This window comes from Variovorax sp. PAMC26660, assembly GCF_014302995.1.
Classification (GTDB): domain Bacteria; phylum Pseudomonadota; class Gammaproteobacteria; order Burkholderiales; family Burkholderiaceae_C; genus Variovorax.
This window is the reverse complement of the sequence record NZ_CP060295.1, coordinates 5,426,536-5,484,206: the sequence shown is the minus strand read 5'-3', so window position 1 is coordinate 5,484,206 and position 57,671 is coordinate 5,426,536. Positions and strand designations below refer to the sequence as shown.

The 57,671-nt window shown below is 68.3% G+C and carries 38 protein-coding genes (2 of these 38 only partly in view); 18 read left to right on the top strand and 20 right to left on the bottom strand.

Features of this window, described 5'->3' with window-relative positions; translation table 11 throughout:
- From H7F35_RS25825 to H7F35_RS25795, 7 genes are all read right to left on the bottom strand, one after another.
- Window positions 1-9,706, bottom strand: partial view of a filamentous haemagglutinin family protein gene (locus H7F35_RS25825; protein WP_187109397.1) — the 5' portion only. It extends 3,086 nt beyond the left edge of the window; 9,706 of the gene's 12,792 nt are visible here — the first part of the coding sequence; its start codon is at window positions 9,704-9,706; the stop codon falls past the left edge of the window.
- Window positions 9,707-9,841: 135 nt separating this feature from the next.
- Complete coding sequence (locus H7F35_RS25820) at window positions 9,842-10,834, bottom strand: FecR family protein (protein WP_187109396.1); 993 nt, start codon at window positions 10,832-10,834, stop codon at window positions 9,842-9,844.
- 30 nt (window positions 10,835-10,864) lie between these two features.
- Window positions 10,865-11,413, bottom strand: a complete 549-nt coding sequence (locus tag H7F35_RS25815; RefSeq protein ID WP_187109395.1) for an RNA polymerase sigma factor — start codon at window positions 11,411-11,413, stop codon at window positions 10,865-10,867.
- Window positions 11,414-11,423: 10 nt separating this feature from the next.
- The gene (locus tag H7F35_RS25810; protein WP_187109394.1) at window positions 11,424-12,146 is read right to left on the bottom strand and encodes a secretin and TonB N-terminal domain-containing protein; all 723 of its coding nucleotides are present in this window, start codon (window positions 12,144-12,146) and stop codon (window positions 11,424-11,426) included.
- Window positions 12,147-12,793: 647 nt separating this feature from the next.
- The gene (locus H7F35_RS25805) at window positions 12,794-13,543 is read right to left on the bottom strand and encodes a DUF4303 domain-containing protein (protein ID WP_187109393.1); all 750 of its coding nucleotides are present in this window, start codon (window positions 13,541-13,543) and stop codon (window positions 12,794-12,796) included.
- Between the two features lie 102 nt (window positions 13,544-13,645).
- Window positions 13,646-14,062, bottom strand: a complete 417-nt coding sequence (locus H7F35_RS25800; RefSeq protein ID WP_187109392.1) for a hypothetical protein — start codon at window positions 14,060-14,062, stop codon at window positions 13,646-13,648.
- Complete coding sequence (locus tag H7F35_RS25795) at window positions 14,059-14,838, bottom strand: tRNA-uridine aminocarboxypropyltransferase (RefSeq protein WP_187109391.1); 780 nt, start codon at window positions 14,836-14,838, stop codon at window positions 14,059-14,061. The genes H7F35_RS25800 and H7F35_RS25795 overlap by 4 nt, the downstream gene beginning before the upstream one ends.
- A 108-nt stretch (window positions 14,839-14,946) precedes the next feature.
- Here H7F35_RS25795 and H7F35_RS25790 point away from each other — a divergent pair, with 108 nt between their 5' ends.
- The 6 genes from H7F35_RS25790 (at window position 14,947) to H7F35_RS25765 (ending at window position 22,612) form a co-directional block, all read left to right on the top strand.
- The gene (locus H7F35_RS25790) at window positions 14,947-16,950 is read left to right on the top strand and encodes a sensor histidine kinase (protein ID WP_187109390.1); all 2,004 of its coding nucleotides are present in this window, start codon (window positions 14,947-14,949) and stop codon (window positions 16,948-16,950) included.
- A gap of 13 nt (window positions 16,951-16,963) precedes the next feature.
- Entirely contained in the window at window positions 16,964-18,184 is a 1,221-nt protein-coding gene (locus H7F35_RS25785) for a helix-turn-helix domain-containing protein (protein WP_187109389.1), read from the top strand.
- Window positions 18,185-18,231: 47 nt separating this feature from the next.
- Window positions 18,232-18,915, top strand: a complete 684-nt coding sequence (locus H7F35_RS25780) for a hypothetical protein (RefSeq protein WP_187109388.1) — start codon at window positions 18,232-18,234, stop codon at window positions 18,913-18,915.
- A gap of 147 nt (window positions 18,916-19,062) precedes the next feature.
- The gene (locus H7F35_RS25775) at window positions 19,063-19,854 is read left to right on the top strand and encodes a DUF899 domain-containing protein (RefSeq protein WP_187109387.1); all 792 of its coding nucleotides are present in this window, start codon (window positions 19,063-19,065) and stop codon (window positions 19,852-19,854) included.
- 31 nt (window positions 19,855-19,885) lie between these two features.
- Entirely contained in the window at window positions 19,886-20,458 is a 573-nt protein-coding gene (locus H7F35_RS25770) for a hypothetical protein (protein WP_187109386.1), read from the top strand.
- 135 nt (window positions 20,459-20,593) lie between these two features.
- Complete coding sequence (locus H7F35_RS25765; RefSeq protein ID WP_187109385.1) at window positions 20,594-22,612, top strand: beta-propeller fold lactonase family protein; 2,019 nt, start codon at window positions 20,594-20,596, stop codon at window positions 22,610-22,612.
- A 36-nt stretch (window positions 22,613-22,648) separates the two neighbouring features.
- Here H7F35_RS25765 and H7F35_RS25760 read toward each other — a convergent pair whose 3' ends face one another.
- From H7F35_RS25760 to H7F35_RS25725, 8 genes are all read right to left on the bottom strand, one after another.
- Complete coding sequence (locus H7F35_RS25760; protein ID WP_187109384.1) at window positions 22,649-23,503, bottom strand: alpha/beta hydrolase; 855 nt, start codon at window positions 23,501-23,503, stop codon at window positions 22,649-22,651.
- A 139-nt stretch (window positions 23,504-23,642) separates the two neighbouring features.
- Window positions 23,643-25,040, bottom strand: a complete 1,398-nt coding sequence (locus H7F35_RS25755) for a trypsin-like peptidase domain-containing protein (RefSeq protein WP_187109383.1) — start codon at window positions 25,038-25,040, stop codon at window positions 23,643-23,645.
- Window positions 25,041-25,052: 12 nt separating this feature from the next.
- Window positions 25,053-25,517: a hypothetical protein gene (locus H7F35_RS25750; protein WP_187109382.1), complete on the bottom strand. Its 465-nt coding sequence runs from the start codon at window positions 25,515-25,517 to the stop codon at window positions 25,053-25,055.
- Between the two features lie 26 nt (window positions 25,518-25,543).
- Window positions 25,544-26,284, bottom strand: a complete 741-nt coding sequence (locus H7F35_RS25745; protein WP_187109381.1) for a serine protease — start codon at window positions 26,282-26,284, stop codon at window positions 25,544-25,546.
- Between the two features lie 100 nt (window positions 26,285-26,384).
- Window positions 26,385-38,879: a filamentous haemagglutinin family protein gene (locus H7F35_RS25740; RefSeq protein WP_187109380.1), complete on the bottom strand. Its 12,495-nt coding sequence runs from the start codon at window positions 38,877-38,879 to the stop codon at window positions 26,385-26,387.
- 197 nt (window positions 38,880-39,076) lie between these two features.
- Complete coding sequence (locus tag H7F35_RS25735; RefSeq protein WP_222621967.1) at window positions 39,077-40,063, bottom strand: FecR family protein; 987 nt, start codon at window positions 40,061-40,063, stop codon at window positions 39,077-39,079.
- A gap of 14 nt (window positions 40,064-40,077) precedes the next feature.
- A complete protein-coding gene (locus H7F35_RS25730; protein ID WP_187109379.1) occupies window positions 40,078-40,623 on the bottom strand; it encodes an RNA polymerase sigma factor in 546 nt (181 codons plus the stop codon).
- Between the two features lie 7 nt (window positions 40,624-40,630).
- Entirely contained in the window at window positions 40,631-41,254 is a 624-nt protein-coding gene (locus H7F35_RS25725) for a secretin and TonB N-terminal domain-containing protein (RefSeq protein WP_187109378.1), read from the bottom strand.
- A 271-nt stretch (window positions 41,255-41,525) separates the two neighbouring features.
- Here H7F35_RS25725 and H7F35_RS25720 point away from each other — a divergent pair, with 271 nt between their 5' ends.
- A complete protein-coding gene (locus H7F35_RS25720) occupies window positions 41,526-42,401 on the top strand; it encodes an alpha/beta fold hydrolase (RefSeq protein WP_187109377.1) in 876 nt (291 codons plus the stop codon).
- A 42-nt stretch (window positions 42,402-42,443) separates the two neighbouring features.
- On the opposite strand, the gene H7F35_RS25715 is transcribed toward H7F35_RS25720, so the two are convergent.
- Window positions 42,444-42,821 carry a FlxA-like family protein gene (locus H7F35_RS25715; RefSeq protein WP_187109376.1) on the bottom strand — a complete coding sequence of 126 codons (378 nt, stop codon included), beginning with the start codon at window positions 42,819-42,821 and terminating at the stop codon, window positions 42,444-42,446.
- A gap of 135 nt (window positions 42,822-42,956) precedes the next feature.
- On the opposite strand from H7F35_RS25715, the gene H7F35_RS25710 reads away from it, so the two are divergent.
- The 3 genes from H7F35_RS25710 to H7F35_RS25700 all read left to right on the top strand — a co-directional run bounded on the left by H7F35_RS25710 (window position 42,957) and on the right by H7F35_RS25700 (window position 45,318).
- The gene (locus H7F35_RS25710; RefSeq protein ID WP_187109375.1) at window positions 42,957-43,361 is read left to right on the top strand and encodes a hypothetical protein; all 405 of its coding nucleotides are present in this window, start codon (window positions 42,957-42,959) and stop codon (window positions 43,359-43,361) included.
- Between the two features lie 17 nt (window positions 43,362-43,378).
- Window positions 43,379-43,714, top strand: coding sequence for a hypothetical protein (locus tag H7F35_RS25705; RefSeq protein ID WP_187109374.1), 336 nt, complete (start codon window positions 43,379-43,381; stop codon window positions 43,712-43,714).
- A 224-nt stretch (window positions 43,715-43,938) separates the two neighbouring features.
- Window positions 43,939-45,318: a lactonase family protein gene (locus tag H7F35_RS25700; RefSeq protein WP_187109373.1), complete on the top strand. Its 1,380-nt coding sequence runs from the start codon at window positions 43,939-43,941 to the stop codon at window positions 45,316-45,318.
- On the opposite strand, the gene H7F35_RS25695 is transcribed toward H7F35_RS25700, so the two are convergent.
- The gene (locus H7F35_RS25695) at window positions 45,222-45,809 is read right to left on the bottom strand and encodes a GNAT family N-acetyltransferase (protein ID WP_187109372.1); all 588 of its coding nucleotides are present in this window, start codon (window positions 45,807-45,809) and stop codon (window positions 45,222-45,224) included. The genes H7F35_RS25700 and H7F35_RS25695 overlap by 97 nt on opposite strands.
- A gap of 67 nt (window positions 45,810-45,876) precedes the next feature.
- Here H7F35_RS25695 and alkB point away from each other — a divergent pair, with 67 nt between their 5' ends.
- From alkB to H7F35_RS25675, 4 genes are all read left to right on the top strand, one after another.
- Window positions 45,877-46,524, top strand: coding sequence for a DNA oxidative demethylase AlkB (gene alkB / locus H7F35_RS25690; protein WP_187109371.1), 648 nt, complete (start codon window positions 45,877-45,879; stop codon window positions 46,522-46,524).
- Window positions 46,525-46,529: 5 nt separating this feature from the next.
- A complete protein-coding gene (locus H7F35_RS25685) occupies window positions 46,530-48,344 on the top strand; it encodes an ABC transporter ATP-binding protein (protein ID WP_187109370.1) in 1,815 nt (604 codons plus the stop codon).
- Between the two features lie 127 nt (window positions 48,345-48,471).
- The gene (locus H7F35_RS25680; protein WP_187109369.1) at window positions 48,472-50,145 is read left to right on the top strand and encodes a hypothetical protein; all 1,674 of its coding nucleotides are present in this window, start codon (window positions 48,472-48,474) and stop codon (window positions 50,143-50,145) included.
- A gap of 63 nt (window positions 50,146-50,208) precedes the next feature.
- Complete coding sequence (locus H7F35_RS25675; protein ID WP_187109368.1) at window positions 50,209-50,838, top strand: LysE family translocator; 630 nt, start codon at window positions 50,209-50,211, stop codon at window positions 50,836-50,838.
- 87 nt (window positions 50,839-50,925) lie between these two features.
- On the opposite strand, the gene H7F35_RS25670 is transcribed toward H7F35_RS25675, so the two are convergent.
- Window positions 50,926-51,540, bottom strand: a complete 615-nt coding sequence (locus H7F35_RS25670) for a hypothetical protein (RefSeq protein WP_187109367.1) — start codon at window positions 51,538-51,540, stop codon at window positions 50,926-50,928.
- A gap of 348 nt (window positions 51,541-51,888) precedes the next feature.
- On the opposite strand from H7F35_RS25670, the gene H7F35_RS25665 reads away from it, so the two are divergent.
- Entirely contained in the window at window positions 51,889-52,845 is a 957-nt protein-coding gene (locus H7F35_RS25665; protein ID WP_187109366.1) for a S1C family serine protease, read from the top strand.
- On the opposite strand, the gene H7F35_RS25660 is transcribed toward H7F35_RS25665, so the two are convergent.
- The gene (locus H7F35_RS25660) at window positions 52,818-53,213 is read right to left on the bottom strand and encodes a DUF1090 domain-containing protein (RefSeq protein ID WP_187109365.1); all 396 of its coding nucleotides are present in this window, start codon (window positions 53,211-53,213) and stop codon (window positions 52,818-52,820) included. The genes H7F35_RS25665 and H7F35_RS25660 overlap by 28 nt on opposite strands.
- 302 nt (window positions 53,214-53,515) lie before the next feature.
- Here H7F35_RS25660 and H7F35_RS25655 point away from each other — a divergent pair, with 302 nt between their 5' ends.
- The gene (locus H7F35_RS25655) at window positions 53,516-54,652 is read left to right on the top strand and encodes a MerR family transcriptional regulator (RefSeq protein WP_187109364.1); all 1,137 of its coding nucleotides are present in this window, start codon (window positions 53,516-53,518) and stop codon (window positions 54,650-54,652) included.
- 662 nt (window positions 54,653-55,314) lie between these two features.
- Here H7F35_RS25655 and H7F35_RS25650 read toward each other — a convergent pair.
- On the bottom strand, window positions 55,315-55,932 hold the full coding sequence (locus H7F35_RS25650; RefSeq protein WP_187109363.1) for a DJ-1/PfpI family protein: 618 nt from the start codon (window positions 55,930-55,932) through the stop codon (window positions 55,315-55,317).
- 96 nt (window positions 55,933-56,028) lie between these two features.
- Between H7F35_RS25650 and H7F35_RS25645 the strand changes: the two genes are divergently transcribed.
- A complete protein-coding gene (locus H7F35_RS25645) occupies window positions 56,029-57,363 on the top strand; it encodes a PLP-dependent aminotransferase family protein (protein WP_187109362.1) in 1,335 nt (444 codons plus the stop codon).
- 42 nt (window positions 57,364-57,405) lie between these two features.
- Window positions 57,406-57,671: the start of an alpha/beta hydrolase family protein gene (locus H7F35_RS25640; protein ID WP_222621966.1), read on the top strand. The gene runs 1,024 nt beyond the window's last position; only the first 266 of its 1,290 coding nucleotides appear in the window; its start codon is at window positions 57,406-57,408; the stop codon falls past the right edge of the window.

Here is a 57,671-nt window from a genome sequence, read left to right as displayed (position 1 = left end):
CGCCACTCAAGTCGCCACCGGCCTTGAGCGTCAGGTTGCCGCCGGAAGCCGGATACCAGGCGCGCGCCAGGCTCTGCGCACCGCCGTTGACGAACTTCTCGTAAGCGCCGTCCACATCGTTGAGCACCGTGCCGTTGGGTCCCACCGCACGCGGCAGGTTGTAGGGGTCACCGGCCCGCGCGGCCTGCGACGAAGCGCCGGCCGTGTACACGCCGAACAGCGAGTCCATGCGCAGGTTGCCGGCTGCCAGCAGGTCGAGATCGGCCGCACCGGTGCGCACCACGCTGAAACGCACGCTGGCTGGCGTGGGTGCGTATTCGGGCTTGTTGGCGGAAACGCAGTATTCCGGCGAACTCATGCAGAAGTCGTCCACGTTGCCGACAACTTGCGGATCGACCGGATCGCCCACCTTGACCGTCACCCCGCTCTGCGCCAGGTCGTCCGCTGCTTTCTGCGACCAGCCCCAGGCGCTCTTGAGCACGCAGTAGGCCGGCGTATTGGCGCAGAGCGATTCGATCGTGCCCGCGCCCATGTCCTCGAGCCACTTCGCGTCGATCGGCTCGCCGGCCTTGACCTCGATCCCGAGGGAGCCAAGGTCGTCCTGCGCGAACTGGGTCCAGAGCTGGGCGCCCTTGGGCGGCAGCAGCTTGCCGAACAGCCCATAGTGGCTGTCCGCCAGCCGCAGGTTGCCCTGGCCCGCCGCCGGATGCACTTGCACGATGCGGTTGTCGGCCGCGTCCAGGTCCGCGCCGGCCAGCAGCCGCACCGACCACGACTGAGAGCCCTCGGGCAGCATCGCCGCCGCGGCCCACAACCTGCCGGCACCGTCCGGACGAAGGTTCACCGAGGCCACGCCGTCGGGCAGCTTGATGTTGGTGCCTGCCGGCAACACCGCGCCCAGCGGCAGCGTGACGGCACCGTTCATCACGTACTTCGTGCCGTCGCCGGGCAGCGGCACGCCCTTGGGCCACACCACGCCGGACAGCGTCGCATTCGACGGCAGGCGCATGCCGGCCCCCAGGCGCGTGCCCACCGGCAGCGTCACGCTGGTGCCGCCCACGATGCTTCCCGCCGCATACAACAGTGCACCCGAGGCGTCGCGCACGTCGGCGCTCAGCACGGTGCCCACCTTCAGTTCGAGCGGCGCGGCCAGCACGCTTGTCGTCGGAATCAACTGGCCGGCCCCGAAATCCATCGGCCTGATCGGCAAGTCGTAGTTCAGGGTGACACCGGCCTCGAAGACGGTGCCGTCGGCCAGCACCACGCCGCCGCGCGGCACCACGACATCGCCGCCCAGCAGGTTGGTGCCGGGCAGCAGCAGCCAGCCACCGTCGTCCTGCGTGGCGGGTGGGGGCATGAAGCCGTCGTTGATGCTGCCGAATATGTCGAGGTTGCCGCCCGCGCGGATGGCCAGCTTGCCCACCTCGCCCGAGCCGTACACGCCGGTCTTCTGCGCATGCGGGTTGGCACTGGCATAGCGGTAGCCCGACAGGTCGATGTCGCCCTGCACCACCATGTCGCCGTCGGGTGTCTTGCTGACGATTTCCACGCCGGGGCGCAGATGGAAGGCGTCGGCATAGCGCGCGTTGTTCAGGCCCGCGAGCTTGCCGTTCATCAGCGCGGTGTTGGCCAGCGCGTTGTCGATGAAGGCGGTGCTCTGCAGGTGCTTGGCATCGAGGTAGGCCTGGTCGATGACCTGGTAGGGCCGGCCGGTGGCCGCCGCATCGGTGCCGAAGCGCGCGTCGTCGTAGCGCCAGGTGCCGTTCACCGCGATGGAGCGCGCACCGTCGATGGCAATGCTGCCGCTGGCGTCGATGCGGATGTCGCCGCTGGTCTCGCCGGTGCGGCCCGCGTTGAGCTCCAGCGTGCCGCGCGCCATGCCGTCGTTCTGGCCGGGCTCGCCGCCCACCTTGGCGTTGGTGCCGTGGCGCAGGTCGATGCGCGCGCCCGAGCCCAGCGTGAGCTGCCCGTTGTGCGACGTGAGCTCCACCATCGCGCGGTTCGGCGAATCGATGATCTTGCCGTGGCTGTCCACGCGCAGCGTGCTGCCGTGCGCGTCGAGCACCGCGCTGCCGGCCAGCGTGAGGTTGTTCTTCGCGGCCAGGCTGATGCGGCCCACGCGCTCGCCGCTGGCGTCGATGGTGCCGGTCACGGTGAGGCTGCCGTTGTCGAGCGACACGTTCACCTCACCGGCCTTCAGGCCGTTGCCGATGGCCAGGTCGCCCTGGCGCAGCTGGAAGCTGCGCGCGCCGAACACGCCGCCATCGTTCAGGCGCTGGTTGAGCGCCGCGAACTCGGCGTCGCCGAGTTGCCGCGCGCGCACTTCCACGCTGCCCGCAAGGAACGGCACCAGCGTGCCGCCCGCGTCGTAGCGGCCGCTGCTCGCGCCGAGGATGCGGCCCTGCAGGTCGACCGTGCCGGCCGCATCGTCGAGCGCCATCGCCTTCAGCGTGCCGGCGCGGTTGTTCTGCGCCGAGATGTCGATCACCGAGCCCGCCGCCTGCCGCAGGTTGCCGTGCAGGCTTTCGAGCACCAGGTCGCCGCCGGCGCTGTACTTGGTGACGTCGTTGAACGGCACCTTGCGGCCGGCCAGGTCGAGCACCGCGCGATCGGTCAACGTAAGGTCGCGCTCGGCGCTCACCGTGAGCTTGCCGCTGGGCAGCGCGACGGCCGTGTCGAGCGTCACGTCGTGCCCGCGCAGGCTCAGTTCGGCGCCCAATGCAGCATCGCCGGTGGCCGCCGCCGCTGTGCCCGTAGGTGCGGCCACGCGCAGGCTGCCGCCGGCCGTGATGCGGTTCACTGAGCCTGCTTCGCCCGTCAGCAGCGGCGCCACGATGCTCAGGTTGCCGCCGCTGTACGCGTAGCCCTTGCCCGCTTCGTACGCGCCCTGCGACTGGTAGACCGAGAGGCTGCCCTTGTGGTTGGCGCTCACGCGCTCGCTGGCCTCGAGGTTCACGTCGGCGAAGCCCAGCACCAGGCGCGCGGTGTCGTCCAGGCCGCTCGGCTGGCTGTTGGGGCCGTAGCCGAACTCGATGCGCTCGGCCTCGATGTTCAGCGTGCCGCTGCCGGTGCCCGCGCCGCCGCTCGCCACCGAGGTGGGCGCCGTGGTCATGCCCTGCCACACCAGGCGGCCGGTGCGGATGGTCGCCACGTCGCCCGCGCCGCCCTGGCCGTAGATGGCGGGCGTGGCCAGCACCAGCTGCGCCATCGTCGACTTGCCGGTGGCGGGGTCGATGGTGTCCAGCGCCGCGGTGCCGAAGAAGTTGACGCCACCGCTCGCGCTGAGCTCCAGTGTCTCGAGCGCGGGCGCGCCGTACTGCCGGTCGCCGCGCAGCAGGCGGTCGAGCAGGCTCTGGCTCATGGCCAGCCCCGGCGGCAGCGTGTTGTTCGCCGCGGCGGCGGCCAGCGCAGCGTTGTCGCCCACGTTGATGCCGCGCACCGCCAGCGTGAGGTGGCGCGTGCCGTAGCGCACCGCGTCGCCCATCTCGAAGCGGTCTGGCGTGACCATCGCGATGGTGCCTTCGGAATACAGCTCGGTCTGGCCGCTGCAAGAGGCACTGGAACACACGCCGATCTGCAGGCGGCGGTTGTCCTGCGTGCCTTCGCTCGGCGGCACCGGCAGCGTGCTCACCCTGCCGTTGGAGACCATCAGCATCTGGCCGCTCGCGTCGTAGACGAAACCGTCGGTCGAATCGTAGGCCGCCTTGCCCCGGCCGATGGTGTTGATGCGCGCACCCTGCTCGACCACCACGCTCAGGGCAATGGCGCTCGACACGCCCACCGCGGACAGGAACACTTCGGGCGCCGACAGCACTGCACCCTGGCGCACCACCACGCTTTGCACGTTGTCGCCGGTCTTGATGACGTTGCCGCCCTGGCCGTATACAGCCCCCTGCATCCCGCCGATGACCAGGCGCGACACGTTCATGCCGCTGAGCGTGCCGGCGTCGTACGTGACACCCTTGAAGCCCGGCGTCGCCGGCGCGCCGGCCGCGACGACCTCCAGGCCTGTCGTCGCATTGGAGGCCGCGGCCACCACGGAGCCGCCCCGGCCGCCTTCGCCCGCCTGGAAACGTGCAGCGCCGCTGAAGCGGAAGGCGTCGGCGCCCGCGCCGGGAGCGAGCAGCAGGTGCAGGTTGCGGGCGTCCACCGGCAGCATGGCGCGCGGCACGCCCACGCGCAGCGCGTCGGCGCGCACGAAGTCGGCGTAGCCGGTCTCGTTGTATTGCGAATAGCTGCGCAGCACGTCGGCCGAAGTCACGATGGCCTGGCGGAACAGCGTGTCGCCGACGCCGGTGCGGCCCACGCTCAGCTGCGAGGCGGCGAGCCACGAGCCATTGCGCATCGCCTGCGTACGCGTGGGCGCGCCGAGGCCGCCCGCGCCGTTCAGCTCCACGCGGAAGGCGCCCTTCTGCAGCGCGTAGGTCGAGGGCATCAGCGTGTAGGTGCCCGCGGGCAGGCCCGGCACGCCGGCGCCGATGGTGATCTGCTGGCCGACGAGCGGATCGACCGCGCCCTTCTCTGCACCGGTGGGTGCCACCGCCGGCTGCGCGCCGGGCACGATGGCATACACCGGGTTGGTCGCGAGCCCCGGCAGCGTGAAGCCGCCGTTGGCGCCGATCTGCATCAGCGGGCTGAAGCGCGCGTCGGTCGAGCCGCCGCGCCCGCTCACGAAGCCCGCGCCCGTGAGATTGCCGCCGCCGGACAGGTCGAGCGCCGCGCCCTCCTGGCCCTGCACGCTGGCCCCCATGAAGCTGAGGCCGATCGTCAGGTTGCGGTTGAAGCTATCGCCCGCGCCCACGCCGGTGAGCTTGACCTGCTTGCCGTTGTACAGGTAGTTGATGCCGTCGACGGTGCCGCCATAGGGCATGTTCAGCCCCCCGCCGCTCACGGACGTGAGGCTGCCGGGCAGCAGCCGGATGTCGGTGGTGAGCGCGTCGCCGAGTGTCAGGTGCCCGAGCGGCGTGCGCACCACGCCGCCCTGCTCGATGACGGCGGCGCGCATCGTGAGGTCGCCGAAGGCCGAGTACGGCACGTCCGGCGTTGCGCCAGTGCCCTCGATGCGCAGCTTCGTGTCGGGCCGGTACTTGCCGTCCGGCGCCATGCCGGCGGACACCAGCGCCACCACGCCCGTGGCCGGGTAGATCTGCGCGGCGCGCAGGGTCAGGCTGCCGGGCACGACGAGGCTGGTGGAGGTGCCGACGTCGGACCTGCCCTGCAGGAAACGCAGGTCGCCGGTGCTGGCCAGCGTGATCTGGCCGAAGGCGGCCAGGTCGGTCACGGGCGATTCGCTCTTGCTGTCGAGCATGGCGACCTTGCCGGCGACGCCGTGGCCCATGCCGTCGCGAACATCGATCAGGTCGCCCGACAGCTCCAGGCGGGTGCCGGACGGCACGCGCACCACGCCACCTTCGGCGACGGGCGCCCTCAGGACTTCGCGCGTGATCGATGTCATCGACCCGGCCAGCCGCACCTGCGCGGCCGCCAGCGACACATGCGCGTCATCGGGCGCGTTCTTGGCGAGCGCAAGGCCGCCGGCATAGATCTGCAGGCTCTGCCGCATGCGCAGGTCGACGCCATCTTCGAACGCGAGCGTCGAGCCGCTGAACAATGAGAGGTTGTCGAAGCCGCCGCGCCGAACCGTGTCGGTGCCGATCCGGCCCTGGCCGTATTCGAGGATGCCGTCGTCCACGCCGGGCTTCAAGGCGGCGGGCGCAAGGGGCGCGCCCTGCTCGACGCCCAGCACCAGCACGCGATGCCGGCGCACCCGGTCCTGTGCCTGCTCCAGCGGGTCCAGGTGCAGGCGCAGACCCGGCGTGTCGAGCACCACGGCCAGCGTGCCGCCGGCCGCGCGTGCACCGCCCGCGAATGCGCGCAGCGTGCCGTTCAGGTACAGCCCGTTGTACGAGGCCAGCGAGATGCTGCCGCCGTTGCTGGCCACGTCGGTGGCGCCCATGCCGGGCACGTCGAGCACCGCATGCGTGCCCGATGCATCGAGCAGCGCGCCCGGCCGCACGACGATGAAGTCCTGCGACGCGGTGGTCTTGCCGAGCGCCGTGTCGATCTCGCCGCCGATCACGATGCTGCCGCCGTCGCGCACCAGGCCGTAGCGCTTGCCGTTGACGTCGGTGGCGGTGGCCGCGTGCGCCGAGGCGTCCAGCACCCCCTGCTCACCGATCCAGATCGAGCGCGCATGGGCTTGCGCCGTGGCCTTGTCGAGCTCGGTGTTGCTGATGTCCACCGTGTTCAGCACGATGCGCCCGCTGTTCGCACGCAGCGTGCCGTCCACCGTGAGCTGACCGACGCTGCGCACCTCGATGGCCTGGCCCGGGTCGACATTGATCGCGGCACCTCTGCCCACCACGGCCTGCACCATCGGCAGTTCCTTGGCGAGCGTGGTCGAGGTACCGGCCTGCAGCGACAGGCTCGCGCCCTTGCGCTGGGTGAGCACGGCCTTGCTGGCGTCTTCCTGGTAGAGCGGGGGCGTCCACAGTTCCAGCGCATCGGCCGGCTTGCCGCCAATGGCGAGGTCCTGCGCGTTCGCGCCGAAGCGGTACACCGGCATCGTCACGTCGATCAGCGCGCCATCGGCCACGGTGAGGCCGTGGTTGCCGATGAGCACATAGCGGCTGAAGCCCTTGTCGAAGAAATTCGCGCCGAGCATCAGCGTGTCGGCAAGCGCCGTGCCCGATGTGTCGCCGATGGCGATGCGGCTCGTCTGCACCGTGAGCGTGCCGCCGCCGTCCACGCCCTGGCCGCGCAGCACGGCGCCATCGAGCGCGACGTGGCCGTTGCCGGTGTTGAAGCCATCGGCCTCGAGCGTGACGCTGCCGCCCTTGCCGCCCTGCTGCCTGGCCTTGGCCAGCAGCCCGGCGCCGGAAGACACATCGACCACGCTGCCGTTGCCCAGCACCACGTCGCCCATGCTGCGCAGCGACACGATGCCGCCGTTGCGATACGCCAGGCCACCCGCGTCGAGCGGGTTCTTCAGCACGTTGGCCCAGAGACCGCTGGTGTCGAGCTTCGCGCCGCCCGCGAGCACCACCGACGCAGTGCCGTCGGCTGGTGGCCGGATGTAGCTCGTGTCTTTCAGGTAGTTGTTGCTGATCTGCTCGAGCACGTTGCCCAGCTGGATGCTGCCGCCATGCGCGACCAGGTCGGCATCGACCTTCACGCCCGGGCTGTACAGCGTGATGTTGCCGCCATTGCCTGCCTGCAGCGCTCCCGTGACCGCGATGCTCCCGGTGGTCGCCACGCGCACCGCGCCCAGCTTGAAGCCGCTGAGCTGGTCGGTGTCGAGATAGAGCGTGTCGCGCCGCTCGGCCGGCAGCACGGTCGCGAGGTCGAGCCCCGCGGCAATGCCCTGTGCCGTGTCGCCGAGCACCGCGTTCTTGATGCCCGCGGGGTCGAGCCGGCGGTACAGCGTGCCGGTGTTCTTGTCGAAGTACGCGTCGTAGTTGCCCACGATGAGTTGCCCGCGCTGCGGCGCCGCGCTGGTCGACTGCCTGTAGCCGTCGAGCCCGGCCTGCGGCGCCTGCGTCTGCCGGTCGCCCTGGAAGGTTTCGCCGACGATGTCGCCCTCGAGCACCGCGCCCTTGGTGCCGACGATGAGCATGCCCGCGTCGCGGCCCACGGTGTAGCCGTTTTCCAGCCGCTTCTGCGGCCCGATCAGCGGGTTGTAGAAGAAGCCGGTGGCGTTCTTGCCCCAGCGCACGTGCTCGTCCTCGAAGCCCTTGTAGACGCCCGTGTACTTCAGGTCGCCCGGCGCCTTCGACACTTCGTACAGCCGACCGTCGGCGCCCTTGAGCCAGCTCTGGTTGATGGTGCCGGTGAGCACGTCGAGCGTGCCGCCCGACAGGTTGATGCTGGAGCCGCGCTGCGTGACCACGTCGCCGCCGGTGAAGCTCACCGCGCCGCCCTGCGCCATCCACTCGCCCACCGTGTGGCCCTGCGTGCCCAGGTAGCCGCCGACTTCGAGCAGGCCGCCGCCCGTGTACCAGCGCTCGCCCTGGTAGCCGTTGGTGCCGCCGGGCACGAAGACCAGCGTGCGCCGGTCGATCCACAGGTCGTTGTTGTTGAGGTTCTTGCTGTCGCGGTTGAGCGGCGCGTCGCGTTGCTCGTTGCCCTGCACGTTGATCTTGACGTTGTTCGACTCCATGGTGAGCTTCACGCCCACCGCGCCCGACACGTCGATGCGCGCGCCCTCGCGCACCAGGCTGCGCTGCCTGGCGTCGACGACCACCTGGCCGCCGGTGGCCAGCGTGAGCGAGTCTTTCTGGAACTCCACCGTGCCGCCGCTGGCCACGTCCACGCGCGAGAGGTCGCGCCGGTCGTTGCCCGCCAGGCTGAAGCTCTGCCCCTCCTGAGGCACGGCCGGTGCCATGAGCGCGGTGCGCTGGCTGTCGAGCGCGGTGGTGCCGCTGGTGTCGAGCACGATGGCCGTGGTGCTGCCCTCGCCGAGCGTGACCTTGCCGGCGGCACCGGTCGCGGCCAGGTGCACCGTGCCGCGCGCATTCACCGAGGTGCTGGAGAGCACGACGCCGTTCTGCACCACCTCGCGGCCCGCCAGCGTGACGTCGCCGGTGGGCGCCTGGATCAGGCCGGTGTTGACGACGAGGCCGGCCTTGCTGTCGGCCGCCAGCGTGACGGCCACTTCGTTGCCCCGCGTGGTCGATGTCTGGTTGCCGTCGGTGCCCACGCCCTTGCGGATGGCAAAGCTGTCGCCCGCCGCGAGCAGCGTCTGCCCGCCGGGCGTGGCGATCTCGCCAGCGCTGCGCACCTCGCTGCCCAGCAGCAGCACGTAGCCGCCGCCCTGCGTGGCCGATGCCGGCGCAGGCGTGGAAATGCGCGCGCCCGCCTGCACTTCGACGCGGCCCTGCGCGTTCTTGAAATTGGGCGTGAGGCCGTTGCCGTACACGCCGCCGGACTGGAACTGCGCGTCATCGAACTGCGTTGCCGCGGCCACGAGGTTGCGCGTGTCGACCTGCGCCGTCCCGTTGAAGACGATGCCGTTGCGGTTGACCACCATCACCGTGCCGTCGCCCTTGATCTGCCCCTGGATCTGCGACGGACGCGCGGCCGGGTCGTTGACGCGGTTGAGCACCGCCCAATCTTTCTGCTGCGCGAAGGCCACCGTGGTGTTCTTGCCGACGTTGAAGGTCTCCCAGTTCAGGATCGCCTTGTCGGCCGTCTGCTCGACCGTGACCACGGTGCGGCCGTCGACGTTCTTCTGCGAGTCACCCGTCAGCGGACGCGCATTGAGCCAGCCGGCCGTCAGCGAATTCGTGTCGACCTTCAGGCCGCCTTCGGCCAGGCCGTCGGGCACCGAGGGATCGTTCTGTGCAGCCGCGCGCGCGGCGGCCTGTGCCGCCTGCTGCGCCGCGATGCCGCGTGCCGCCAGGTTCAGGTTGCTGATCGACTGCTTGAGCTGTTCGTTGGCGCGCTGCTGCTGGCCGGCCGGATTCGTGAGGCTGGACGCGGGCAGCCCGTTGGGCAGCATGCCGGTGGCTGTCGCCGTGGCCTGCGCGGCGCCCTTGGCATTGAACCAGCCGGGGCTGAAGGCGCGCTGCTGCGCGTGCGCCGGCGCCGTGGCCGCGCCGGCCGCCAATGCCAGCGCCATCGCTTGCGCCAGTGGCGAAATCCGGAAGCTCTTCGCATGCACAACAGCGCCCTGCTTGCGCTTGTTGTGTCCCTCGTGTGTGTTCATCTGACGCCCAGTAAAGAATGAAATGCACCGGCACAGAATCTGTGCCCCTCACTGGAGAGACCGGGGGACGCAAACAAAACCGCTAACTTTTTCAATCCTGACCGTGTGCGGGGGCCAATCAAGCTGTCACAAACATCAGCTAAGCAGCAGCACGCCACCGGGCAGCGCACGTGCATCAAGGTCGTACGAGCGCTGGATCTGCACCAGCACCGTGTCGAGCGCGGCAACGGCGAAACGGCCGCTGACCTCGCGGTCTTTCAGGCGCTTGGCCAGCAGCAGCACGCGGCCCGGCCGGTAGCGGTTGATTTCTTCCACCACGCGCGCCAGCGGCGTCTGCCGGAACACCAGCACACCGGTGCGCCACGCCGACACGTCCGCCGGCTGGATGGCGGCGACCTTGCCGAGCGAGTCGGCGTTGTAGATCAGTTGCTGCCCGGCCTCCAGCACGCGCGCGCCGGTTGCATGCGCCACGCGCACGCGGCCTTCGATGCAGGTCACGCAGGCACTGCCGTCGAGATAGCGCACCTCGAAGCGCCCGGCGTCGGCCTCGCTGCGCCCCGCGCCCGCGACCACGTTGAAGGCCTGCCGCGTGGAAGACATGTCGACCGCCGCCTCGCCCGCGATCAGGTCGATGCCGACGGTGCGGCCCTCGACGGTCTGGCGCTGCACGCTGGTCTGCGTGTTCAGCGTCAGGTCGATGCCCTCGGCCAGCGCCACAGAACGCTGCTCGCCGGTGGCCGTGCGGAAGTCGGCATTCCATTCGCTGACCGGGGCCCACAGGCCAAGCGGCGGACAGATCGCGGCAATGCCGGCCACACCCGCTGCGCTCGCAGCCGCACCGAGAAAAGCGCGGCGCGCGACCAACGGCCGGCGCCCCGCCTGCCGATGGCTCGACAGCAGCGCCGGGTTGTTCGCCATCATCTGGCCGATGGCCGGGTCGAGCACCTTCCACAGCCTCTTGGCTTCCACGAACGCCGACGAATGCAGCGGGCTGCTGCCCTGCCAGCGGCGAAAGCCCTCGATGTCGCGCTGCGTGGCCTCGCCGGACGTGAGCCGGCGCAACCAGGCCTGCGCTTCGCGCCGCAGCTGATCCGCCTTGTCGGGCTCGCCGTTGTGTGTCATATCCATGAGACTGTTCTGGGCGCGGGGAACCGCACTTTATTTTTCATGCGGTGCAGACGTCGACGCGGGCATGGCGAGCGGACGGCCCATGCGGGCGGCGCAGTAGTCGTGCGCGTCCTTGAGTTCTTTCTCGACCGTGCGCAGCGAAATCCCGAGCCGCGCCGCCACCTCGCGCTGCGGCAGATGCTCCCAGCGCACCATCACCAATATCTGCCGGCGCCGTGCCGGCATGCGCTCGATCAGCGCGGCCAGCGCGGCCATCTCGGAGCGGTCTTCCGCGATCTGCGCCGGGCCGGGCGCGGGGTCATGCGCCTCTTCGAGCACCGCATCGATTTCTTCGGCGGTGGCCAGCCGGCCCTGCCGGCTCGACTGGTCGTAGGCCAGGTTGACGGCCACGCGCAGCAGGTACGAAGCCGGATCGCGCACGCCGTCGATGTCGTCGCGGCTTTCCAGGCGCAGCCAGGTGTCCTGCAGCGCATCGCCGGCCTGGTCGGCGTTGCCGAGCCGGCGCGCAAGGCGCTGCTTCAGCTCGTCATAGCGCGCGACCAGGAAATTGCGAAGCGCGGGCAGCGCGTTCTCGGGCATCGCAGGCGGCTCAGTGCCGCGCCGCCGGGCATTCGAGCCCCGGCGTTTGCGAGCGCGGAAGAATCAGCATCGTGAGCGGCTGCGCCATGTCGGGCGGCGGCGGCTGTTCGATGCGGATCTGCCGCAGGGTGTCGAGGATCGCGCCGTCGCGTGCGCGGTCGCCGCTGGTGTGCAACAGGAAGGCGTTGGCGATGCGGCCGGTGCCGTCGATCACGAAGCGCATGGCGGTGCGGTAGCTGCCGGGCGCGGTGCGCGGGTTGCCGCAGAAGGCTTCCCAGATGCGGGTTTGAACGAGGCCGTCGTAGCTGCGGTGCACGGGGGCTGCGGGTGCGGCGTCGGGCATCGCGCGGGGCGTGGGCTGCGCGACATCGTTCGATGCGGGCTTGAGCACGAAGACGGCGCTCGACCCGGTGCCGGTGTAGTCGGCGACGAGGCCGGTGCCTTGCAGCAGCGTGTGCAATGCCTCGGTCGGCGTGGCCGATGCCTGCACCGGCGTCGAGTTGCGCCCGGCCACCAGCGCCGCGTCGAAGAACACCGGCAGACCCGTCGCAAGGCCGTACTGCTCCAGCGCCGTTGTCAACGGCTGTCGTGCGATGTCGAAGCGGACGCGCTCATCGGTGCGGTCGCCGCGCGGCGCCACCACCCCGGTCTGCGCCCGCACATTCAAGGCCGCCAGCGTCATGCAGCCCGCCAGCGCAAGCGCGACGGCGGGCGCAGCCAAGCTGCTTGCCAATGTGAAAGTGAAGGGAGGTTCATGCCGCATGAGATCGTCGATACGCCCGGCGAAGGCCGCCGCCCGGCGGGGGCATGTTCAAGCGGATGCTAGTGACGCTTCGTGACGGTCGAATGACTTCGCGTGGCGCGACGTGGGTTCAGCGCCTGTGCGGGCTCAGGGTGCGCCGGGCCCCGCTCTCCATCAACGTGCACCGAGACATGGCGTCGGATGGTTCTGGCAATAGTCCAGGTACGCCCGCACGATGCTGGACGGGTGACGGTGCGACGGATAGAGCCGTATTTTTCAGGGCGGAAAAAGATGGAGCCCCGCAACTCCCGATGTCACCAGCAAACCACCGGAAGTAGTTCGTTCTTTTGTCCAGACTGGCTCGCACGAAGAGAAAGCCTGATTCGGCATTGCACAGCGCGTCGACTGGAATACCAGCCGCTCTCAGGGCCGCGATCTCCTCGCTGGCGCTCATGTCGCCTGGCAGCTTCAAACTGACGATTGCGCTGTGGAATGCCTTCGTTCCCATTTGCTTTTCCCTTTTTGCAGGGAGGCAAGTGGACATCGAAACTGCACCGGGGTGCCATACCCGATTCAGCCTAGGTCAATCGGTGAACCCGGTCATCCGCAGGCGGACATCGTTGATCCGCCAGAGGGCCTCATTCGCAGAGCTTGATCCAGCGTTCGAGTCGACGCACCACGCGCGGCGTGTTGAGTCGACCGATCGAGCCTTCCATATCCTCCGTGCCTTCGCTTTGGCACAGCAGCACCACCTCTTCGCGCACGTCGCCGGCGCCAAAGAAGCCTTCGCGGTCGAGTTGCTCCATCGCGGCGATGCAAGCCTCGAAGAGGCCGGCGTACAAGACGTCGAATTCAACGTTGCAAGGCAAGTCGCTGCGGTGGCAAGCCAGGATCATGCGGTAGGCGATGTCGAGAAATTCGCCGCCCTCTGTGTGTGGCCACTCGGCGAAGCACCAGACCTCGCTTTCATCGTCCATCTCGCCCGGTGCGCCCAGGGCAAGATGGCTGACGGCGTGGACGATGGTCATCGCGCCGTCGTCGCTGCCCAGCGCGAAGAGGCGGATCGTCTCGTCGGGGTGGGCCGCGCGGATGGCCTGGAAGGCGCGGCGAGCGCCTTCGCGAATTTCGGCGGTGAGCAGGGGGAAGTCGAGGCGGTCGGGATCGTGCGTGCCTTGGCGCACCCGCCTGTAGCCCTGAGCCTCGATCTCGCGGTTGCGCTGCGCGAGGGCATCCTTCGCGGCTTGCGGACTGGCGAACTCGGTGACCATGGTGCGCCCCATGGTCTTCGTCTTGCCGTTCGCGGACCACAGCGAACGACCGAATTGGCGCAGTTCGTGGAAGTCGGTGGGCACCTCGTTGTCGAAACGGTAGAACAGTGACCAGGTCATGGACGGGAGAACTCTTTCTTCTGGTGGACTGTAGCCGGCTGAGGTACCGGTCGTCTTTCCGGACAGGGGCACATCAGGGGGCTCGAGGCCCCGCAGAAGCACTCAAATGCGCGGGAAGCCGTTGCGACGAGCAAGCCACAGCACCGAAGCAAGCATCAGCACAAGCCCGCTGACAGCCTCGCACCAGATGGTGAGATTCGTTGCAAGCGTGTGCTCGGAACAAAGGGCCAGCGTGTAGTGAGCGAGGCCGTCGAGCCCCAAGGCCCCGTAGGCGCCGACAAGAACAACGCCCAACGCATGAAGACCGAGCCGCGCAACGAGGAGACCGGCAACGCCCAGGCTGGTGATGGCCAACCAGGCAAGGTACACATGCTCTCGGGTCAGCCAACCCGGCATGTTGGGATAGAAGGCGATGAACTCGGCGTTGTGGGCAAAGTGCGCCAGGCTGGCGATGAAATACACGGCGACGAGCACCCACATGTGCATGGGGAAAAGTGATCTCTTGTGCATGGCGCTCATTGTGTGGCAGGCGGAAAAGCGGCAGCACCCTCTTCGCGGGACAAGACAGACACCTCGCGCAATCGCTGGTGTGCAGCGCCGTCCCACGCAATGGGCTGCTGGTTCTTCGCACGCAGATAGTGGTGGGTGAATACCGCCAAATAGGCCTGCAGCGTTTGCTCGGCAACATGCTCGCCCGCCAGGCGCATGCACAGGGCGGCGACCTCACTGGTGCAGAAGTGGTCATCGCGGCCGGAGTTGCGCAGCTTGTACTGCGATGCCTGTTCCGGCTCCAGGCTCAGCACCGGCAACGGGTCCAGGTAGGGGCTTCTGCTGAACATCTTGCGTGCCTCGGCCCAGGTTCCGTCCAGCAGGATGAACAGTGGGCGTTTTCCGGTCTCGCCACGAATAGGCTCGGGCGACTGGACGGCGCGCACCACCCGCTCGGGCGCCGCGTATTGCCCCGGGAACACCACATAGGGTTGCCATTGCGGATCGCTCAACAGCGCCAGAAGCGCGGGGTCTGTTTCGGTACGCGCCCAGCCGAAGGCGAAGGTATCGGCCACCACGTCGGCGATCAGCCAGCCCGTGTTGCTCGGCTTGAGCGGCTCAATGTCGGCCATGAGCAGGCACACCCCTGCGCGTGTGTCTACCGACGGACGCAAGCTGCACATGCAGTGGGTGGGCAGGAGCCGGCAGCCGGCACAGCGCTCGCGCTTGAAACCGCCACGGGCGAGAAAAGGCTTGGCACTGCGCGCCAGACGGGCGGCACGCAGGAGAGAAACGGCGTGGGGCATGACGAAGATTCTCGGGCATGCCTTCATCGAGGGCACCGCACGCTCGATTGCAGGTCACAAGAACCCGCGACAAGACGTTGGATTGGTCGAGGACATAATTGTGTCCTGATGAAACCGCCCCCCGTTGCCCTTGGCCGTCGTACCACGCTGGGCAGCAAGGGCTGTGGGTGGGTTGCCCGATGGATCATCGCGAAGCTGTGGCTGGCGCTGGCGCTGTTCGCCTTGCCTTGGGCCCACGCCGATGACTTGCCAACGCACGATGGCGCCGTCCACTTCACGCAGGCTGAATTGCTGTCCGTTCCCGGCGTGGGCTATTCCGCCCCTGCGCGGCTTGTCGAAGACGCCGGGCTTCCAGCCGACGGATGGAAGCTGGTCAGCCTCCCCTATACAGCCCCGCGCGAACTCGTCCCCACATCGTCGGGCGCCGTGCAAACCGTCTCCGACTGGTATCGCATCGATCTGAGCAGGCTCGCGCCATCGACACAGCAGCGCCTTCTCTACCTTCCGCGCTGGAAGACCCTGGGCCACATTGCGGTGTACGGCGACGGTGTCCTGCTCTATCAGTCGCATGGCAGCCCCGTGCACAACGGTTTCAACCGTCCGCTGCTGCTGCCGTTGAACGCAACGGCCGATACGCCTGCACCGGCGACCGTGCTGATTCGCGTCAACCGCCTGCGCAGCAGCGGGAGCGGATTCTCGACCTTGTGGGTGGGCGACCAGGCTTCATTGAACTGGCGCTACCAGATTCGCCAATTGCTGCAGGTGCAGTTGCCGTTCATGGGCAGCGCCGCGTTCCTGGCGGTCGGTGCATTCGCGTTCGCGGTGTGGGTGGGTAAAAGGCGCGAGTCGCTCTACCTGCTGTTCTTCGCCATCTCGGCCACCGCCTTCCTGCGGATGCTTCACTACTACGTGAGCGGCGATTACCTTCCGGTCTCGGACGAGTGGTTCGAATGGATCACCGTTGCGTCCATGCTCTGGCTGATCATCCTCATCCACCTGTTCCTGCAACGCCTGCACAAGCAGCCCTCGGCCTGGCTGACCCGTTTTTCGTTGACCCTGACACTGGTCTGCAACATCGCGACGCTGCCTCATGTGTCGGCGTCGATCGCCAGTCTCTACCTGTTCACGCCCCTGCTCAACCTGACGGTGTTGCCCATCGCTGTGCTGATCTTTGCGGTGAACTTGCGCAAGGCGTTGCGCGCGAAATTTCCCGAAGGGCGGCTGGTGGCGGGCTGGGCTGTCCTGACCGTCGCATTCACCTCCTATGACGGGCTCCTGCAAAACAACCTTGTCAGCGCGGAGAGCGTGTACACCTCGCCCTACGCCATCATCGGCCTGTTCTTCATCTTCTCGTACATCATGTTCCAGCGGTACACGGGCGCATTCGCCGAGGTGGGCCGCCTGAACACCGGGCTGGCCCAGCGCCTGCAGGAGCGCGAAGCCGAACTGGAGCAAAGCTACCAGCGGCTGCGCGTGATCGAGAACCAGCACATGCTCAGCGCCGAGCGCCGCCGCCTCATGCAGGACATGCACGACGGCCTGGGTTCGTCGCTGACCAGCGCCATCCGCTCCGTCGAGCGAGGCGCCATGAACGACGCCGAAATCTCCGGCGTGCTCAAAGGCTGCATGGACGACCTGAAGCTGGCGATCGACTCCATGGAGAGCGTGGACGCCGATCTGCTTTTGCTGCTGGCAACCTTGCGCTTTCGCCTGGCGCCGCGCATCGAGAGCGCTGGCGTTGCGCTGCGCTGGGAAGTGCAGACCGTGCCCGCGCTGCCCTGGCTGGACCCGAGCAGCGCGCTGCACATCTTGCGGATCATGCAGGAGTGCATTGCCAACGTGCTGCGCCACACGCGGGCCACCATCATCACCTTCAGCACCGCAACGGATGACGAGGGTGTGCGCGTGGTGATCGAAGACAACGGCACGGGCTTCGCCGTGGACGAGGCCCTGCACCGACATGGCCGGGGGCTGCGCAACCAGCAGCAGCGCGCGCTGGCAATCGGCGGCACCGTGAACTGGGAATCGGGCAGCACCGGGACCCGCTTCACGCTCTGGCTGCCCCTTCACATCGGGGCGGATGCCGAAGGCCCCTTTCAGGCCCGGGGCTGATCGCACCGTCTCCATGGATTCCCTGATCGCCGCTTCCGCACGCGCCCTCGCTGCCGGCGATGCGCTCGGCGCCCTCAAGCGGGTCGCCCTGCGCGACGATCCACCGGCCCTGGCCCTGCGCGGCATCGCCATGGCCCAGCTTGGCGAGCATCCACGCGCGCGCGAACTGCTTCGGCGCGCTGCCCGCGGTTTCGGCGCGCACGAGGAGCTGGCACGCGCGCGCTGCGTCGTCGCCGAAGCCGAAGTGGCGCTGGCCATGCGCGACATCGGCGGCTCGCCGCGCGCACTGGCGGCGGCCTCGGCCACGCTGGAAGCGCATGGCGACCGTGCCAACGCGCTGCAGGCCCGGCTGATCGCGGCGCGCAAGCTCTTGTTGATCGGCCGCCTCGACGAGGCCACGGCCGCACTGGCACAGCTCGATGTGCGTGGCCTGCCGCCATCGCTCGCCGCAGTGGCCGAGCTGGCTGCGGCAGAACTGTCGCTGCGTTCCCTGCACGTCGACGCGGCACGGGAATCACTCGCCCGTGCGCACGAGGCAGCCGACCGCGCGCGCGTGCCGGCGCTGCTGGCCGAGGTGGCGGAAGCGCGGGCCGCGCTCGATCGCCCCGCCGCCCGGCGCCTTCTCGCCGATGGCGAACAGCCGCTGCGCCTCGATGAAGTCGCAGCACTGCTGGCCTCCAACGCGCTGGTGGTCGACGCGTGCCGTCGCGGCGTGGGCACTGGAGATACGTGGCGGCCATTGGCACGGCGGCCGGTGCTGTTCGCGCTGGCGCGCGCGCTCGCCGAGGCATGGCCCGGCGATGTCGACCGGGAAGCCTTGATCGCCTGCGCGTTCCGCACCCGCCACCCCGACGAAACGCATCGAGCGCGCCTGCGGGTCGAGATCGGCCGGCTGCGCGCACTCGTCAAGGCCCTCGCGCAGATCGAGGCCACTGCGCAGGGCTTTGTCCTCAAGCCGCTCGGCGCGCGCGATGTCGTCGTGCTGGCCCCCCCCATCGACGGCGACCAGGCCTCGCTGGTGGCGCTGCTCTCCGACGGCGCGGCCTGGTCGACGTCGGCCCTGGCGCTGGCCCTTGGCGCCAGCCAGCGCACCGTGCAGCGCGCACTGGTCGAGCTGGAATCCGCCGGGCGCGTGCGCGCCATCGGGCGGGCGCGGGCACAGCGCTGGCTGGCGCCGCCGCTGGCCGGATTCACGACGATCTTGTTACTCCCCGCTGCGCTGCCGATTGAATAGAGTTGTCCCCAAGGCGCCGATCCGAGGCGCACCACAAGGAGCCGACGATGACGAGCAGCAAGACAGGCAGCAAGAACAGTTTTCAGGCCACCGTGCAAGCGGCCGAGATCGTGCGCGAATACGGCCCTTTCGCCGGCGCCGACAACGTGGGCGGCGTGACCCACGACGGCCAGCGCGTCTGGGCTGCCGTCGGCGCCCACCTGATCGCCTTCGACCCTGAAAGCGGCGAGACCACGCGCACGCTGGACCGTGCGGCCGACGCCGGCACCGCGTTCGACGGCACGCACCTGTACCAGATCGCCGAGCAGCGCATCGACAAGATCGATCCGGTCACCGGCCACGTGCTCGCATCGATTCCCGCGCCCGGCCACGGGGCCGATTCGGGGCTCACCTGGGCCGAAGGCAGCCTGTGGGTAGGGCAGTACCGCGACCGCAAGATCCACCAGATCGATCCGGCGACCGGCGCGGTCTTGCGCACCATCGAGTCCAACCGCTTCGTCACCGGCGTGACCTGGGTTGACGGCGAGCTGTGGCACGGCACCTGGGAGGCCGAGGAAAGCGACATCCGCCGCATCGACCCGAAGAGCGGCGCGGTACTGGAGCGGCTGGAAATGCCGCACGGCATCGGTGTCAGCGGGCTGGAGTCCGATGGCGCCGGCCTCTTCTACTGCGGCGGCGGAGGCAGCGGAAAAGTCCGCGCCGTGCGGCGCCCGAAAGCCACCAGGGCCTGATCCCCACCCGGCGCGCAAGGTGACAACGCACCCGCGCTGACAACCCCCTTTCGGTTCAACCGACCGAAGACGAGCGCGCCGGCCGCCAGGCAGGCGGAGCCGCGCATGAACGACCCTCGAACGGCCCGTCGGGCCAAGGAGCCACTCATGAACACAGCCATTGCCGAAACAAGCACAGTGAAGAACCACCCCGTCGTGTCGAAGGACCGGTGGCTTGCCCAGCGCAAAGCACTGCTGGCGCGCGAAAAGGAACTGACGCATTTGCGCGACCAGATCGCCCGCGAGCGCCGTGCCTTGCCATGGACGCGCGTCGAGAAGAACTACAGCTTCGACACGCCCGAGGGTCGGCGCTCGCTGGCCGAGCTCTTCGAGGGCCGCCGCCAGTTGCTGGTGCAGCACTTCATGCTCGGCCCGGAGTGGGAACAAGGGTGCCCGAGCTGTTCCTTCATGTCCGACCACATCGAAGGCATGAACGTGCACCTGGCGCACCGCGACATCACGCTGCGGGTCGTCTCGCGCGCGCCGCTGGCCGAGATCGAGCGCTTTCGCCAACGCATGGGCTGGCAGTTCAAGTGGGTGTCGGCGCATGACAGCGACTTCAACTACGACTTCGGCGTCAGCTTCAAGCCGCAGGAGTGGGCCGAGGGCAAGGGCGAGGTCCTCTACAACTACAGCGTGCGGCCCTTCCCTGCGCAGGAAGCACCCGGCATCAGCGTGTTCTACAAGGACGACGCGGGCGAGGTCTTCCACACCTACTCGACCTACGAACGCGGCGTGGAAGTGATGATGGGCACGTACAGCCTGATCGACCTCACGCCGAAGGGCCGCGACGAACCCAACCCCGTCTACGCCATGGATTGGGTGCGGCACCACGACCGCTATGAACCGGCCCCCATCGCGAAGCCCGAGGCCGGTTCGTGCTGTCACGCCTCCACCTGAACGGCGTGCGGCCTGAACGCGCGGGAATGTCATGGCAAGCCTTTGGCCCTGGCTGGTGATCGCAGGGGTCGGTGCCCTGCACGGACTGAACCCCGCCACCGGCTGGATGTTCGCCGCCGCCTGGGGCCTGCGCTCGCACGACCGGGCGCAGGCGCTGCGTGCCCTGCTGCCTATCGCGATCGGGCATGCCACATCGGTTGCGCTGGTGGCCGGCGCCGTGGCCTACGGCCTGTCGATGGACCGGCTTGTGCTACAGGCGCTGGCGGGCGGGCTGTTCGTCGTTGCGGCGATGGTTCACCTGTGGGGACGCACGGCGCGGCATGTGCGCGCACCGGCGGGACATGCCGGGCTGGCGCTGTGGTCCTTCATGACGGCCACCGCGCACGGCGCCGGGCTGATGCTGGTGCCGGCGCTGGTCCCGCTGTGCATGGGAGACGCATCGGCACGGGAGATCACCGCATCGGGCTCGCTGATGCTGGCGCTCGCGGCTGTCGGCGTTCACACGGCGGCGATGCTGGCCACCACGGGCCTGATCGCCGCCGGGGCGTGCCGGGGTTTCGATGCCGGAACGCGCTGGCTCAGGCGGCTGCGTGCAGGGACCTGAGCGCAACTGACAGATCTCGACGATGGGTGCAATTCACCGCACCTGTCATTGCACTTGTCATTGGACTTTAGTCCAATGCGCAGCGCAGGCAGACTGCCTAGGATCGCGGCCTCACTCGGTTCCACAGGCTGCTCCATGCCCACGCTCTTGCTTTCATCCAGCCACGCCCGTGCGCTGTTTTCCGTGTTGGGCAATGCCTGTACCTTCTTGCGCAACGCGATCGCGAGAGCGGCCCTGATGGCTCTGTTCGTCCTTGTGGGCGGCGTGCTCGCGGGCTGCGGTGGCAGTGGCAGCGGCAGTGGCAGTGGCGGCCTCCCGTTCCTGCCGGTCACGCCGCCGGTGACACCGCCACCGCCTCCCGGCGCCACCTACCCTGTCAGTGGCACTGTCGCGGGACTGCAGGGCAGCGGACTGGTGCTGCAGAACAATGCGGGCGACGACTTGCCAGTCGCAGCCGACGGCGTTGTCCGCTTCGCTGTTCCCGTGGCCAGCGGCGCAAGGTATGCAGTGACGGTGAAGGCCCAGCCGACGAATTCCGCCCAGACCTGCACCGTCAACAACGGCAGCGGCACCGTGGTGGACGTGGCGATTGCCGATGTCGCCGTGGTGTGTTCGGTCAACAGCTACAAGGTCGGTGGTGCCGTCACGGGCCTGCAGGGTGGCGGACTCGTCTTGCAGAACAACGCGGGCGATGACCAGTCCGTTGCTGCCGATGGCGCATTTGAGTTCACCGCGCCCGTCGCCAGCGCAGCCGGCTACGCGGTGACGGTGAAGACACAGCCCACGGCGCCTTCGCAAACCTGCACCGTCAACAATGCCAGCGCCACGGTGGGCGATGCCGATGTCAAAACAGTCCAGGTCATCTGCGCAACCAACAGCTACACCATCAGCGGCACGATCAGCGGATTGAGGGGGCGCGGCCTGGTGCTGCAGAACAACGCGGGCGATGACCTTGCCTTGTCCTATTCGGTCAACGGCACTTTCAGCTTCACCACGCCAGTGGCCAGCGCAGCAGGTTATGCGGTGACCGTGAAAACCCAACCTCAGTTCCTGAACCAGGTCTGCACCGTCAGCAATGGCCGTGGGACGGTGGTATCGGCGGCTGTGACGTCAGTAGGAGTAAGTTGCGTGAGTTCGGCACCGTCGGCGCGCTTCGCATATGTGGCAAATCAGGCCTCCGACACCGTGTCGGCCTACACCGTCGATGCCACCACGGGAGCCCTGAGCGCGATGGTCCCGCCGACGGTGCCGGCACCGGGCCAACCGTACGCCCTCACCGTGGACCCCACGAGCCGATTTGCCTACGTGGCGAACATCAACTCCAACACCGTGTCGGCCTACACCATCGATTCCGCCACGGGCGCCCTGAGCCTGATAGCCGGGCCGGCGGTGCCGACAGGGATCTCCCCGATCTCCGTCACCGTGGACCCCACGGGCCGGTTTGCCTATGTGGCGAATCTCAACTCCAACACCGTGTCGGCCTATGCCATCGATGCCATCACGGGCGCCCTGAGCCCGATGGCCGTGCCGACGGTGCCGACAGGCGGGAGCCCGTACGTCGTCACCGTGGAACCCACGGGCCGGTTTGCCTATGTGGCGAATGCAGGTTCCCGCACCGTGTCGGCCTACACCATCGATACCGCCACGGGCGCGCTGAGCCCGATGGCCGTGTCGACGGTGCCGACAGGCGGGAGCCCGTACACCGTCACCGTGGAACCCACGGGCCGGTTTGTCTATGTGGCGAATGCCGATTCCGACACCGTGTCGACCTACACCATCGATGCCGCCACGGGCGCCCTGAGCCCCGTGGCCGAGCCGACGGTGGCGACAGGGCGTCTCCCTTCCGCCGTCGCCGTAGACCCCACGGGCCGATTTGCCTATGTGGCGAATTGGAATTCCGACACCGTGTCGACCTACACCATCGATGCCGCCACGGGCAGGCTGAGCCCGATGGCCGGGCTGACGGTGCCGACAGGGAACCGCCCGTACGCCGTCACCGTGGACCCCTCGGGCCGGTTTGCCTATTTGGCGAATGTCGGTTCCAACACCGTGTCGGCTTACACCATCGATGCCGCCACGGGCGCCCTGAGTCCGATGGCCCCGCCGACGGCGGCGGCGGGGCTCTTCCCGAGGAGCATTGCGCTTTCAAGGTGATCCTGTTGGCCTGAGGTCCAGGTCAGGCCAGTGCCATTACGCAGCGGCTTCGAGCGCAGCAGCCACAGGCTCCGGAAGAATCGCCGTCAACGCAAAGTCGATCAGATGAAGCCAGGTCGCTTCGAGCTCCATGATGTTGTAGTGGTCCGAATCGGGAATCGTCTGCACGCTGACGGGCGTCGGCCACGCGGCAATGAGTTTTTCGGAGCGTTCGTGCGGCACGACATCGTCTTGTGCGGCCAGCAGCACCTGGGTGGTTGCCGCGACTTCCGCGCTGTGCGCGAGCGAGTCGAAGCGATGCCGCAGCAACAGCGACAACGGCACGAGCGGAAAGCGCCGCTTCGCCACCTCCAGCAAGGTGTCGTAGGGCGTGACCAGTTGCAGGCTCGCGAAGTTCTGCTGCGCCACCAGCTGGATGGCCACGCCGGTTCCCAGGCTGCGGCCGACGACATGCAGGCGCGCATGCGGGAAGGCCCGGCGCAGGTGGTTGGCGAACTGGACCGCGTCTTCGACGGACGCGATCTCCGAAGGATGCCCCTGCGAATCGGCCACGCCCCGGTAGTTGATCGCGGCGAACCCGAAGCCCTGCGGAAGCCAGTGCAGCATCTGCGCAGTGGCGCGCACGTCTTCGCTGCGGCCCGCGAAGTAGATGAACAGGTCTTGCAGCGCGGCTTCGCCATCGGGGTGGTAGACGTACCCACGGACCATGCCGCCGGGCACGATATGGGAATAGGTCGAGAAGTCGTCGGACAGATGAACGACAGGCAGCTTTCGCGCGTTGAACAGGATGTCTCCCTGGCGCGTGGCCAGGAGGGTCCAGTACGCCGCGAGGCTTCCAATGGCAGCCGCGGATGCCGACAGGGCAATGCGGAAGACTTTGTTGGATGACAAGGTGGGCTCCGGGAAAAGGAATCGGGTGAACGGCGCCTAGTTTCGCCTCGTTCTTCCACGCGGATGCCCGCGACCGCCATTGAACCTGCAACACGGCCGTTTCTCCCACACGCTGCCCCACCCTCTTCTTACCCCGCCTTCAGCAACGCGACATGCCCGCCCGCGCGCAGATCGGCACGAAGATGCGCGTGCCCCCGCGCTGCACCAGCAAGGCCGCGGAGCCGTCCGCCACGTCCAGCTCCTGCACCAGCGCCTCGGCGCTGTCGATGGGCTGGCCGTTGAGCGCGATGATCAGGTCGCCCGGCTGCACGCCCGCGCGCGAAGCGGCCGCGTTGACGCGCTGCACCAGCAGCCCGCCCTCCAAGCGCAGAAACTGCCGCTCGGCGGGCGCGAGTGGCCGCACCGCGAAACCGAGCCGCGAGGGTGCCGAAGGCGCATCGGCTGCATCGGCCTGCAGGCGCGGCGTGTCGAAGCCTTCCACCCTCACTTCGAGCACCTGCTCCGCGCGCTCGCGCCACACCATCAGGCGGATGGTCTCGCCCGGCGTCTGGTCGGCGATGAAGCCCAGCGCATCCGCCGCCTGCACCACTTCGCGGCCTTGCACCGACTGGATCACGTCGCCTGACTTGAGCCCGCCCCTGTCGGCCGCGCCGCGCGGCTCCACATAGTTCACCAGCGCGCCGGCCGGGCGCGGCAGGCGAAAGGTGTCGGCCAGCGCCTGCCCCACCTCCTGCACCGACACGCCGATGCGCCCGCGCGTGACGGTGCCACTCGACAGCAACTGGTCCTTGATGCGCATGGCCGCGTCAATGGGAATGGCGAAGGACAGGCCCTGGTAGCCGCCGCTGCGGCTGTAGATGCGCGAGTTGATGCCGATGACTTCGCCGCGCAGGTTGAACAGCGGCCCGCCCGAGTTGCCGGGGTTGATCGGCACGTCGGTCTGCAGGAACTGCATGTATTCGGCGCCCGGCAGCAGCCGCCCCTTGGCACTGACGATGCCGGCCGTGACCGAGTTGCCGAAGCCGTAGGGCGAGCCGATGGCCACCACGCCGTCGCCGGGCTCGACGCTCGACAGCTCGCCGATGCGAACGGTCGGCAGGCCGCTCGCGTCGATCTTGAGCAGCGCCACGTCGGCCACCGCATCGAGCCCGATCAGGCGCGCCTTGAACTCGCGCCGGTCGGGCAGCTTGACGTTGATCTGCGTGCCGCGCGCCACCACATGCGCGTTGGTCAGGATGAGGCCGTCGGCGCTCACGATGAAGCCGGTGCCCAGGCTGCTTTCGTCCATGCCGCCCTGCTGCGGCAGCGTGCCCGGCGCGGGCACCAGCCAACGGTCGCTGTAGCGGCGCACCGGCACCGAGGGCCGCTCCACGCCGATGTGCACCACGGCCGGGCCGTAGGTCTTGACCAGTTGCGCAAGACCGGAAGCCGGCCATGGCATTGCGGCCTGCAGCGGCAGGCTCGGGGCCAGGCAGGCGAAAGCCATCGCTGCCGCCACGCCGGTGCGGCGCCAGCCATCGGCGCGCGACATCCTCATGCGCGGCCCCGTTCAGGTGTTGGTGACGAAGCTCAGCGTGAGCTGCAACACCATCGGCTGGCGCATGTCTCGCGGCGGTGCTTCGGCCAGTGGCTGCGCGGTGAGCAATGCGCGCAGGTCGGCGTCGGCCTGCGCATTGCCCAGCGAATCGAAGGCCACGCGCTCGACCTTGCCGTTGGCAGCGACCCACACGCGCACCACCACCGGCGCGGGCGGCACGGGCTGGCCTTCCTTCAGCATGCGCTCCTGCATCCAGGCATGCAGCCGCACCACGGTTTCGTTGGCCGGGTCGCTCAGCGAAGACTGCAACTGGTTGCCCGCGAGGTTGGCGTAACTGACCCAGTGCTGCGGCACCTGCTGCTGTGTCTGCGCCGGCGCGGCGATGGGCACGGTGGCGCTCGCAAGGCCCAGGCCGAGCCAGCCCAATGCGAGACGCAGGCGGCCCCAGCGAGGCCGCGTTGTGGGAGAAGCGTTCATGGGTCTTTCGAAAAAATGAAATTTGGTCAGCCGCAGAGCACACCGACCGACAGGGTCGACGCCCTGGCGGCCGGCGATTGCATCGGGCTCAGCTGGGGACTGTCGCTTTCCGCGAAGGCGATGCCGTGACTGTTCAGGAACTGCCGCACCTGCGACGCAGGCACTGCGCGCACCTGGGTCGCGCCGCCCTTCACGCCGGCGGCCGAGGCCGCACGGCTCAGGGTGGTCATGCCCGAGGCATGCGGCGCAGCGGCCACGCGCTCCACCACCACGCCGAGCAGCAGGCCGTCGGCGCCCAGCACCGCGCTGCCGCTCGCGCCCGGCTGCACGCCCGACAGCAGTTGCAGGCCTTCGGCGCCGGGCACCGTCATCGCGTTGCTGAGCAAGGCAGCGCGGTCCGGCAGGCGCTGCAGCACGGCATAGGCTTCGGCGAACACGCCGACGCTGTGGCCGGACGCGGCATCGCTGCGCGCGAGCGTCGCGCTCAGGTAGGGCTTGAGCGTGGTGCGCAACACCGCGAGGTCAAGCTCAGGGCTGGCCGCGATCACCGTGGCCTGCGCCACCTGCGCGCCCTTGATGGCAAAGAGCGAGCGGCAGTCCGACACGGCATGCCGCGCGGTCAGCACGTCGCCGGCTTCGTTGAGGAAGACGCCGCTGGCGTTGGTGTCCGGCGGTGATGCGGGGTTGGCAACGGCCACCGCCATGAAGAAAAGAAGACCTGCTGACAACAGCAGGCCGAGACAGGCGGATGAAGGTGCGGAAGGCATGAAGGCGGTCGCGAAGGCGCTGCATCTAAGACGAAGCGCGACGCGCACAACTGTCGTTTGTCACAAAAGCTTCATGTAAAGACCGCTCCGCCCTCCGCCTTCACTGCCCCAGCAGGCGCCGCTCCTGCGGCGTCAGCTTCGCTTTCTGCGCCTCGCCCAGTGGCCCGCGACCCAGCACCTGCACCGGGCTGTTCACGTCGTAGCCGACCTTGGTGGCCGCCGCGCCGTGCGGCTCCGGCGCGGCTGCGCCTTCACCCGCACCCTCGTTGCCGAAGCCCAGCACGCGCACCGTGAACACAGACGGCAGGCTCTGGCGCGCCGCCGCGCGTTCGCGCTGCATCGCGTCCTGCGCCGCGGCCGTGGCCTGCGAGGCGGCCGCACTGGCGTTCGTCAGCGCGCCCACGTTCACCGCCGCGACCACCGGCAGCCCGGCCGACTCGCCCTTCACCTGGATGTTGGCCGCGTTCACGACCTGCAGCGCCGCCAGGTTGACGTTGCCCGACACGCGGATGCCCGCCTCGCCGGCATCGATGGTGCCCAGCGGCGCGATCAGGTCCATGTCGCCCGCCGGCACTTCGGGAATGGGCGCCAGCGTTGCCAGCCCCGCGCCCGAGCTGGGCACCTGCGACGACAGCTTCACGTTGCCCACGTTGTCGTACACGCGCTTGGGCGGCGTGTAGACCAGCGTGGTCTTGGAGCCGCGGCCGGCGTTGATGTCGCCCTTCTCCGACCAGGCCAGCACGTCGCCGCCGAAGGTGGTCATCACCCGCGACAGGCCCAGCAGCAGGCTGCCTTCGCTGAACAACTGGATGTTGCCCATGCCCTGCGTGATGACGCCCGCGCTGCCCGGCGGCACCGCGCCCTGCACGCCCACCACGATCTGCCCGCCCGGCGCGAGCATCTGGATGTCGCCGCCGAAATCGGTGTGCACGCCCGAGGGGCCGTACATGATGATGTCGCCCTTGCGCACGATCTCCTGCCCTGCGGCATCGAGGTCGGGGAACAGCGTGGCGATCATGCCGCGCCCGCGCAGGTAGCTGCCGTAGCGCGGGCCGTTCTCGTCGTTGTATTCGCGGCCGCCCGCGCGCAGTTCGGCGAAGTACACGGTGCGCAGGAACACGCGCTGCTGCTCAGGCGCCAACGTCCTGAAGTAGGCCTGCGCACTGCCCGGGTCCTTCGCGTCCTTGCTCGTGGCGGCGAAGCCGTAGCGCTCGGCAAGCCACGCGGCCAGCTCGACTTCGTAGGTCTTCACCACGCGGTCCGGCTGGCTGGCGAGCGATTGGCCGGCACCGGTTTCGGCGCGCTTGGCCGGATCGAGGTAGCGCTCGGCCATGGCCGAGAAGTCGGGCCCGTTGGCGCCCATGCCGGCCATCATCGAAATGCTTGCGCCGGGGCGGCTGTCGCCCTCGGCCAGCGCGCCCTGGCTCACCACGCTGGCACGGTCGTCCTGGGTGATGTGGCGGCCGGCCGACATCTCCAGCGCGCCCGGTCCGGCGACCCGCACGTTCGCATACAGGATGTCGCGCCCGGCCTGAATCAGCGAGACGTCGCGCGGGTCGTTGTTCACGATCAGCGCATCGGTGCCGACGATGTCGCGCCCGGCGCGGATGCGTGCCGGTGCGGCCGATCGGTTCCAGGTGTCGACGGTCGGAATGCCGCTGGCCGTCACTTTCCGGGCCGTGCCACTGGCCAGGCCGAGGATGTCGCCCTTGACCGCATAGAACAGCGTGGGCGGCGCGTCGGCCGGGTGCAGCGTCTTGCTGCCGAGCGTGTCCGGCCCGAAGGCGAACAGCGGAAAGCTGTTGAGCATGCCGTAGACCGGAATCCGTTCCCCCGCGCCCACCGATCCCTCCGAGCTGGTGTTGTAGACCACGGGCCGTTGGAAAGCGTCGTAGCCGACGAATGCGGGCGCCAGCGGTGTCGGCAGCGGCGTGACCGCACCCGACATGCTGACCGGATAGCCGCCGCCGAACAGCGACGTGCCCGCCAGGAATTCGAGTTCGCCGGAAGGCGACGGTGCCAGCACCAGCGCGTTGCCGGCGGCCTGTGCGCCCGTCGCCGCCGAGAAGCCGTAGTAGAGGCTGCCCGAAGCCGCCGTGGCGCGCAGGATCGACGGATAGACGACGGCGGTGTCGCTCACGTTGACGCTGCCGAAGTCCCCGCTGCCAGGGCGAATGTTGGCAAGGTCGGTGCCGGGCGTGAGGTTGCCGCCGGCGCTGAACAGGTTGATGGCCGTGCGGCCGGTCCACAGCGAGAACCAGCTCTGGCCGAGGTTGTATTCCTTGCTGCCGAGCTTGAAGTCCGAAGCGTTCGGCACCAGCGCGCGGCCCGGATCGACCACGCTCGCCATGACCAGGTCGCCCGGCGTGTCCAGGTACATCGCGGAATCCCCCGGCACCAGCACGATGCCGGCGTTGCCGATGCCGATGGTCGCGGTGAACGGATCGATCGGGCGCGTGTCCCCCGCGTCGCCCTCCTGCCCCGGAATCGCGCGCACCGCCTTGCGGTACTTCAGCTCGATGCCGCCGATGGCGCCGGCGGACACCGCGCTCATGCCCCGCAGGTTGACCAGCGCGCCGTTCAGGTCCAGGTACTGCGAATTGTTGCCGTAGGTTGCGTACTGCGCCGCCGCCAGGTTCGGATTGATGGCACCGCCGATGCGCAACTGCAGGTCGCCGCCGCCGGTGAGCGTGATCTTGCCGTTCGCATCGACGCGGCCGGTGCTGCCCACCGCCGCAACGATGGCCTCGCTGCGCGCCCACTGCTGCCCGTTGCCCAGCCGCACGGACGTGCCTGCATTGCCATCCGCGCGCAGTGTCAGGTTGCCGCCGCCCAGCGTGCCCATGCCGGTGAAGCCCGCCAGGTAGGGCTCGGTGGTGCCTTCGCTGAACCGATTCAGGGGCGGCAGCGCGTACGCACCGAAGTTGATCCACCAGGCCGTGGCGATGTTGTCGCTGCCCGCCAGCGCGGTGCCCGAGCCCTGGCGCCACAGCCAGTTGCCCACCGACGCGCTCGGAATCTGCGCGCGGTCTTCGCCGAACGTGCCCCACACGTCGCCGAGCACATTGCCACGCACCGCGATGTCCACGTTGCCGCCGTGCTCCGGATACCACGCCTGGTAGGCCGCGAGCGCCGCGCCGTAGTCGTTGGCCTGCGGGCCGATCACCGAGCCATCGATGGTCTTTCCGCGTGCGAGGTTGAAGGGGTCGAGGCCGTTGGCATCGAGCAGGGGCGCCGAGCGCGTGCCGGCCGTGTAGAAACCGAAGGGCGACTCCATGACGAAGTTGCCCGCCGCGGCAGCGCCCAGGTCGCCGGTGCCGGTGCGCACCACGCTGAACATCGGCGACAGCGGCGTGTACTTGATGACGTCCTTGACGGGGTTGATGAACGAAACGCAAAGGGCTACATCGCCGGAATCGCAGCGGAACAGCTCCTTCTCCGGGACCAGCTCCCCCTCCTTGAAGCTCGGGTCCAGCTTGATGCCGCCGGGCCCCCATTTCTTGACGATGCGGACCGGGTCGACCAGGCAGGCATCGGGTCCGAGGAAGTCGCAGTAGCCCGCGTCAATCACCCAGTCTTCCACCGGTGTGCCCTCGTCGAAGCCGTTGGCCGGTCCGGCCGGGCCCCACACGAGCCCGGTGCCGCCCGACACGGTCTTGATGTTCGTCATCGCGTGGCTGTCGGCCAGGATGATGGATGCGTGCTTCGCGGGATCGACCGCGCGGCGGTCGGCCGAGTCCAGGTCGGCACCGGCCGTGAGTTGCAGGCTCCAGCTGCTCGCACCCTGCCCCAGCATCGGCGCCACGGCCCAGTTGCGGCCCTGGATGCCGTCGACCACGGGCCGCAGGTTGACGGCCTCGTCGTTCGGCAGTTCGACGACCGTCATCGACGGAATCAGCGCGCCGCGCGGCAGCGCAATGGTGCTGTCGGCCTTCAGCGCGACCGGCAGCCGCACGCCCTTGGGCCAGACCAGTGCCTGCACGCTGGCCTCGCCGCGCAGGGCCGTGCCGGCCCCCAGCTTCATGCCGCTGTCGAGCACCACCGCCTCGCCCAGCACCGTGCCGGCCTTCAGGCGGACGGTGCCGTTGGTGTTGTAGACGTCGGCGCGCAGCACCGTGCCGGCAGGCAGCGTGTAGGCCGCGCCCAGGGTCACGTCCACCGGCAGCACCGTGCCGCCGGGCAGGAGCACGGCGGCCGCCGGCACGTCGTAGTTCAGCACCGCGTCTTTCGGGAACACCGTGCCCTTGTCCAGCACCACGCCGTCGATCGGCACGACGATGTCGCCACCGAAAGGCGTGAACGGCAGGCCGTACTTGGTGCGCTGCTCGGACAGGTACCAGCCCTTGTCGTCGGGCGTGGCCGGCGGCGGCGCGAAGCCGTCGTTGATGCTGCCGTAGATGTTGAGGTTGCCGCCCGCGCGGATCACCAGCACGCCGGGCTCGCCGAAGCCGCGCCGCGCCGGATCGTTGCGGTCGACACCGGGGCCATAGCGGTAGTTCGAGAGGTCGATGTCGCCCACCACGCTGAGGTCGCCGTCCGCGGTCTTGCTGACGATTTCCACGCCGGGCCGCAGGTGGTAGCTGCCCAGGCCGGCCAGGCGTGCCGACAGCGATGCGTTGCCCAGGGCCTTGTCGATGAACGCACTGCTGTCGGCATCGATGTCGTCGAGGAACTTCTGCGTGATGAGCTGCGGCTTGCGGCCGGACACGTCGGGCGCGTCGGCGGGCGGTGCGTCGCTGTAGGTGCGGAAGGCGTTGACCGCGATGCTCTTCGCGCCCTGGATGGCGGGCGTGCCATTGACGCTGACCGCCACGTCGTCTTCGCCCCGGCGCGGCGCATTCAGAGCCAGCGTGCCGCGCGGCACGCCGTCGTTGCCCTGCGCGGCGCTCACGCCGGTGCCCGCACGCAGGTCGATGCTGGCGCCGCTGCCCAGCGTCAACGTGCCTTGGGTGCTGGTGAGATCGACGATCGCCCGGTTCGGGCTGTCGATGATCTTGCCGTAGCTGTCCACGCGCAGGCCCGTGCCGTGCGCATCCAGCGTGCCGTTGACCGTGAGGTCGCCCTTCGCGGCGAGGCGGATCGAGCCGACCTGGAAGCCGCTGGCATCGATGCGGCCGTTGACCGTGAGGTTGCCGCCGTCCACCACCACCTCGACCTGCCGTGCCTTCACTTCGTCGCCGATGGCGAGGTCGCCCTGCTTGATCTGGAAGCGGCGCGCGCCGAACACGCCGCCTTCGTTCAGGCGCGCGTTGAGGCCGGCGAAATCGGCCACGCTCTGCCCGCGCACGTTGATCTCGGCCGCGTCGTAGGGCACTACCGTGCCGCCCGCGTCATACGAGCCGCTGGCGGTGCCGAGAATCCGGCCGCCCAGGTCGATGCGGCCCGCGCCGGCGCCCAGCGCCGTCGCCTGCATCGTGCCGCCGCGGTTGTGCGTGGCCGACAGGTCGATCACCGAGCCGGCCGCCTGCGTGATGTTGCCCGCCGTGCTCGACACCAGCAGGTCGCCGCCGCGGCTGTAGCGCGTCTGCTCGAAGAACTTCATCGCCTGGCCCGACAGGTCGATGCGCGAATTGGCGCCCAGCGTCACGTCGCCGGCGGCCGTGAGCTGCAGCTTGCCCGAGGCCAGGCCGACCGTGCCGTCGATGGTGATGTTGCGGCCCGCCAGGGCCAGCTCCGCGCCCAGCGTCCGGTCGCCGGCAGGCATGGCGCCGCCTGCCAGCGCGCTGACGAGGATGTCGCCGCCCGCCGTGATGTGGTTGCTCGATCCCGCCTCGCCGGTGACGAGCGGTGCGCGCAGGTTCAGGTTGCCGCCGCTGAAGTCGTAGCCCTTGCCTGCCACGTAGTCGCCCTGCCGCTGGTACACGCCCAGCGTGCCCTTGTCGTTGGCGGTGATGCGCTCGGTCGCGTTCAGATTGACGGCCGCGAAACCCAGCGCCAGGCGGTCGGCCGAGAAGCCGGCGTCTGGCTGCGTGTTGGGGCCATGGCCGAGCACGATGCGCGCAGCCGACACGTCGAGCGTGCCGGCGCCCAGCAGGCTGCCGATGGCGCTGCCCGGCGTGTTGGCGCCGGGAAAGCTCTCGTTCGTGCCTGTCGGCGTCGGTGTCAGCCCGGTCCAGATGAACTCGCCGGTGGTGATCTTCGCGGTGTCGCCCGCACCGCCGTAGCCGTAGATGGCCGGCGTGCCCAGCACCAGCCGCGCGATGGACGACACGCCGGTCGCCGGGTTGAGCGTGTCCAGCGAGACCGCACCGTAGATGTTGACCGACTCGCGCACGTTCAGCACCAGCGTCTCGACCGCCGGCACGCCCTCGCCCTTGTTGCCGGCCAGCAGGTTCGCCAGGATGCCCTGGTTCATCGACAGGCCCAACGGCAACTGGTGGTTGGCCGCCGCCTGCTGCAGCGCTGCGTCGCTGCCCAGGTTGACCGACGACACCGCCAGCACGAGGTTCTTCGCGCCGTAGCGCACGTTGTCGGCCAGCGTGAACGAGCGGTTGGTGGCCACCGCCAGCGTGCCCTCGCCGTACAGCGTGGTGTTGCCGGTGCAGGCCACGGTCGGGCAGTTGCCGATCTGGATGGTGGAAGGCGATCCGTCGAGCGTGGGCGGCAGCAGGTTGATCCATCCGTTCGACAACCCCAGCACGGCGCCACGGCCGGCCGAGAACACGACACCGTCGGTCGAGTCGTAGGCCGGCGCGCCCTTGCCGAGCGTGTTCAGCGAAGCCCCCTGCTCCAGGTTGATGCCGTCGCCGTAGCCGCTTGCCAGCAGGAAGATTTCAGCGCCGCGCAATGTGGCGCCGCTTCGCACGAAGACACTGCCGGCGTCCGGCTTGAAGGTGGCGAAGTTGTCCGCGTAGTTCAGTTCGATGCCGCCGCCCACGATCAGCCGTGGCGCACCGAAGGCATTGAGTTGGTCGGCCTGAAGCGACACGCCCACGAAATCGGGCGTGCGCGCAGCGCCCGGCGCCAGCACCTCGACCCCGAAGGCCCTGACCGAGAGCGTGCCGCCGAAGCCCGCGCTGCCGGCGGCCGGATTGAACAGCGCCTTGCCGTCGAACTGCAGCATCGACACGCCGTCCTTGGGACGCACATAGAAGTAGTCGAGCAGCAGGTTGCGGGAATCGGCCGCGATCTCGCCGCGCACGCCGCCACGGCGTGCCGTGTCGGCCACCACGAAGGCGTCGTAGCCCATCGGGTTGTAGGTCGCGTTCTGCTTCACCGCAGCGGCCGGCGTCACGACCAACTGGCTCGCCAGCGACGACTTCAGCGCTGTGTTGGCAACGCCCAGGTAGCCGCTCGCAACGTAGGAGCCATTGCCCACCGACAGCGGCGCGGTGGGCAGCGCGCTTTCCGCACCGAGTTCGACGCGAAAGGCACCCGGCTGCAGCGCATAGGTGGAAGGCAGCAGCGTGTAGGTGCCGGCCTTGAGCCCGGCCACATCCCTGTCGAGCGTGATCTGCCGGCCGATGGCCGGCTCCGATGCGCCCGCGTCCGGCGACACCGGCGCATAGCCGCCCTGGAAGCCGGGCACGATCGCATAAACGCCGTTGCCGGCCTTGCTGAAGGTGTTGGCCGGATTGGCGTTCGCCAGCGGCGTGCGCAGCACGTCCACTGAACCGCCACGGCCGGTGACGAAGCCAGCGCCCGTGAGTTCACCGCCGCCCGACAGGTCGAGCAGCGCGCCTTCGCGGCCGACCACGCTGTCGCTTGTGATCGTGATGCCGCTGGTCCCCAGCGAGCGCCCCACGACGGGCTTGCCCGCATAGCTGTAGCCGATGCCGTCGGTGGTGCCGCCGTAGGGCATGAGCAAGCCGGTGCCGCTGACCGAGGTGATGCTGCCCGGCAGCAGCTCGACCAGGCTGGCATGCGCCTCGCTGCTGCCCCGGCCGTCCTGTCCCACGATCAGGTTGCCCAGTGGCGCGCGCACGATGCCGCCCTGGCGCACCGTGTCGCCGCCGAGCGCGAGGATGCCGAACGCCGACTGCGGCATGGCCACATCGCCTTCGACCTGGCGGCGAATGTCCAGCACGCGGCCCTTGTCGTAGCCCGCGACGATCTGCGCGTTGGCGCCCGTGGCCGGATAGATCTGCGCGGCGGTGATCGTCAGGTCGCCCATCGTGGCCAGCTCGGTCGTGGTCGCACCGCGCAGGCCGAACGCACCGGACGCGCCGCCGAGCATGCGAACGTCGCCACGGCTGGTCACGTTCACCTTGTCGAAGCCGCGGCGGTCCACCACCTGCGCGGGGCCTGCCTTCATCGCGATCTCGCCGTGTGCGCCGAAACCGACGCGATCACGGACGTCGATCTGGTCGGCCTCCGCCGTGAAGACCGCATCGCTCGAGCGGGTCGACGCACCGTGGCGCCAGGTCGTGGTGTAGAGCGCTTCGTTGTCCCGCTGCGGCACTGCGGTGACGCCAGCCAGCCGCAGGTACGACGACGCCAGCCTCACCTGCGAATCCGTTGCTGCGCTCTCGGCCAGTGCGAAGCTGCCGGCGTAGATGCGCAGGCTCTGCGCGGTCGACAGGTCGACGTTGCCGTCGAAGCTCAGCAGGCCGTTGACCAGCAGCGACAGGTTGCCGAAGCCACCGGCCTGTACCTGGTCCACGCCCAGCCGCCCCTTGCCGTAGGCCAGCGCCGCATCGGCCTGGCCCGGCTTCAGCGTCGAAGGCAATCCGCTGGGTTGCTGCGTCTGTGACAGGATCAGCTCGCGCGCCTGCCGGATCTCGTTGTCGACCGGGTAGATGGTCGAGAAGACCGGCGCTTCGAGCGCCACCGCCAGCGTGCCGCCTGCCGCATTGGCGCCGCCCGCGCGTGCGCGCAGCGTGCCGTCGAGGTAGAGGCTGTGCGCCGACTTGAGCACGATGCTGCCGCCATTGCTGGCCACATTCATCTCGCGCCAGCGGCCGTCGACCGGCGCGTCGATGATGGCACTGCTGCCGGAGGCATCGAGCACCGCACCGGGCCGGATCACCAATGCCAGGTCGGGCGCCTTGGCCGCTCCCCGTGCTTCCCAGTCGAGCGCGCCACCGATGGAGATGGTGCCGCCGTTGCGCACCGTGCCGTAGCGGCGGCCGCTGGCGTCGGTGCCCGTTTGCGCACGCGCCGCCACGTCGAGCACCGCGCCCTCGCCGATCCACACCGAGCGGTTGTGCGCCTGGTTCGACGTGCTGAGCGACGAGGTGAAATCGGGCGCCTCGATGTCGATGGCGATGCTGCCGCCCCAGGCGTTGAGCCTGCCGTCCACCACGAAGCTGCTCTTGCCGCCGCCGAGCAGGCGGATCGAGCGGCCGGGATCGACCGACACCACCGAGCCCGCGCCGATGGCGACATCGCCGCCTTCGCTGACGCGGCGCTGCGCGCGCAGCACGAGGTCGGCGCCCTGGCGCTGCACGACCTGGCGGTTGGGCACGTCCTGCTGCAGCAGCGGCGGCGTCCACAATTGCAGCGCGAAGCCACCCTCATTGCCGGCCGTGGCGTACGGCGCAATCTGGTAGACCGGCATCGCCACATCGACCTGCGCACCCGGCGCAACCGACAGCCCCTTGTGCCCGTTGATGTCGTAGGCAGAAAAGCCCGACTGCAGGCGCGACGCATCGAGCACCAGCGCCGTGGCGTCCTGCGCCGCCGGGTCCGCACCGATGACGATGGCGTTGCCCGTCTCGATCTGCAGCATGCCGCCGCCGCTCACACCGTGGCCGCGAATCTCGCCGCCCAGCGAAAGCACGCCCTGCGCATCCGTGGCCGTGGCGGCCGAATCGGCCACCAGCGCCACGCTGCCGCCCTTGCCGCCTTTCTGCTTGCCCTTGGCCAGCAGCGCCGCGCCGGAAGACACGTCGATCAGGCTGCCCTTCTCGATCATCACGCCGTGCGTCGATTCGATGCGCGCCATGCCACCGTCCAGGTAGGCCAGCGTGGCCGCGTCCTCCGGGGTGGCAACGGTGTCGGTGCGGCGTCCGCGCAGATCGAGCGCGGCGCCATCGCGCAGCGTGATCGACGAAGCCGCATCCTTCACCAGCGCGCGTGCCGGCGCACCGTTCAACGTTGACTGGAAGACATTGCCGGCGCTGAACTTGCCTCCGCGTGTCGTGACCGTTGCGCCGATGTCGATGAACGCGCCGAGCAGGCTCATCTGGCCGCCATCGGCAAGCGTGACGGCCTTGTCGATCTTGACGGTGCCCAGCGTGCCGATGTCCAGCACCGCCAGGTGCTGCCCGTTCAGGTGGCCGCTGTCGAGCCACAGCGTGCCGATGCGCTCGGTGCCCAGCGCATCGCTGGCCGCCATCTGCAGCGTCGCCTGCGCGATGTCGCCAAAACGCACGTCGGTGTCGAACAGGTCGATACGGCCTTGCGACGCATAGCGCCCCACCGCCAGCGCGCCGCCGCGTGCCACTGCGGTCTGTGCCTGCTTGTAGCCGTCCTCGATGGCGTCGCGCGCCCGCGTCTGGCGCGCGCCGTTGAACACATCGGCCACGATGTCGCCTTCGAGCACCGCCGTGGGTGCGCTCACCACCAGCCGGCCCGCATCGCGGCCGACCGTGTAGCCGTTTTCCAGCAGGCGCTGCGGCCCGATCAGCGGGTTGTAGAAGTACTCGGTGTTCTTCTTGCCCCAGCGCACGTGCTCGGCCTCGAAGCCCTTGTAGACGCCCTCGAACACCATGTCCGACGGCGCCTTGTTCAAGCTGTACAACCGGCCGTCGCTGCCCTTGAGCCAGGTCTGGTTGATGAAGCCGGTCTGCACGTTCAGCGTGCCGCCCGAGAGGTTCACGCTGGAGCCCGCCTGCGTGACCACTTCCTTGCCGCCCAGCAACACCGTGCCGCCCTGCGTGGCCCATTCGCCGATGCCGTGGCCCTGGTTGCCCAGGTAGCCGCCCACTTCGAGCAGGCCGCCCGCCGCATACCAGCGCTCGCCTTCGTAGCCGCCCACGCCGGGCGCCACGCGCACGAGGTTGCGCCGGTCGATCCACACGTCGTTGTTGAACAGCTTGCCGCTCTCGCGGTTCGACGGCGAATCGCGCAGTTCGTTGCCCTGCACGTTCACCTTGACGTTGTTGGACTCCATTGCCACGTTCACGCCCACCGCGCCGGACACGTCGAGCCGCGCCTTGTCTGCCACGAAGCTGCGGCGCGCGGCGCTGGCCGCGATCTGCCCGCCGGTGGCGAGCGTGAGCGATTCGCCCTCGAAGCGGATGTCGCCGCCCGAGACGATCTCGATGCGCGACTGGTCACGGCGGTCCGCCAGGTTGGCCAGGTTGTCGAAGGCGCCGCTCGCCGCCGCAGTGCGAAGTACGTCCTGCGCGGCCGACTCCTTGATGAGCGCATCGCGCTGGCTGTCGAGCGCGCTGGCCTTGCCGTCGTCCTCGATCACCACGGCCGTGACGGCGCCCTTGCCCATGCTCACGTTGCCGAGCTTGTCGGCGGCCGAGTTCAGCAGGTGCACAGTGCCGCGCGCACTCACAGTGGAGCTGGCCACCGCCACGCCGTCCTGCCGAACGTCGCGGCCGGCCAGCGTGATGTCGCCTTCGCGCGCGGTGATCAGGCCGGTGTTGCTCACCTTGCCCGCCGTGCTGTCGGGCACGAACTGCGGTGCGACCTCGTTGCCGCGCGTGGTCGAGAAGGTGTTGCCGTCGGTGCCGATGCCCTTGCGAATCAGAAAGCTGTCGCCCGCCGCCATCTGCGTCTGCCCCTTGCGGGTGGCGATCTCGCCCGCGTTCGACACCTCCTTGCCGAGCAGCAGCACATAGCCGCCACCCTGCGTGACGGAGCCCGGCTCCTTCGTCGTGATGCGCGCGCCCGCCTGCACTTCGACCTTGCCCAGGTCTTCCTTCAGCGTGGTGAAGCTCGGCGCGGTGCCGTTGGAATAGATGCCACCGGTGGTGAACTGCGAATCCTTGATGCTCGCCGCAGCCGCCACCAGGTTGCGCGTGTCGACCTGGCTGCTGCCGCTGAACACCACGCCGTTGCGGTTGGCGATGAGCACCGTGCCGTCGCCCTTGATCTGCCCGCGAATCTGCGACGGGCGCGCGGCCGGGTCGTTGACGCGGTTGAGCACCGCCCAGTCGGCCTGTTGCCTGAACTCGACCGTGGTGTTGCGCCCGACGTTGAAGGTTTCCCAGTTCAGGATCGCCTTGTCGCCGGTCTGCTGGACCGTCACCGTGGTGCGGCCTGCGGCCGTGCCGGGTGTCGGCGCATTCGCGTTGTGCCAGCCGGCCGTGAGGCTGTTCGTGTCGACCTTCAGGCCGCCTTCGACCAGGCCGTCAGGCACGTCGGTGCCGCCGTTCTGCGCGGCCAGCCGTGCCGCCGCTTGCGCTGCCTGCTGCGCGGCAATCGCCTGCGCCGCGAGGTTCAGATTGCCGATGGAGCGTTGCAGTTGTTCATTGGCCTTTTGCTGCTGCGCCAGCGGGTTCGTCAGCATCGAGGCTGGCGTGCCGTTGGGCAGATAGCCCGTGGCTGCCGCCGTGCCTTGCGCCACGTTCTTCTGCGCCATCCAGGCTGCGCTGAACGCGCGTTGCGCATGTGCGTTGCCCGCAAGGCCCGCCATGGCCAGTGCGATGGCGACCGCGTGCGCGACCGGTGCGCGGCGGAATGTCTGTTTGCTCATTTCATACCCCAGAGGAAAACCCGTTCGCGTGATTGCGTGGCACGGCGGTGTTGCACCGCGCTCTGGTTAAGAGACCGGGCTCACCGGATGCGACCGACACGACCGAGATAAAAGACTGGGAAAATTTGCGGGGCGATGCGGGTGGCCGTGTTTTTCACAGCCGTGTCACGAAGCGAAGGCAGAAGGGCCGCGCGGCCCTAGCCGAGCAGCACGATGCCCGCCGGCAGCGTCGTCACCTTGGCGCCGTAGCTGGCGCCGATCAGGGTCTCGATGCGCGCGAGCTGTTCGAGCCGCAGGCGCGCCTGCACCTTGCGTCGGCCCAGCTCGGCGTTGGTCACTATCAAGCGCCCGGGGCGGTAGCGGTTGATCTCCTCGACCACGGCCGCGAGCGGCGTGTCGTTGAACACCAGCACGCGGTCGCGCCATGCGTTGACGGTGGACATGTCGGGCGCGCGTGCCACTTGCGCGCCGCGTTTGCCATAACTGATCTGCTGCGCTTCTTTCGCGACCAGCACGCGGCCGCCGTAGTTCAGTTCGACCGAACCGGCCATGCAGGTCACGCACACCTCGGACCCGGTGGCGCGCACGTTGAAGCGGCTGGCGGCGGAAGCCACGAGCCGGCCGCCGCCGACCGTCATCGTGAACGGCGTGGCGCGCGATGCGTCGAGCAGCACCTGCGCCTCGCCGTCCAGCAGGTCGAGCGTGGCCGCCTCTGCTTCAGATGCGCGCGAGAGGTTGAAGCTGGTCTGCGTGTTCATCTCGACCACCGCCGCGTCGGCCAGCACCACCTGGCGTTGCTCGCCGGTGCCGGTGCTGTAGTCGGCCGTCATGTCCGACAGCGCGGGCCAGAGCCGGCCCGGTGGCCGCACCACGACGAAGGCCGCCGCGCCGGCCGCGAGCGCGGCGCCGAGGATGTAGCGGCGGTTCGGGTGCGTTCGTGCGATGACGGCGGCGCGCGGTGGCTGCACGGCACGCATGCGCTGCGCCACGGCTTCGGCCGCGGGCCGCGCCACGTCCCACACGCGGGTCGTCTCGGCCATCACCTGCGCATGCAGCGGGCTCTGGGCGCACCAGCGCTTGAAGTCCTGCGCGTCCACCGTCGTGGCCCGGCCCGAGGTGAGGCGCACGAGCCAGTCTTGCGCCTGCGCCTGCAGCGCGGCGCGGTCGTCGTTGGGGGTGTTCACGGCCAGCATCTCTACTAAGACTGTTTTCCGGCCCCGGGACCGAACCGCTGGATCACATCGCGCCCCAATCGCCCGGCGCAATGCACCAGCGCGGCCTTCACTTCACGCTCGACGATCCGCACCGACACGCCGTAGCGCGTCGCGATGTCCTTGTGCGGCGTTTCGTCCACGCGCGAGGCCAGGAAGATTTCGCGGCGGCGGCGCGGCAGCTCTTCGAGCGCCCGCTCCAGCGCCTGCACTTCGCTGCGGGCTTCGGACAGGCGCGCCGGGTCCTGGCTTTCATCGGCAAAGTGCAGCAGTTCCTCGACCTCCACGAAGTCGAGCAGCCGACCGTTCGAGATGCGCCGGTCTTCCGCCACGTTCGACGCAATGCGCAGCAGGTAGGCCATCGGGCTTTGCACCGCGCCGGGGTCGCTCATGCGGTTCACGCGCAGCCAGGTTTCATGCAGCACGTCGTCGGCCACGTCCTCGGAACCGAGGCGGCGGCGCAGCCGGTTCCTGAAGTCGAGGTAGCGGCTCGTGAGCAGGCTGCGCAGGAAGCCGGGGGTGTCTTGCTCCACGGCGATCTCAGGACGCGGCGGGTATCAGGCCCGCGCACACATCGGTGCTGCGCCCGGTGCGGGGCAGCAGCAGGATCGTGAGGGGTTCGTCCGGCGTGCCGTCTTTGGGCGGACTCAGCACCAGCGTGTTCATCGCGGCTTCGAGCGCCGCATCGCGCTGCGCAACGCCCGTCGAGCTGAGCAGGCGCGTGCGCCGCACATGGCCGGCCGGGCCGACCCACAACTGCACCAGCGCGCGGTAGTCGCCGGGCTGCACACGCGGCCAGCGGCACAGCGTGCGCTCCAGCGCCTGCTGCACGATGCGCGCGTTGCCATCGCCCGTGGCTTCGACCGATGGCGCAGCAGATGCAGCCACCGGGGCCTGCACGGCAGCCTCGGTCTCGACAAGCGTGAAGGTGGTGTCGTCGGCATAGCGCGCCACCAGCCGCGTGCCTGCCAGCATCCGATGCAGTGCATCGCGCGGCGCCAACTCCCCGCGCACGGGCATCGATTCGAGCCCGGCCGCGAGCTGCCCGTCGAAGAACACCGACTGCCCGCTCGCCTGCGCGAATGCCTGCAACGCCGAAGCCAGCGGCTGCGCGGGAATGTCGAAGCTCACGCGATCGGCAACGGTGGCGAAGGATGCACCCAAGGACAGGATTCCGAAAATCAAGGTCAAGACGCTCACCCACCACCGCGACCGAGCAATGCACCACATGCCTGGTCCTGTCACGAAATGGAATTTGCTGCGGGCCAGCGAGAACCGTGGCCGTACTACTTTCAGTCGACCGGATGCTAGTGAGCATTTGTGACAGGTTGAATGCAATGCGCCCGGTTCACTTCGGGGCAAATCTGGAAAGCCCTGATGCCCCGCGCAGCGACCGCCCCCTACGATGGCGACATCCTTCTCACCGAGACACCGCATGCCAAGCACAGAGACACACTTCGACCTGACCGCCAACGATGGCCGCAAAGTGGAGGCGCACCGCTGGCAAGGCCCGACGCAGCGCGCCATCATCCAATTGGCGCATGGCATGGGCGAGCATTCGCTGCGTTACCGGCCGTTGGCCGACGCGTTGACGCAGGCCGGCTACGTCGTCTATGCGAACGAGCATCGCGGCCACGGCAAGGACGCGGCGGCGCGCGACGAGCTTGGTGAATTCGGTCCCCGCGGATTCGCCGGACTGGTGGACGACATGGCCCTGCTGAGCCGCCACGTTCGCGGCGTGCACCCCGGCTTGCCGCTGATTCTTGTCGGCCACAGCATGGGCTCGTTCGCCACGCAGTACTACCTGGCCCAGCACGGCGCGCTGTTGTCCGGCGCGGTGCTCTCGGGCACCACGGCGCTCGACCTGTTGGGCACCGCGTTGCAAGCCGGCTTCCGGCTGGAAGACATGAACGCCGCGCTGCCCGACGTTCGCACGCCTTTCGACTGGCTCAGCCGCGACCCGGCGCAAGTCGATGCCTACATCGCCGATCCGCTGTGCGGATTCACGGTCTCGGCCGAGGGCATGGGATCGATCTTCGCGAACCTCGCCGACCTCGCGCCCGCAGCCCTGCGAACGCGCATCCGGGCCGACCTGCCGCTGTACCTGTTCGTCGGCGACGAGGACCCGGTCAGCAACAAGGCCGAGTGGTTCTACCCGCTGGTGCAGCGCTACCGCGAGGCGGGGCTGCGCGACGTGTCATGCCACGTGTTCGGTGGCGCGCGCCACGAAACGCTGAACGAGACCAACCGCGAGGAAGTCGTGGCCGTGCTGCTGGCCTGGATCGCGCGGGTGGTGGGCCACAAAGGCTGAGGGCGGCGTGCGGGTCTGCCTGCCGCCCTTTCTTTCTTCGCGTCAGGCCTCCACGTTCAGCACGGAGCCGATCGGCACGCCACTGGCATTGACGCGTGCCTTGTCGGCCTTTGCCGCGTTGTCATCCGATGTCTTGCCTGTCCCGCTGAGCTGAGCTGTCGCGCTCTGCAGCGCGCCGGCGGCGCGCAATGCATTCAACTGCGCCTGCAGCATGGCGATCTGGCCCGCCATGGACTGCAGTTGCTGTTGAAGCGCCTTTCGCGGCTCGCCCACGGGCGTCGTGAGCAGAAGGCCCTGCTTTTCTTTCATCTGCTCCTGTATTCCCGCGATCTGGCGCTGGATCTTCGCCATCTCCGCATTGACGTTGGGCCCGCTCCCCGCGCTCCCCGCGCTCCCTGTGGCACCGATTGCAGTCAGCATCTTGTTCCTTGGTTGTTGACGTAAAAGAGGACTATCGGCATCGCGGGCCAAAAATGAAGGGCGCTGATACTTCAAGGCCTCGCTCACGCCCCAAAACCATCGCGATTCGCCCGATCTCCACGCAGGAACATTGAAATGCGCACAGCACTTGCCCGAAGCAGTTGGTTCGCCCTTGCGGTGTTGGTGGTGCTTGTTGCCTGGGAACTGGCGAGCCTCGAAATGCCTGTGCAGCCGCCGTCGGGCGACTGGAAAGAGCGGGGCATGCTGCACGTGATCCTGATCACGGCAACGGCGGTCGGCGCGTTCCTGGGTGGCTTGCCCGGTTTTCGCTTGCTGCCCGCGAAGCTGGTGTTTTCGCGCTGGCATCTGTGCGGACTGGCTGTGCTTTTCGCGTTGATCTCATCCCTCTCGACGGGTGCCCTCCTGAAGCTCGGGGAGAACCTCGTGACCTTTGTGAGTGGCATGGCGGTGCTGTCCGCAATACTTGTACAAACGATGGGCCGCCTGCTTGCGCGCATCGCTATTTCGTCCGATTTATGACAAACAAAATTTCAACCATGACGCGTTTTCTTGTGCTCCCGCTGGCGTTCCTTTCGCCCGGCATCGCCCTTGCTGCCTCGTTGTCCGGAACGCTCACGGGAGGAGGCGGAATCGACGATCTGCGCGTCATCGTGCGATCCGCCAGCGGCCAGCAGATCGAGGCCTATTGCGACGGGCAATGCGGCGACTGGTTCGACGAGGACAAGGAGACGGAAGGCTCCCGCCTCAAGAAGAAGCTGCTGGGCAAGCAGGTGCTTCTCGACTACAGGAAAGAGCCGAACCGCGACAGGGTGGCCGGCTCGGGGCCGAATGACCGGCTCGACTTCGTCAAGAAAATCGAACTGCTGAAGTAGCTCGGCGCTTCACCAAGATATCGACAGATTCCACAGCACTTTTCCTTCCCAGTCATATAGAACATTTGAGCGACAAGCGCCCTTGCAACGGCTTCCTAGAATCGCGCGGCCGGCCTTCAGCCCTCCGTCAGAAAGCGTTTCAAATGCCGCCGATTTCACGCCCTCTCGCTCTCTTTTCTTCCCTCGATGTACGGGCCGTAACTCGCCGCGCAGCCACCGGGGCGTTGATCTTCATCCTGGCTTCCTGCGGCGGTGGTGGTGGCTCCAACGGCCTCGGCTTCCTTCCTCCTGTTGCACCTCCTGCACCGCCCGCCCCCGTCGCCGCATCCCAAACCATCGGCGGTACGGTCAGCGGTCTGATGGGCACCGGTCTCGTGCTGCAGAACAACGCGGGCGATGACCTGGCCATCGCGGCCAACGGCAGCTTCAGCTTTGCCACGCAGATCGCCGATGGCGCGGGCTACACAGTCACGGTCAAGACGCAGCCCAGTCTTGCGACCATCGTGTGCACCGTCAGCAGCAACGGCAGCGGCAAGGTGGTCGGAGCAGCCGTCAGCAACGTGGCCGTGCGCTGTGCACCGCCAGCGGCCCGGTTTGCCTACGTGGTGAATTTCGACTCGAAGGACGTGTCGGGCTACACCCTCGATGCCGGCACGGGAGCCCTTCGCCCGATGGCCGTGCCGACGTTCGCCGTGGGAGCGGAGCCCATCAACATCACCGTGGCCCCCTCGGGCCGGTTTGCCTACGTGGCCACTCCCTACGACAGCTCCGTGTCGGGCTACCTCATCGATGTCGGCACTGGCGAACTCACGCCGATGGCCGTGCCGAAGGTCGTGGTTGTCGCCGGCGGCGCGCCCTACAGCGTCGCCGTGCACCCCACAGGCCGGTTCGCCTACGTGTCGGACGTGAATGCCAACACGGTGTCGGCCTACACCATCGATGCCAGCACAGGCACCTTCAGCCCCGCAGGTGTGCCACTGGTCGCCGCGGGCACGGGCACGCCCATCGTCACGGTCGATCCCACGGGCCGGTTTGCCTATGCGACGAACGTCGGCTCAGACACCGTGTCGGCCTACAACATCAATCCCGACACGGGCGTTCTCTCCCGGATGGCCGTGCCCACGATTGCCGCGGGGCCCAGCCCCTATGGCATCACCGTGGACCCCACCGGCCGGTTCGCGTACGTGGCGAACACCGGGGCCTCCTTTCTGTCGGCCTATGCCATCGACGCCAGCTCCGGCGCCCTGAGCCCGCTGGCCGTGCCGACGATCGGATCGGGGCTGACGCCCTTCTCCATCGGCGTGGATCCCACGGGCCGCTTTGCCTATTCCGCGAACATCGACTCCGACAGTGTGTCGGCCTACAACATCAACCCCAGCACCGGCGTGCTGAGTGCGATGAGCGTGCCATCGATTACCACCGTGGGGTCCCAACCCATCTCCGTCAAGGTGGACCCCACGGGCCGCTTTGCGTACGTGGTGAATTCCGCTCTCGGCAACGTGTCGGCCTACAACGTCGATGCCGGCACAGGCGCGTTCAGCCCCATGAGCGTGCCGACTGTCGCTGCGGGAATGAACCCGCAGGTCATCGCGTTCTCGAGGTAGTCAGCAGCGCTTTGCACAGGGGTTGCGGCCGCGCAACCCTGAACCCAAACCATCGGTACGAAGGCGATGCCTCGCGTTTCAACGCGAGGCCCTGTCGCGCGAAACCCGACATGCTCGTAAAAAGGAAGTGCGAACGGCGTGGCGTTGACCGTCATCGCATCCGGAACAGACGCCTGTTCGTGCAGCGACTTCGCGCGAAGCCAAAGCGCCTTGGCCAATCCTCTGCGCTGGAATGGCTCGGCGACAAAGAGGTGAAAGAGGTGCGTCTTCGCGCGGACAGCTACCACGCCGGCAATCTGCGCATCGACCGTTCCGATGCAGTAATCGAACGGGTCTGCATCCACATAACGGCCGATGCCCGATGGCTGCAGCGAGAGCAGAAACTCTTGTGCGCCCGCGCCGTTTGGCTGCAAGGTGAAATGGTGTGCGAGCGAGAGAATCAGCGCGCTGATGGCGGGTACGTCGTCCTTGGTTGCCTTGCGGATGTGCATCGGCGGCATGTCGTGCGATCGGGCAGTCATCGGATCGACTGTATCCAACCGACGCGACAATGCGCCCATGACGCTCGACCTGTTCGACGACCCACCCCGCGAAGCGCGTGAACCACTCGGCCCCGGCGCCTTCGTGCTGCCCGGCTTCGCCCTGCCCTTCGTCGATGAATTGCTCCCGGCGATCCACGCGCTGCAGGAGCGTGCGCCCTTTCGCCATCTCGTGACACCCGGCGGCTTCACCATGTCCGTCGCGTTGACCAACTGCGGCACGCTCGGCTGGACCAGCGACCGGCGCGGCTACCGCTACAGCGCCACAGACCCCGACACGGGCCGGCCCTGGCCGGCCATGCCCGAGGCGTTCACTCGCCTGGCCCGCGAGGCCGGCGCAGCGGCCGGCTTCGACGGCTTCGCGCCCGACGCCTGCCTGGTCAACCGCTATGCGCCCGGTGCGCGGCTTTCGATGCACCAGGACAAGGACGAGCACGACTACGGCGCGCCCATCGTCTCGGTATCGCTCGGCATGCCCGCCGTCTTTCTCTTCGGCGGACTCGCGCGCGGCGACAAGGCCGTGCGTGTGCGGCTGCAGCATGGCGACGTCGTGGTCTGGGGCGGCGAAGACCGGTTGCGCTATCACGGCGTGCTGCCCCTGAAGGACGCGCCGCATCCGGTGCTGGGCCCCGTGCGCATCAACCTCACATTTCGCAAGGCGGGCTGACACGCATGCAGAAGAAGAAAGAAGACGATCCGCGCAACGCGATGCTCGAACTCTATGCCGCGCTGTGGCACTTCGCGGCCGGTGCACGCGGGCAGTTGCTCGGGGCCACGGCGCTGCTGGCCACCTCGCAGATCATCCGCCTCACGTTGCCCTACCTCGCGGGGCAGGCGATCAACGCGCTGCAACGCAGCGACCTGGGCACGGCCGGCCGCTGGATCGGCACGCTGGCGGCCGTGTATGTCGGCGCGTGGGTGCTGCACGGGCCGGGCCGCATCCTCGAGCGCAATGTCGGCATGAAGGTGCGCGAGACATTGGCCGACGAACTCTATGCGCGCATTGCCGCCGCGCCGCTGACCTGGCATGACGGCCACCATTCGGGCGAGTTGCAGCATCGCGTGCACCAGGCCAGTCGCGCGCTGGCGGACTTCGCGCAGAACCAGTTCATCTGGCTCACCAACGCCGTCAACTTCGTCGGGCCGCTGGTGGCGCTGGCTTTGCTGTCGCGCACCAGTGGCGCGACCGCGCTGGCGGGCTATGTGCTGATCGGCCTTGTCATCGTGCGCATCGACCGCGCGCTGATGAAGCTGGCGCGCGCCGAGAACGACGCCGACCGGCGCTACGTGGCTGCGCTGCTCGATTTCCTGGGCAACGCATCGACGGTGATCGGCCTGCGCTTGCAGGGTGCCTCGCGGCTGCTGCTGCGCCGGCGCATGGCGGCGATCTCATTGCCGCTCAAGCGCACCGTGGTGCTGAACGAGGGCAAGTGGTTCGCGGTCGACCTGATGGGCCTGGCATTGACCTGGGGACTGGTCGTGATCTATGTGTGGCAGGCGCGCACGCCGGGGCAGGCGGTGATGCTGGGCGCGGTGTTCATGATCTACCAGTACGCGCAGCAGGCGGCTGGCGTGGTGACCTCGGTGGCGGCCAACTTCCAGTTCTTCGCGCGCATGCACACCGACTACAGCAGCGCGGCGCCGATCTGGCAGGCGCCGTCGAGCGAGGCCATTTCCGCCACGCCCGAGCAGGTGCCGCAGCGCGAGCGGATTGATGCCGATGCGGCGTGGACGAGCCTTGGCGTTCGGTCGCTGCAATGGAACTACGCGCCGCGCGACACCACCGCCGAAGGACCGGCCACCACCGCGCGCAGCGGGCTGCACGACGTGTCGCTGAACCTGCGCCGCGGCGAGCGCATCGCGCTGGTCGGCCCCAGCGGCGGCGGCAAGAGCACGCTGTTGCGCGTGCTCGCCGGCCTCTATGCGCCGCAGGGCGGCACGCTGTCGCTCGATGGCCGGCTGGTCGACTGGCCGCAACTGCGCCAGCTCGCCACATTGATCCCGCAAGAGACCGAACTCTTCGAGGCCAGCGTGCGCGAGAACCTCGCCTTCGGCCAATCGGCCAGCGACGACGCACTGCTGGCAGCCCTGCACACGAGCACCTTCGACGAAGTGCTGAAGGCCACGCACGGCAACCTCGACACGGCCGTGTCGGAACGCGGCTTCAACCTGTCGGGCGGGCAACGCCAGCGCCTGTGCCTAGCGCGCGGCGTGCTCGCGGCGCAGGGCAGCTCGCTGCTGCTGCTCGACGAGCCGACCAGCGCGCTCGACGCCGCCACCGAGGCGCGCGTGCTGGAGCGCATCGCCAGCGCGTTCCCGAATGCCTGCGTGATCGCGTCGATCCACCGCCTGAGCCTGCTCGAGCGCTTCGACACGGTGATCGTGATGGAGGCCGGCCATGTGCTCGACGCGGGCCCGCGCGATGCGGTGCTGGCGCGGCAACCCTTGCTGCAGCGCATGGTGGCGCCGGCCACGAGCGGAACCTGAGCCGCCGCGCCGTGCTCCAACGCCGCCTGAACCCGCCGAACCCGGCCTACAGACACATAGCGCCCGCGCCCTACCATTGCGGGCTGCAACACATCGACTCATGACACACAAGGCAACGCGCACAAAGATGGCCACACTCCGCAAACCGGCAACGCATTGGGCCCTGCTGGGCGTTGGCGCAGTGATGGCACTGGCCGGCTGCACGGCCACCAGCGAGGCACAACGACAGGCCACCAACAGCAAGCCGCCGCCCACCGACTGCACCGCCTGGGTCGGCACCGACCGCAACGCCATGATGGGCGGCTACCTGCTGCCGCAAGGCCCCAGAGGCAGCGGCACCAAGGTCTGCGTGCCGGTGATGATGACGGCCAACCCGACGCCCACCGACTACGCCGGTGGCGACTACCACGTCAGCGAATTCACCGACGACAAGCTCAAGGCCCGCTGGCGCGCCTGCAAGGAAGACCCGGCGTGCTTCAAGCGCATCGATGCGCAGATGCAGCGCTGGCTGCCGCCGAACAAGGAACGCGCCACACGCTCGACCGGCGTGGTCGATCCATCCGGCAAGATCGATCCCGAAGGCCAGGTCGACCTGCGGCAGATCCGCCGGCCCGCCTTCTTCGCGAAGGCGCCCTACCGCGAAGGCATTGCCGAGGCCGATGGCCGCACGTACATCGTCGAGTTCAGCGCGCCGCGCGATGCCTTCGAGCGCATCGACCTGAAGATGACCGACCCCATCAAGCTGCGCGGCTGGTACATCGAAGGCGCGGGTGTGGACGACGGCAAGGGCAAGAAGGTGCGCGCGCTGGCGATCATGGCGCCGGGCGGCGGCGGGCAGCTCACGGCCATCCAGCATCCGGACGAAGCCTCCTACCGCATCGACGAGAAGACGGGCAAGACCACGCCCGTCAGCTTTCCCAACGCCACCACCGAGACCATGGGCCAGCGCTGGTGGCGCGAGAACCTGTATGCGCTGAACCAGGCCGGCTACGACGTGCTGGCCTACGACCGGCGCGGCGAAGGCCTGTCGGGCGGCTTCAGCGACACCAACACGCTGGAGCAAGGCGAGGATGTGTTCCGCGCACTCTCGCAACTGGAAGACGGGCGCGGCCTGCGCATCCTCACGCCGTCGGGCGAAGTGCTCGAGGGGGCCGCCACCAAGGGCCGCCTGCTGGCGGGCATGAAGTCCACCGAGATTCCGCTGGTGCTCGGTGGCTATTCGCGCGGCTCGATGTCGACCGCCTGGGCCATGACCAGGAACTACGTGGCCCAGTGCAGCTTCGACATGCCCGAGCCCAACTGCACGCCACCCAAGGGCCTGAAGAACATCCGGGGTGCGATCCTGCTGTCGTCGTTTGCCAGCGGCGCGGGCTATGTGGGCGACTCGCCCGACCTGGCCGACCGCAACCTCTTTCTGGGCGGCATGGCGGCGGACCATCACATCGTGTTCTATCCCAACTCGGCCACGCTCGCGGGCATGGACCGCTGGCCCACTGCCTTCTTCGGCAAGGGCCTGTGGGACCGCGCCGAATCGCTCGAAGGCACCGTGGCCGCCTACAACCGCATCCGCGGCGTGAAGGAGATCGTGCTGGCGCGTGGGCCGCATTCGATCGAGACCTGGCCCGAATCCGATCGCACCTACCTGCGCGAGCGCATGGTGGCCTATGCCAAGGAGGTGATCGTGGGCAAGGGCAAGCTGCCGGGCGCCCGGCCGTGGACCAACTTCAAGTCACTGGTGGCGACCACGCCCGATTCGTGGGAACCGTCGTCCAAGCCCAAGGCAACGCCGCCCAGCCGCTGAACGGCAACACCGTCAGAATCGCGCAACCGGCCCAGCCCCTGCGGCCCATCAAGGACAAGCCCCATGTTTCCCCATGACGTTCTCCTCGCCTACATCGCCGCCTGCCTGGTGGTCGTGATGGCGCCGGGCCCCGACAACATCCTGGCGATCAGCCGGGGGCTGAGCCAGGGCAAGGCGGCGGCCACGCTGTCCTCCATCGGCGCGGGGCTGGGGATCATGTGCCACACGGTGGCTGCGGCGCTGGGCCTGTCGCTGGTGATCCAGGCCTCGCCCGTGGCGTTCTGGGCCGTCAAGGCGGTGGGCGGGCTGTACCTGCTGTGGCTGGGCTACAAGGCGCTGGCCTCGCGCAACCTGATCTCGTTCGAGCCCAGCGCGCACCAGTCGCTGCGCAAGGTGTTCCTGACGGGGTTGATGTCGAACGTGCTGAACCCGAAGCCGGGCCTGTTCGTGCTGGCGTTCCTGCCCCAGTTCGTCAGCGCGGGCCGGGGCCCGGTGGCGCTGCAGATGCTGGTCTACGGCGCGATCTTCGCCGCGCTCACTGCCCTGATCTTCACGGTGCTCGGATGCTTCGCCTTCAAGATGTCGGCATGGCTGCGGCGCCATCCGCGCGTGGGCACCGGGCTGAACCTGGGCGCGGGCCTGACCTTCATCGCGGCGGGGCTGTCGGTGCTGGCGCTCAAGCAGCGCGCCTGAGTCGCGCGCCGCTTTGCGCGTCAGTACCTGTGAGGGCAGCGGACCGGCGGCCGCAATGATCGGGCACGCCGTCGCTGTCGCGGCCGCTCATTCCTGGCGAACTTCAGTGATCCGGTATTTCGTCGGACGTCTGCTTTCGAATGCGGTCTCAAGGCGCACCGCGAATGCGTAGTCCTCAAGGTAGAAGTAGACATCCGTGCGTCCTTTCTGCGGCCTGTCCGATGCGCAGCCCAGTCTCTTGGCCACGCCGAGCAACGCCGGATGCAGATCGCTCGCCGGCAGCTCGCTTTCGACAAGACACGCGATCTCATAGGCGTAGGTCTGATCGAACTTTGTGATGATCGATTCGACCATGCTATCGAGCCTGGCAATGACCTCCAGCCTGGAGCCAATGGCCATTCGACGCCAATCGCCTTGCAACTGAAGCGACGTCAGGTGTGCGCGACTGAAGAAAGTCATCGATCGGGACTCGCTCTGCAAATTGACCAATCCGAGGAATGAGATATCGCGCGTAACCATCCTGGAAGAGTTCGGCTCGGTTTTACATTCGATGGCTTGAAGCACGGTCTTGTCGTAGGGCGAAAAATTCCGGGTTTCCACCGGCGAGGCCGGAGTACCCCACTGCGAGGGATCGATGGTTTCTGTTTTTTTCAGCGTCAGCAGCCGATGGCGAGGTGCCGCGATACCCGCATCGACAGCCACACGAAGAACCTCCTCGGAGAATCGCCTCGCGTCATTCTGCACGGGCCTCTCGGGTACACCGTCCGACAAGACAGGTGGCTGCCCCGTTGCACAGCCACCGACGATTGCGGCCAGAAAAACGGGCCACGCGAACCTTGTGCCGCGCAAGCACGCATTGATTTTTTTCACTCTCATCTCCCAAATCTCCCAAGTCAGGCCGAGCGCATTGTCCTGATTTCGAAAACACCGGTGACAGCGGGTCCCGCACGGTCGGCTGTTCGCGACGCGACAGCCCCAGCTCCCACGGATTGAAAACACCCGGCGCGCCGCCATTTCACAAGGAGATCAGGCGACCGAAAGAGGTGCTTCATGGGCGCACGCGACGAATTCCTTCTCGACTCCTACTCCGCCACCGTCACGCAGGTGGCGCACACCGCCAGCGCGGCGGTGGCACACATCAAGGTCCGCAAACCGGCGCAGCGCGGCAACGCGGGCGGCCAGGGCAGCGGCTCCGGCTTTCTCTTCACGCCCGATGGCTTTTCGCTGACCAACGCGCACGTGGTCGAGGGCGCGAGCGAACTGCGGGCAGCGTTTGCCGATGGCACCGAAAGCGCCGCCCGCCTCGTGGGCATGGACGCATCGACCGACATCGCGGTGCTGCGCATCGAGTCGAACCCCGGCGCCTTCCTGCCGCTCGGAAGCTCGGCCGCCCTGCTGCCCGGCCAGATCGCGGTGGCGGTCGGCAATCCTTTGGGCTTCGACTTCACCGTGACCGCGGGCATCGTGAGCGCGCTGGGCCGCAGCCTGCCCTCGCGCGGTGGCCGGATGATCGAAGACGTGATCCAGACCGACGTGGCGCTCAACCCCGGCAACTCGGGCGGCCCGCTGCTGGACAGCGCGGCGCAGGTCATCGGCGTGAACACGGCCGTGATTCCTTCGGCGCAGGGCTTGAGCTTTGCGGTGGCCATCGACACCGCGCGCTGGGTGGCGGGTGAGCTGATGCGCCATGGCACCGTGCGCCGCGGCAAGCTGGGCGTGCAGTGCGCGGCTGTCGCACTGCCCCGGCGCTGGGTGCGCGAGAACGAATGGCCGGTGGCGACCGGCCTGCGCGTGGTCGAGGTGGTGGCCGGCTCGGCCGCGGCGCGCGACGGGCTGCGCAGCGGCGACATTTTGGTCGGCTGCGACGGCACGCCGCTTGCGCAGCTGTCCGACCTGCTCAAGCGGCTGGCGGGCGAAGGCTATGGGCAACCGCTGCTGCTCAAGCTGTTGCGGCCCGTGGCCGGAACGTTGATGCCGTTCTACTTGACGGTGGCGCCCGGCGGCTGAGCCTTGACGCGCTCCAGCTCGGCCTTGGCTTCGTCGAGCTTGGCCTGGCGGCGCGCGATCTTCTTCGCGTTGCCATCGTGCTGCGCCGTGTCGAGGTCGCGCTGGCGCTGCGCCACTTTCTTTTCCTCGGCCCGCACCTTCTTCGCGTGGGCCGCCGACAGTTTTGCATCGCTGCAGTGGTGCTGGTTCTGGGCGAGCGCGCGTTCCAGCCCACGCACTTTTTCTGTCAGGCCTTTTTCGCGCGCGGCCGCGATGTCGTTGCTGATTTCCTGGCGCTTCGCTTCGCAGGTGCCGGCCGCCGGCTGGGCGAACGCCGAAGCCGAAGCCGTCGCCAGGACGAAGATCAATGAAAGGTATGCAGTCTTCATGTCGGTCTTTCCTCGTTGTTGATTTTTTGAATCCGGCGCCGGCGTCTTTCGACCGGCGCCACGTTGGCGCGTCGGGCTCCGGTTGCCAACGCACCTGCGCCGCAGTAATGTGCTGCGGCGCCACTGCACCCTAACCGAACTCCGGCAGAAAGACACCACTGCCGGCCTTCATCATCAACGGCGCTGCCTGACTTGCCGGTGCAAACGCCCATGGATGGAACGGGTGACCGGGACCCACTTGACCCGGCCCTTGGGGCCACCTCGATAAAGGCAATATCCGGTCAACCCATCGAGGTGCTTTCTTGAACTCTTCCTCCCGATTCCTGAACCCCGCCGAAGCTGCGAGGCGCCTCGGCGTCTCCGCCAAGGCGCTGCGGCTGTACGAGCAGCGTGGGCTGGTGGCTCCGGCGCGCAACGCGGCCGGATGGCGCTCTTATGGCCCCGAGCAGATGGCCCGTGGCGCCGAGATCGTGGCCCTGCGCGCGCTCGGCCTCAGCCTCGCCCAGGTCGCGCGCGTGCTGGATGGCGACGCCGAGGGACTGGAGCCCGCGTTGGCTGCGCACCAGACGACGCTCGAAGCACATGCCCGTCAGCTCGCGGGGACCATCGAGACGGTCCGCAACCTGCGGGCCGATCTCGCACGGGGCCAGACGCCGACCGTCGAGGCATTGACGCATCTGCTGGCGCCCACCGCAAAGCTTGAAGTCGAATTCGAGCTGCCCTGGCCCTGGGGTGGTGAACCGTTCATGTTGCGCGACATACGGCCGCTGAACTACATCGTCGGCCCCTTGGGCAGCGGCAAGACGCGGCTGGCCTTGCGTCTGGCCGAGGTTCTGCCGGATGCGGCGTTCCTGGGTCTGGAGCGGGAGGAAGACGGCAGCGCAACAACGCAACTGAATGCCGATCCGGCCCTCAGGCTGCGCGTCGATCAAGCCCTGGCCTGGCTCATCGAGGACGGTGCAACGGCATCCGATGCATTGATCGCCTTGCTTGCAGGACTGGAAACTGAAGGCCCATCCGTCCTGGTCGTCGACATGGTGGAACAGGGGCTGGACCACGCCACGCAGCAGGCTGTCATCGCCCATCTGCGTCGCCGTGGGCCTGATGGCCGTCCGCTCTTCCTGCTCACGCGCTCCTGTGTGATCCTGGACCTCGCGGCCGTCGGCGCGCACGAGTCGATCATCTTCTGCCCTGCCAATCACAGCCCTCCGACCCGTGTCGATCCATGGCCGGGTGCGCCGGGCTACGAGGCCGTCGCGAGCTGCCTGGCCTCTCCCGAGGTACGGGCGCGAACGCAGGGGGTCATTGCATGGCGGCCTCAGTCGGCGCTGCACCAGCGGCCTGAGTCGGGGCATAGAACGGCGCGCTCGCCGTTCACCCAGACGGCCTCTTCTTCCAACTGCGACGAGGTCGAAGGATCGACATCGAAGGCGACCTGAAGCACGCGCGCCACGTGGGCGTCTTCGATGGGCAGCTCCCACGTAAGGAACAGTTGGGTGCAGTCCTTGTCAGGCGCGAAGTCGGCCGCGTCGAAGCCGCTGCTGCCGCGCCGGATGACGGCATGCGGCTGGCCGGTATCGAACACCACGGCAGTGCCCCGCGTCAGCGGAAAGCGATGGCCTGACGAGGGAAAGTGCAGGTCCAGTCCCTTGTCCTCGCTCAGGAAGAGATTGCAGAAGGCCGCGCTGCCGTATTGCGCGCCGTCGTGGTGGTACTTGGCGCCGCGACACGCCATGAGCGCAATGTCGCTGGCGGCAAGCACCTCGGGCAGGCCCTGCATGTGCGTCCAATCGGACATGGCCTGTACGCAGTGCCTGTAGTCCGGCCAGCGCGTGCGTGCGCGCGCCAGGGACAAGGGCTCGACGTCTCCGGGCTCCAGCGTGAGGCGCGTGGCGATCTCCCTTTCGCAATCCGCCATGAGGCGCGCGGGAAGCACGGGCACATCGAGCGTGGCTGACAGCACCACATCGCTCACGCTTCGGCTGCGGAGGTTGTCGCCGCTCCAGAAATAGGAGGTCAGGCGGTCTCTCGCGCGATGCGATGGCGGGGGGCTGTTCATCCGGCGCAGTGTAGTCAGGCTGCGCCGGCGATGCGGCTGGCCTTACACCGTCGCGGGCATCGCTTCGAGGTACAGCGTGATGTTCCGCATCGCACGCTCAACGTAGTCTTCTTTCTCGCCCACGGGCGCGACGTAGTGCATCGCCTCGCGCGCTTCATCAAGCCCCACCAGCCGCGCGATGACCCACGCAGCCAGGTACTGCGAAGCCAGGCAACCGCCCGCCGTAGCCACGTTGCCCCTGGCCACGAACGGCTGGTTCAGCACCGAGACGCCGGCGGCTTCGACCCAGAGCTTGGTCGTCAGGTCGGTGCATGCCGGCACATCGGCGAGCAAGCCCAGCTTTGCCAGCACGAGCGTGCCGGAGCACTGCGCGGCCAGCAGTTGACGGGAAGGGTCGAGCCGCAGTTGCGCCATCAGCGCCGCATCGGCGACAACCTCTCGCGTGCGTATGCCGCTGCCGACGATGACCGCATCCGCCGCGCTCGCCTCATGCAGCGAGGCCTGCGCTTCGAGCACCACGCCGTTCATGGAACGCACGCGCGCCGCCGGGCTCGCAAGGGAGACCCGCCAGCCCGGTTTCTTGATGCGGTTGAGGATGCCGAGCGCGATGATCGAGTCGAGTTCGTTGAAGCCTTCGAAGGTGAGGATGGCGATGTGCATGGGGTCGATTTCTCCGTGCCGGATGGGATGGGAATGAGGGCATCGTAGACACTGCAGTCAATACAATCAAAAAATTGTCATGGATACATTGGCACGATGACTCAAGCCCGGTACAAACAATGGGTCGATGTGCTCGCCGCACAAATCCGCGCTGGCAGCCTGCCACCAGGCACCCGTTTGCCCACGCTTCGCAAGCTCGCTGCACAGAAGGGCCTGGCCCTCGCCACCGCAAGCCGTGTCTATGCGGAGCTTCAGGCGATGGGCCTGGTCAGCGGCGAGACAGGTCGCGGCACCTTTGTCAGGGAGACCCTCCTTCCGCGTGACCAGGGCATCGACCAGCATGCCGTGGCGTCAGGCGTGGTCGACCTGAACTTCAACTACCCGTCGCTGCCCGGCCAGGCCGAGTTGCTGCGCACGGGCCTGCGCCAGCTCGCCGCCGCGGGCGACCTGGAAGCCCTGCTGCGCTACCAGCCCCACGGAGGTCGACCGCACGAGCGGGCCACCATGGCTCGGCACCTCGCGCAGCGAGGCATCTCGGTGGGTGCCGATCAGGTGATGATCGTGAGCGGTGCGCAGCATGGCTTGGCAACGACCGTCATGGCGCTGCTGCAGCCCGGTGATGTGGTCGCGACCGATGCGCTCACCTACCCGGGTTTCAAGGTGCTTGCTGAGGCGCATCGCCTCGAACTGGCACCGGTGCCCGCAGCCGGGCACGGCCTCGACCTCGACGCGCTCGAACGGCTGTGCAAGAGCCGCAAAGTGCGGGCCGTCTATGTGATGCCGACGCTGCACAACCCGCTCGGCTGGGTGATGAGCGCAAGCCGGCGACGGCAGCTCGTGTCGATCGCGCGCCGGCATGGGCTGCTCATCATCGAAGACGCGGCCTACGCTTTTCTTGCGGAAGATCCGCCCGCTCCGCTGGCAGCGCTGGCCCCCGAGTCGACGGTCTATGTCTCTGGACTTTCCAAGAGCATTGCGACCGGCTTGCGCGTCGGGTTCGTGGCCGCACCGGCGGCATGGGTGCCCCAGCTCGAACGCGCGATCCGGGTCACGACCTGGAACACGCCCGGTGTGATGACGGCGCTGGCATGCGGCTGGCTCGACGACGGCACGGTCACCCGTCTCGAAACCGAGAAGCGCCATGACGCAAGGGCCCGGCAGGCCATCGCCACGGACGCCCTTGCCGGACTGCGGTGCGTTCGCCATCCGGCGTCGTACTTCGTGTGGGTTCCGATGGCGCAAGAGGTTCGCGCCGACCAGGTTGCGGCGGCACTCATGCGCGATGGGATCTCGGTGTCGACGGCTGAACCTTTTTCGACATCGACTCACGTGCCGCATGCCATTCGCCTGGCGTTGGGATCAGTCCCGCTGGACATGCTCGGTGATGCACTCACGAAGGTCAGGCGCGCGATCGACGCACACACCTGTTGAGCCGCCCCATCGGCTAGAGTCCTCGCGCTGAAGGAGCAACGCATGTCGAAGAAACACCGCACATGGATCTTTGCGGCAGCCGCCTGGCTGCTCACCACCGTCGCTGGTGCACAGACGGCCTGGCCGGACTACATATCGCGCCTGCAGCCCGCCGTGTCTGAAAGCCCGGTGGCCGCCGTCTTGCCAGAAGGCGGAACGATGGTGCCGCCCGACCCCACGCTCCCTGCCGCCCGCAAACGCTGGCACGGCCTGTGGCAAGGCTGGGCGTGCGGCGGCATGCAATGCGACGTGCGCATTGCGGTCGAGCA

Bases quoted from the DNA above. Each gene is read 5' to 3' on its own strand.
- H7F35_RS25820 (WP_187109396.1), bottom strand. From the start codon at position 10,834: ATGGATATGACACACAACGGCGAGCCCGACAAGGCGGATCAGCTGCGG.
- H7F35_RS25815 (WP_187109395.1), bottom strand. From the start codon at position 11,413: ATGCCCGAGAACGCGCTGCCCGCGCTTCGCAATTTCCTGGTCGCGCGC.
- H7F35_RS25805 (WP_187109393.1), bottom strand. From the start codon at position 13,543: ATGACCTGGTCACTGTTCTACCGTTTCGACAACGAGGTGCCCACCGAC.
- H7F35_RS25800 (WP_187109392.1), bottom strand. From the start codon at position 14,062: ATGAGCGCCATGCACAAGAGATCACTTTTCCCCATGCACATGTGGGTG.
- H7F35_RS25795 (WP_187109391.1), bottom strand. From the start codon at position 14,838: ATGCCCCACGCCGTTTCTCTCCTGCGTGCCGCCCGTCTGGCGCGCAGT.
- H7F35_RS25790 (WP_187109390.1), top strand. From the start codon at position 14,947: ATGAAACCGCCCCCCGTTGCCCTTGGCCGTCGTACCACGCTGGGCAGC.
- H7F35_RS25785 (WP_187109389.1), top strand. From the start codon at position 16,964: ATGGATTCCCTGATCGCCGCTTCCGCACGCGCCCTCGCTGCCGGCGAT.
- H7F35_RS25780 (WP_187109388.1), top strand. From the start codon at position 18,232: ATGACGAGCAGCAAGACAGGCAGCAAGAACAGTTTTCAGGCCACCGTG.
- H7F35_RS25775 (WP_187109387.1), top strand. From the start codon at position 19,063: ATGAACACAGCCATTGCCGAAACAAGCACAGTGAAGAACCACCCCGTC.
- H7F35_RS25770 (WP_187109386.1), top strand. From the start codon at position 19,886: ATGGCAAGCCTTTGGCCCTGGCTGGTGATCGCAGGGGTCGGTGCCCTG.
- H7F35_RS25765 (WP_187109385.1), top strand. From the start codon at position 20,594: ATGCCCACGCTCTTGCTTTCATCCAGCCACGCCCGTGCGCTGTTTTCC.
- H7F35_RS25755 (WP_187109383.1), bottom strand. From the start codon at position 25,040: ATGAGGATGTCGCGCGCCGATGGCTGGCGCCGCACCGGCGTGGCGGCA.
- H7F35_RS25750 (WP_187109382.1), bottom strand. From the start codon at position 25,517: ATGAACGCTTCTCCCACAACGCGGCCTCGCTGGGGCCGCCTGCGTCTC.
- H7F35_RS25745 (WP_187109381.1), bottom strand. From the start codon at position 26,284: ATGCCTTCCGCACCTTCATCCGCCTGTCTCGGCCTGCTGTTGTCAGCA.
- H7F35_RS25740 (WP_187109380.1), bottom strand. From the start codon at position 38,879: ATGAGCAAACAGACATTCCGCCGCGCACCGGTCGCGCACGCGGTCGCC.
- H7F35_RS25720 (WP_187109377.1), top strand. From the start codon at position 41,526: ATGCCAAGCACAGAGACACACTTCGACCTGACCGCCAACGATGGCCGC.
- H7F35_RS25715 (WP_187109376.1), bottom strand. From the start codon at position 42,821: ATGCTGACTGCAATCGGTGCCACAGGGAGCGCGGGGAGCGCGGGGAGC.
- H7F35_RS25710 (WP_187109375.1), top strand. From the start codon at position 42,957: ATGCGCACAGCACTTGCCCGAAGCAGTTGGTTCGCCCTTGCGGTGTTG.
- H7F35_RS25705 (WP_187109374.1), top strand. From the start codon at position 43,379: ATGACGCGTTTTCTTGTGCTCCCGCTGGCGTTCCTTTCGCCCGGCATC.
- H7F35_RS25695 (WP_187109372.1), bottom strand. From the start codon at position 45,809: ATGCACATCCGCAAGGCAACCAAGGACGACGTACCCGCCATCAGCGCG.
- alkB (WP_187109371.1), top strand. From the start codon at position 45,877: ATGACGCTCGACCTGTTCGACGACCCACCCCGCGAAGCGCGTGAACCA.
- H7F35_RS25685 (WP_187109370.1), top strand. From the start codon at position 46,530: ATGCAGAAGAAGAAAGAAGACGATCCGCGCAACGCGATGCTCGAACTC.
- H7F35_RS25680 (WP_187109369.1), top strand. From the start codon at position 48,472: ATGGCCACACTCCGCAAACCGGCAACGCATTGGGCCCTGCTGGGCGTT.
- H7F35_RS25675 (WP_187109368.1), top strand. From the start codon at position 50,209: ATGTTTCCCCATGACGTTCTCCTCGCCTACATCGCCGCCTGCCTGGTG.
- H7F35_RS25665 (WP_187109366.1), top strand. From the start codon at position 51,889: ATGGGCGCACGCGACGAATTCCTTCTCGACTCCTACTCCGCCACCGTC.
- H7F35_RS25660 (WP_187109365.1), bottom strand. From the start codon at position 53,213: ATGAAGACTGCATACCTTTCATTGATCTTCGTCCTGGCGACGGCTTCG.
- H7F35_RS25650 (WP_187109363.1), bottom strand. From the start codon at position 55,932: ATGCACATCGCCATCCTCACCTTCGAAGGCTTCAACGAACTCGACTCG.
- H7F35_RS25645 (WP_187109362.1), top strand. From the start codon at position 56,029: ATGACTCAAGCCCGGTACAAACAATGGGTCGATGTGCTCGCCGCACAA.